Origin of the sequence: Micromonospora sp. NPDC050980, from assembly GCF_040653835.1 — a bacterium.
Classification (GTDB): domain Bacteria; phylum Actinomycetota; class Actinomycetes; order Mycobacteriales; family Micromonosporaceae; genus Micromonospora.
In genome coordinates, this window is sequence record NZ_JBFAGS010000016.1 from 1 (window position 1) to 54,415 (window position 54,415).

55 protein-coding genes and 3 pseudogenes (1 of these 58 cut by a window edge) are annotated in these 54,415 nt (G+C 74.1%); 34 read left to right on the forward strand and 24 right to left on the reverse strand.

The genetic code is table 11. From position 1 onward, the window contains the following. Together AB0H28_RS22020 and AB0H28_RS22025 are read right to left on the reverse strand one after the other, a co-directional pair. Positions 1-95 (reverse strand): annotated as a pseudogene (locus tag AB0H28_RS22020) (glycosyltransferase family 1 protein); the annotation flags it as partial. Then, positions 92-1,645: an HAD-IIIA family hydrolase gene (locus AB0H28_RS22025; RefSeq protein WP_358043122.1), complete on the reverse strand. Its 1,554-nt coding sequence runs from the start codon at positions 1,643-1,645 to the stop codon at positions 92-94. The pseudogene AB0H28_RS22020 and the gene AB0H28_RS22025, both read right to left, overlap by 4 nt. Before the next feature lie 200 nt (positions 1,646-1,845). Here AB0H28_RS22025 and AB0H28_RS22030 point away from each other — a divergent pair, with 200 nt between their 5' ends. Both AB0H28_RS22030 and AB0H28_RS22035 read left to right on the forward strand, forming a co-directional pair. Beyond that, a complete protein-coding gene (locus tag AB0H28_RS22030) occupies positions 1,846-2,292 on the forward strand; it encodes an SRPBCC family protein (RefSeq protein WP_358043125.1) in 447 nt (148 codons plus the stop codon). Between the two features lie 91 nt (positions 2,293-2,383). Then, a complete protein-coding gene (locus AB0H28_RS22035; protein ID WP_358043128.1) occupies positions 2,384-3,151 on the forward strand; it encodes a polyprenol monophosphomannose synthase in 768 nt (255 codons plus the stop codon). 33 nt (positions 3,152-3,184) lie between these two features. Here AB0H28_RS22035 and AB0H28_RS22040 read toward each other — a convergent pair whose 3' ends face one another. Then, positions 3,185-4,777 (reverse strand): NAD(P)/FAD-dependent oxidoreductase, encoded by a 1,593-nt coding sequence (locus AB0H28_RS22040; RefSeq protein ID WP_358043131.1) that lies wholly within the window; start codon positions 4,775-4,777, stop codon positions 3,185-3,187. Between the two features lie 72 nt (positions 4,778-4,849). Here AB0H28_RS22040 and AB0H28_RS22045 point away from each other — a divergent pair, with 72 nt between their 5' ends. The 6 genes from AB0H28_RS22045 (at position 4,850) to AB0H28_RS22070 (ending at position 9,269) form a co-directional block, all read left to right on the forward strand. After that, positions 4,850-6,286, forward strand: a complete 1,437-nt coding sequence (locus AB0H28_RS22045; RefSeq protein WP_358043134.1) for an aldehyde dehydrogenase family protein — start codon at positions 4,850-4,852, stop codon at positions 6,284-6,286. Between the two features lie 239 nt (positions 6,287-6,525). Beyond that, positions 6,526-7,503 (forward strand): YihY/virulence factor BrkB family protein, encoded by a 978-nt coding sequence (locus AB0H28_RS22050; RefSeq protein WP_358043137.1) that lies wholly within the window; start codon positions 6,526-6,528, stop codon positions 7,501-7,503. Between the two features lie 86 nt (positions 7,504-7,589). Continuing rightward, positions 7,590-8,006: a DUF2795 domain-containing protein gene (locus tag AB0H28_RS22055; protein WP_358043140.1), complete on the forward strand. Its 417-nt coding sequence runs from the start codon at positions 7,590-7,592 to the stop codon at positions 8,004-8,006. Positions 8,007-8,064: 58 nt separating this feature from the next. Further along, a complete protein-coding gene (locus AB0H28_RS22060) occupies positions 8,065-8,526 on the forward strand; it encodes an SRPBCC family protein (protein ID WP_358043143.1) in 462 nt (153 codons plus the stop codon). Between the two features lie 105 nt (positions 8,527-8,631). Next, on the forward strand, positions 8,632-8,895 hold the full coding sequence (locus tag AB0H28_RS22065) for a hypothetical protein (RefSeq protein ID WP_358043146.1): 264 nt from the start codon (positions 8,632-8,634) through the stop codon (positions 8,893-8,895). Positions 8,896-9,056: 161 nt separating this feature from the next. After that, the gene (locus tag AB0H28_RS22070) at positions 9,057-9,269 is read left to right on the forward strand and encodes a hypothetical protein (RefSeq protein WP_358043149.1); all 213 of its coding nucleotides are present in this window, start codon (positions 9,057-9,059) and stop codon (positions 9,267-9,269) included. On the opposite strand, the gene AB0H28_RS22075 is transcribed toward AB0H28_RS22070, so the two are convergent. Continuing rightward, positions 9,270-9,716 carry a hypothetical protein gene (locus tag AB0H28_RS22075; RefSeq protein WP_358043153.1) on the reverse strand — a complete coding sequence of 149 codons (447 nt, stop codon included), beginning with the start codon at positions 9,714-9,716 and terminating at the stop codon, positions 9,270-9,272. A gap of 164 nt (positions 9,717-9,880) precedes the next feature. Between AB0H28_RS22075 and AB0H28_RS22080 the strand changes: the two genes are divergently transcribed. Continuing rightward, the gene (locus AB0H28_RS22080; protein ID WP_358043156.1) at positions 9,881-10,243 is read left to right on the forward strand and encodes a DUF6401 family natural product biosynthesis protein; all 363 of its coding nucleotides are present in this window, start codon (positions 9,881-9,883) and stop codon (positions 10,241-10,243) included. Positions 10,244-10,298: 55 nt separating this feature from the next. Here AB0H28_RS22080 and AB0H28_RS22085 read toward each other — a convergent pair whose 3' ends face one another. After that, positions 10,299-11,159, reverse strand: a complete 861-nt coding sequence (locus AB0H28_RS22085; RefSeq protein ID WP_358043159.1) for a hypothetical protein — start codon at positions 11,157-11,159, stop codon at positions 10,299-10,301. A gap of 199 nt (positions 11,160-11,358) precedes the next feature. Here AB0H28_RS22085 and AB0H28_RS22090 point away from each other — a divergent pair, with 199 nt between their 5' ends. The 3 genes from AB0H28_RS22090 (at position 11,359) to AB0H28_RS22100 (ending at position 15,548) form a co-directional block, all read left to right on the forward strand. Further along, on the forward strand, positions 11,359-13,443 hold the full coding sequence (locus AB0H28_RS22090) for a SpoIIE family protein phosphatase (RefSeq protein ID WP_358043161.1): 2,085 nt from the start codon (positions 11,359-11,361) through the stop codon (positions 13,441-13,443). Positions 13,444-13,483: 40 nt separating this feature from the next. Beyond that, positions 13,484-14,161: an HAD family hydrolase gene (locus AB0H28_RS22095; RefSeq protein WP_358043164.1), complete on the forward strand. Its 678-nt coding sequence runs from the start codon at positions 13,484-13,486 to the stop codon at positions 14,159-14,161. A gap of 100 nt (positions 14,162-14,261) precedes the next feature. After that, entirely contained in the window at positions 14,262-15,548 is a 1,287-nt protein-coding gene (locus AB0H28_RS22100) for a cation:proton antiporter (RefSeq protein WP_358043167.1), read from the forward strand. A 23-nt stretch (positions 15,549-15,571) separates the two neighbouring features. Here the strand turns inward: AB0H28_RS22100 and AB0H28_RS22105 are convergent, their stop codons facing one another. Beyond that, complete coding sequence (locus tag AB0H28_RS22105; RefSeq protein ID WP_358043170.1) at positions 15,572-16,534, reverse strand: FAD-dependent oxidoreductase; 963 nt, start codon at positions 16,532-16,534, stop codon at positions 15,572-15,574. An 80-nt stretch (positions 16,535-16,614) separates the two neighbouring features. Between AB0H28_RS22105 and AB0H28_RS22110 the strand changes: the two genes are divergently transcribed. Further along, the gene (locus AB0H28_RS22110) at positions 16,615-16,836 is read left to right on the forward strand and encodes a DUF3072 domain-containing protein (protein ID WP_091067695.1); all 222 of its coding nucleotides are present in this window, start codon (positions 16,615-16,617) and stop codon (positions 16,834-16,836) included. 7 nt (positions 16,837-16,843) lie between these two features. Here AB0H28_RS22110 and AB0H28_RS22115 read toward each other — a convergent pair whose 3' ends face one another. From AB0H28_RS22115 to AB0H28_RS22125, 3 genes are read right to left on the reverse strand one after another with little or no spacing between them, the layout of a single operon-like run. Further along, positions 16,844-17,344 (reverse strand): YfcE family phosphodiesterase, encoded by a 501-nt coding sequence (locus tag AB0H28_RS22115; RefSeq protein ID WP_358043173.1) that lies wholly within the window; start codon positions 17,342-17,344, stop codon positions 16,844-16,846. Positions 17,345-17,380: 36 nt separating this feature from the next. Next, positions 17,381-18,160 (reverse strand): SDR family oxidoreductase, encoded by a 780-nt coding sequence (locus tag AB0H28_RS22120; protein ID WP_358043176.1) that lies wholly within the window; start codon positions 18,158-18,160, stop codon positions 17,381-17,383. After that, positions 18,157-19,992 carry a glycoside hydrolase family 15 protein gene (locus AB0H28_RS22125; protein WP_358043179.1) on the reverse strand — a complete coding sequence of 612 codons (1,836 nt, stop codon included), beginning with the start codon at positions 19,990-19,992 and terminating at the stop codon, positions 18,157-18,159. The genes AB0H28_RS22120 and AB0H28_RS22125 overlap by 4 nt, the downstream gene beginning before the upstream one ends. Before the next feature lie 111 nt (positions 19,993-20,103). Here AB0H28_RS22125 and AB0H28_RS22130 point away from each other — a divergent pair, with 111 nt between their 5' ends. Beyond that, positions 20,104-20,691, forward strand: a complete 588-nt coding sequence (locus AB0H28_RS22130) for a general stress protein (RefSeq protein WP_358043181.1) — start codon at positions 20,104-20,106, stop codon at positions 20,689-20,691. Between the two features lie 53 nt (positions 20,692-20,744). Here the strand turns inward: AB0H28_RS22130 and AB0H28_RS22135 are convergent, their stop codons facing one another. Then, positions 20,745-21,332, reverse strand: coding sequence for a DUF1684 domain-containing protein (locus AB0H28_RS22135; RefSeq protein WP_358043184.1), 588 nt, complete (start codon positions 21,330-21,332; stop codon positions 20,745-20,747). 122 nt (positions 21,333-21,454) lie between these two features. Here AB0H28_RS22135 and AB0H28_RS22140 point away from each other — a divergent pair. Continuing rightward, positions 21,455-21,934: pseudogene (locus tag AB0H28_RS22140) on the forward strand (MarR family transcriptional regulator); the annotation flags it as partial. A gap of 15 nt (positions 21,935-21,949) precedes the next feature. Further along, complete coding sequence (locus AB0H28_RS22145) at positions 21,950-22,936, forward strand: pirin family protein (protein WP_358043460.1); 987 nt, start codon at positions 21,950-21,952, stop codon at positions 22,934-22,936. Between the two features lie 51 nt (positions 22,937-22,987). Here the strand turns inward: AB0H28_RS22145 and AB0H28_RS22150 are convergent, their stop codons facing one another. After that, on the reverse strand, positions 22,988-23,116 hold the full coding sequence (locus tag AB0H28_RS22150) for a hypothetical protein (protein ID WP_255563042.1): 129 nt from the start codon (positions 23,114-23,116) through the stop codon (positions 22,988-22,990). A 146-nt stretch (positions 23,117-23,262) separates the two neighbouring features. Here AB0H28_RS22150 and AB0H28_RS22155 point away from each other — a divergent pair, with 146 nt between their 5' ends. Continuing rightward, positions 23,263-24,852, forward strand: coding sequence for a phospholipase D-like domain-containing protein (locus AB0H28_RS22155; RefSeq protein ID WP_358043187.1), 1,590 nt, complete (start codon positions 23,263-23,265; stop codon positions 24,850-24,852). Here the strand turns inward: AB0H28_RS22155 and AB0H28_RS22160 are convergent. Then, positions 24,801-25,532, reverse strand: a complete 732-nt coding sequence (locus tag AB0H28_RS22160) for a hypothetical protein (protein ID WP_358043190.1) — start codon at positions 25,530-25,532, stop codon at positions 24,801-24,803. The two genes, AB0H28_RS22155 and AB0H28_RS22160, sit on opposite strands and share 52 nt — an antisense overlap. A 298-nt stretch (positions 25,533-25,830) precedes the next feature. Here AB0H28_RS22160 and AB0H28_RS22165 point away from each other — a divergent pair, with 298 nt between their 5' ends. After that, on the forward strand, positions 25,831-26,655 hold the full coding sequence (locus tag AB0H28_RS22165; protein ID WP_358043193.1) for a SigB/SigF/SigG family RNA polymerase sigma factor: 825 nt from the start codon (positions 25,831-25,833) through the stop codon (positions 26,653-26,655). A gap of 34 nt (positions 26,656-26,689) precedes the next feature. Beyond that, positions 26,690-29,362: an ATP-dependent helicase C-terminal domain-containing protein gene (locus tag AB0H28_RS22170; RefSeq protein WP_358043196.1), complete on the forward strand. Its 2,673-nt coding sequence runs from the start codon at positions 26,690-26,692 to the stop codon at positions 29,360-29,362. A gap of 3 nt (positions 29,363-29,365) precedes the next feature. On the opposite strand, the gene AB0H28_RS22175 is transcribed toward AB0H28_RS22170, so the two are convergent. Further along, positions 29,366-30,091, reverse strand: coding sequence for a protein phosphatase 2C domain-containing protein (locus AB0H28_RS22175; protein WP_358043199.1), 726 nt, complete (start codon positions 30,089-30,091; stop codon positions 29,366-29,368). Positions 30,092-30,306: 215 nt separating this feature from the next. On the opposite strand from AB0H28_RS22175, the gene AB0H28_RS22180 reads away from it, so the two are divergent. The 5 genes from AB0H28_RS22180 to AB0H28_RS22200 all read left to right on the forward strand — a co-directional run bounded on the left by AB0H28_RS22180 (position 30,307) and on the right by AB0H28_RS22200 (position 35,472). Next, on the forward strand, positions 30,307-32,916 hold the full coding sequence (locus tag AB0H28_RS22180; RefSeq protein ID WP_358043202.1) for a glycoside hydrolase family 9 protein: 2,610 nt from the start codon (positions 30,307-30,309) through the stop codon (positions 32,914-32,916). Between the two features lie 117 nt (positions 32,917-33,033). Beyond that, complete coding sequence (locus AB0H28_RS22185) at positions 33,034-33,354, forward strand: multidrug efflux SMR transporter (RefSeq protein ID WP_358043204.1); 321 nt, start codon at positions 33,034-33,036, stop codon at positions 33,352-33,354. 52 nt (positions 33,355-33,406) lie between these two features. Next, complete coding sequence (locus tag AB0H28_RS22190) at positions 33,407-33,859, forward strand: hypothetical protein (RefSeq protein WP_358043207.1); 453 nt, start codon at positions 33,407-33,409, stop codon at positions 33,857-33,859. Positions 33,860-34,182: 323 nt separating this feature from the next. Next, positions 34,183-34,926, forward strand: coding sequence for a hypothetical protein (locus AB0H28_RS22195; protein WP_358043209.1), 744 nt, complete (start codon positions 34,183-34,185; stop codon positions 34,924-34,926). Between the two features lie 12 nt (positions 34,927-34,938). Next, complete coding sequence (locus AB0H28_RS22200; RefSeq protein WP_358043212.1) at positions 34,939-35,472, forward strand: GNAT family N-acetyltransferase; 534 nt, start codon at positions 34,939-34,941, stop codon at positions 35,470-35,472. A 13-nt stretch (positions 35,473-35,485) separates the two neighbouring features. Here AB0H28_RS22200 and AB0H28_RS22205 read toward each other — a convergent pair whose 3' ends face one another. From AB0H28_RS22205 to AB0H28_RS22225, 5 genes are read right to left on the reverse strand one after another with little or no spacing between them, the layout of a single operon-like run. Continuing rightward, positions 35,486-35,743, reverse strand: a complete 258-nt coding sequence (locus AB0H28_RS22205; RefSeq protein ID WP_358043215.1) for a UBP-type zinc finger domain-containing protein — start codon at positions 35,741-35,743, stop codon at positions 35,486-35,488. After that, entirely contained in the window at positions 35,740-37,320 is a 1,581-nt protein-coding gene (locus AB0H28_RS22210) for a Na+/H+ antiporter (RefSeq protein ID WP_358043218.1), read from the reverse strand. The genes AB0H28_RS22205 and AB0H28_RS22210 overlap by 4 nt, the downstream gene beginning before the upstream one ends. A gap of 37 nt (positions 37,321-37,357) precedes the next feature. Beyond that, positions 37,358-38,323 (reverse strand): TIGR03885 family FMN-dependent LLM class oxidoreductase, encoded by a 966-nt coding sequence (locus tag AB0H28_RS22215; RefSeq protein ID WP_358043221.1) that lies wholly within the window; start codon positions 38,321-38,323, stop codon positions 37,358-37,360. A 41-nt stretch (positions 38,324-38,364) separates the two neighbouring features. Continuing rightward, positions 38,365-39,777: an NADP-dependent succinic semialdehyde dehydrogenase gene (locus tag AB0H28_RS22220; RefSeq protein WP_358043224.1), complete on the reverse strand. Its 1,413-nt coding sequence runs from the start codon at positions 39,775-39,777 to the stop codon at positions 38,365-38,367. 12 nt (positions 39,778-39,789) lie between these two features. Further along, a complete protein-coding gene (locus AB0H28_RS22225) occupies positions 39,790-40,053 on the reverse strand; it encodes a DUF6343 family protein (protein ID WP_358043227.1) in 264 nt (87 codons plus the stop codon). Between the two features lie 171 nt (positions 40,054-40,224). On the opposite strand from AB0H28_RS22225, the gene AB0H28_RS22230 reads away from it, so the two are divergent. Next, positions 40,225-40,824, forward strand: coding sequence for an antibiotic biosynthesis monooxygenase (locus AB0H28_RS22230; protein ID WP_358043230.1), 600 nt, complete (start codon positions 40,225-40,227; stop codon positions 40,822-40,824). A gap of 126 nt (positions 40,825-40,950) precedes the next feature. Continuing rightward, positions 40,951-41,796 (forward strand): GDSL-type esterase/lipase family protein, encoded by an 846-nt coding sequence (locus AB0H28_RS22235; RefSeq protein WP_358043233.1) that lies wholly within the window; start codon positions 40,951-40,953, stop codon positions 41,794-41,796. Between the two features lie 49 nt (positions 41,797-41,845). On the opposite strand, the gene AB0H28_RS22240 is transcribed toward AB0H28_RS22235, so the two are convergent. The 3 genes from AB0H28_RS22240 to AB0H28_RS22250 all read right to left on the reverse strand — a co-directional run bounded on the left by AB0H28_RS22240 (position 41,846) and on the right by AB0H28_RS22250 (position 43,739). Then, complete coding sequence (locus tag AB0H28_RS22240) at positions 41,846-42,580, reverse strand: EcsC family protein (RefSeq protein WP_358043236.1); 735 nt, start codon at positions 42,578-42,580, stop codon at positions 41,846-41,848. Between the two features lie 37 nt (positions 42,581-42,617). Then, on the reverse strand, positions 42,618-42,797 hold the full coding sequence (locus AB0H28_RS22245) for a hypothetical protein (RefSeq protein ID WP_358043239.1): 180 nt from the start codon (positions 42,795-42,797) through the stop codon (positions 42,618-42,620). A 63-nt stretch (positions 42,798-42,860) separates the two neighbouring features. Then, a complete protein-coding gene (locus AB0H28_RS22250) occupies positions 42,861-43,739 on the reverse strand; it encodes a peptidase M23 (protein WP_358043242.1) in 879 nt (292 codons plus the stop codon). Positions 43,740-44,129: 390 nt separating this feature from the next. Between AB0H28_RS22250 and AB0H28_RS22255 the strand changes: the two genes are divergently transcribed. Genes AB0H28_RS22255 through AB0H28_RS22265 form a run of 3 tightly spaced genes read left to right on the forward strand, consistent with a single transcriptional unit; the run spans position 44,130 to position 46,217 of the window. Next, the gene (locus tag AB0H28_RS22255) at positions 44,130-45,050 is read left to right on the forward strand and encodes a PAC2 family protein (RefSeq protein ID WP_358043245.1); all 921 of its coding nucleotides are present in this window, start codon (positions 44,130-44,132) and stop codon (positions 45,048-45,050) included. Between the two features lie 37 nt (positions 45,051-45,087). After that, complete coding sequence (locus AB0H28_RS22260) at positions 45,088-45,885, forward strand: exodeoxyribonuclease III (RefSeq protein ID WP_358043249.1); 798 nt, start codon at positions 45,088-45,090, stop codon at positions 45,883-45,885. A gap of 20 nt (positions 45,886-45,905) precedes the next feature. Then, on the forward strand, positions 45,906-46,217 hold the full coding sequence (locus AB0H28_RS22265) for an antibiotic biosynthesis monooxygenase (RefSeq protein ID WP_358043252.1): 312 nt from the start codon (positions 45,906-45,908) through the stop codon (positions 46,215-46,217). A gap of 68 nt (positions 46,218-46,285) precedes the next feature. Here the strand turns inward: AB0H28_RS22265 and AB0H28_RS22270 are convergent. Together AB0H28_RS22270 and AB0H28_RS22275 are read right to left on the reverse strand one after the other, a co-directional pair. Then, a pseudogene (locus AB0H28_RS22270) lies at positions 46,286-46,921 on the reverse strand (class F sortase); the annotation flags it as partial. Positions 46,922-47,277: 356 nt separating this feature from the next. Beyond that, entirely contained in the window at positions 47,278-47,829 is a 552-nt protein-coding gene (locus AB0H28_RS22275; RefSeq protein ID WP_358043255.1) for a hypothetical protein, read from the reverse strand. Positions 47,830-47,978: 149 nt separating this feature from the next. Between AB0H28_RS22275 and trmB the strand changes: the two genes are divergently transcribed. From trmB to AB0H28_RS22300, 5 genes are all read left to right on the forward strand, one after another. Next, positions 47,979-48,605, forward strand: a complete 627-nt coding sequence (gene trmB / locus AB0H28_RS22280) for a tRNA (guanosine(46)-N7)-methyltransferase TrmB (RefSeq protein ID WP_358043463.1) — start codon at positions 47,979-47,981, stop codon at positions 48,603-48,605. Positions 48,606-48,652: 47 nt separating this feature from the next. Next, on the forward strand, positions 48,653-51,157 hold the full coding sequence (locus tag AB0H28_RS22285; protein ID WP_358043258.1) for a DUF3516 domain-containing protein: 2,505 nt from the start codon (positions 48,653-48,655) through the stop codon (positions 51,155-51,157). A 98-nt stretch (positions 51,158-51,255) separates the two neighbouring features. Further along, positions 51,256-52,095 carry an FkbM family methyltransferase gene (locus AB0H28_RS22290; protein WP_358043261.1) on the forward strand — a complete coding sequence of 280 codons (840 nt, stop codon included), beginning with the start codon at positions 51,256-51,258 and terminating at the stop codon, positions 52,093-52,095. Positions 52,096-52,238: 143 nt separating this feature from the next. Next, positions 52,239-52,886 (forward strand): hypothetical protein, encoded by a 648-nt coding sequence (locus AB0H28_RS22295; RefSeq protein ID WP_358043264.1) that lies wholly within the window; start codon positions 52,239-52,241, stop codon positions 52,884-52,886. 152 nt (positions 52,887-53,038) lie between these two features. Next, on the forward strand, positions 53,039-53,935 hold the full coding sequence (locus AB0H28_RS22300) for a hypothetical protein (protein WP_358043267.1): 897 nt from the start codon (positions 53,039-53,041) through the stop codon (positions 53,933-53,935). 105 nt (positions 53,936-54,040) lie between these two features. Here AB0H28_RS22300 and AB0H28_RS22305 read toward each other — a convergent pair whose 3' ends face one another. Further along, positions 54,041-54,415, reverse strand: partial view of an iron-siderophore ABC transporter substrate-binding protein gene (locus tag AB0H28_RS22305; protein WP_358043269.1) — the final stretch only. The gene runs 570 nt beyond the window's last position; the window shows 375 of its 945 coding nt (coding positions 571-945); its start codon lies off the right edge, out of view; it ends in the stop codon at positions 54,041-54,043.

The following is a 54,415-nucleotide window of genomic DNA, read 5'->3' on the forward strand; positions in this document are numbered from 1 at the left end:
TCGCGGTCGGGGTTGACCGGGATGAGGTAGCGGTGCTTGCCGTGCACGAACGACGTGGTCCACGAGCCGTGCACGTGCCACAGCAGAATGTTCATCCGAGCACTCCGAGCAGTCGCAACGCCTCCAGCACCCGGCCCGGCTCGACCGCCGAGAGGCAGGGGTGCCCGGGGATCGGGCAGGTGGTGGCGCGGGTGTCCCGGCAGGGCGCGGCGGCGTCGCCGAGGCGGACCGTCGGCACCCGGTAGGGCCCCCACTGGCCGAACGGCACGGTCGGCGCGAACAGGCTCACCACCGGCACGCCCAGCGCGGCGGCCAGGTGCGCCGGGCCGGTGTTGCCCACCACCAGCGCCCCGGCCCGCGCGACCACGGCCGCCAGCTCGTCCAGCCCGGTCCGGCCGCCCAGATCCACGCCGCCCGCCGCGGCCACCCGCGCGGTCAGCTCCCGCTCGTCCGGCCCGCCGGTGACCACCACGCGGTAGCCGGCGGCGCCGAGCACCCGGACGACCCGGGTGGCCAGCTCGACCGGGCAGGCCCGCGTCTGGACCGAGGAGCCCGGATGCAGCACCACGTAGCCCGGCGGCCCGGCGGCGGCCGGGACGGGGGGCAGGCGGTCGGTGCGCAGGCGCAGTCCGGGTTCGTCGTCGTCGGGCAGGGTGTATCCGGCGGCCACGGCCAACGACAGGGCGCGCTCGGGTTCGGGCACACCGACCGGTACCCGGTGACGGATGTCGAGCAGGGCGCCGGGGTAGTCGTCGCTGATCGCGCTGATGCGCGGTACGCCGGCCATGCGGAGCAGCAGCGCCAGGGGCAGCGGGGACTGGTGGAAGGACGTGAAGATGACCGCTTCGTCGGCGCGCACGGCGGCGAGGCGGTCGGTGAGCGCGCGCATCGCGAGCGGATCGACCGGCGGGGCGGGGGCGTCGATCCAGGGCAGGGGGCACTCGACGACCTCGTCGACGCCGGGCAGCAGCTCGGCGGCGGCCCGGCCGCGCGGCCCGCACAGCAGCACCACCCGGTCCGCGCCGGCCGCGACCGCCCGGATGCCCGGCCCGCTGACCAGCACGTCGCCCGCCGCGTCGCTGCGGACCACCAGCACCGTCCCGCCGCCCGGCCGGCGAACGGTGGCCGGTGCGGCCACCAGCCGCATCCGGGCCAGCACGGTGTCGACCGCGTCCGGCAGGTCGGCGGCCACGGTCGGCGCGGCGGCCACCTCGGCGTCGCGGGTGGCCGGCGTGGGCACCATGACGGCGGCGGCGCCGGCGGCCGCGGCGGCGGCCATGTCGGCGCCGATGTCTCCGATCAGCACGCACCGGCTCGCCGTGGTGCCGAGCGCGCGGGCGGCGGCGTGCACCAGTCCCGGCGCCGGCTTGCGGCAGGCACAGCGGTCCGACTCCGCGTGCGGGCAGATCTGCCAGGTGTCGAACGGCCCGAGCAGTTCCTCCACCCGGGCGTTGACCCGGCTCAGGTCGTGCGCGGTGAAGTGGCCGCGGGCCAGGCCGGACTGGTTGGTCACCACGGCCAGCCGCAGCCCGGCGGCACGCAACCGGTCCAACGCCTCCCGGGCGCCCGGCAGCGGCCGGACCTTCTCCGGGTCACCGTTGTAGGGCGCGTCCTCCACCAGCGTGCCGTCCCGGTCGAGCAGCACCGCCCGGTACAGGCTCCACGGCGGCCGGCCAGCCGGATCAACCCCGGCTGACCTGCACTGATCCCGCTCGTGGTCCCGTCGCACGGGCGGCGGGTTCCCGACGCCCCGAGGAGTAAACGTCGACGCCGGGATACCCGCCGTCCCGGAGAAGCTAACCCGGCCGTCGTTAGTGACGGCCCGGACGGGGGTAGGGATCTCGTGTGGCGGTTGTGGCAAGGGTGATCGACGCGTCCCCGGAGCGGGTCTTCGCGGTGCTGGCGGACGGTTGGACCTACAGCGACTGGGTGGTGGGCACCACGCATGTGCGCGACGTCGACGACACCTGGCCGAGAGTGGGCAGCCGGCTGCACCACCGGGCCGGCCCCTGGCCGCTGTCGTTGCAGGACGCGTCCACGGTGCTGGAGTGTCGGGCGCCCGAGCGGCTCGTGCTGCGTGCCGGGCTCTGGCCGGCCGGTGAGGCGATCGTGGCGTTCGTGCTGGAGCCGCTGCCCGACGGCCGCACCCGGGTGACCATCGGTGAGGACTTCGCGGCCGGGCCGCTGCGCTGGGTCCGGACCAAGCTGAACGACGTGGTGCTGCATCTGCGCAACAAGGAGACGCTGGCCCGGTTGTCGGACATCGCGACGCGGCACCAGGCGGCGCGGTGAGCATGGTGCCGCCGGGGCGTCAATGCGGTACCTGCGAAGCGGACTGGCTACGCTCTCAGGTGAACCCGTCGGCCGATCGAGGAAGTCCGTGATGATCCAACCCGTGCAGTTGCCCAGCCCGTGGGCGGACGCGCGCCTGACCGTCGTCGTTCCGACCTACAACGAGGCGGGCAACCTCCCGGCGCTGGTCGAGCGCCTCCTCGCGCTGCCACTGCCGGGGTTGAAGGTGCTCGTCGCGGACGACAACTCCCCCGACGGCACCGGCGAGGTCGCCGACAAGCTGGCCGTCGAGCACCCCGATCGGGTGCTGGTGGTGCACCGCCCCGGCAAGGAGGGCCTCGGTCGGGCGTACGTGGACGGCATCGGCCGCGCGATCGACGACGGCGCGGAGTTCGTCGCCCAGATGGACGCCGACCTGTCGCACCCGCCGGAGGCGTTGCCCGGCATGCTCGGCGCGCTGCTCTCGACGCAGGCGTCCGTGGTCATCGGCTCCCGCTACGTGCCGGGCGGGGAGCTGGACGAGAACTGGCCGCTCTATCGCCGCGCGCTCAGCGGTTGGGCCAACCTCTACGTGCACACGCTGCTGCGGGTGCGGATCCGCGACCTGACCGCCGGCTTCAAGATCTGGCGGGCGGACGCGCTGCGGGCCATCGGGCTGGACCGGGTGCAGTCCAACGGCTACAGCTTCCAGGTGGAGATGCACTATCTCGCCACCAAGCTCGGCCACACCATCCTGGAGGTGCCGATCCGCTTCGAGGAGCGCCGTGACGGCGACTCGAAGATGACCACCGCCACCAAGATCGAGAGTGCGCTGATGCCGTTCAAGCTCCGGACCCGGCACCGCAACCTCGACGACTGACAGTCGCACCGACGCGGGACGGCGGGACGGCGCTCAGCGGTAGACGGCGCGGTGGGCGGCGGCGATCGCCCGGGCGTACATCTCGCCGGTGACCGCGCGGTCGCGGGCCAGCGCGGCGCGGGCGGCGTTGGCACCCGGCGCACCGTGCACCCCGCCGCCCGGGTGGGCCGAGGCGCTGGCCAGATAGAGCCGGTCCACCGGGGTGTCGGCGCGGCCGAGGCCGGGGACCGGCCGCAGGAACAACTGCTGGTAGGCCGCCGCGGTGCCGCCGCCCAGCGCGCCACCCACCAGACTCGGCTCGGCGGTCTCCAGGTCGGCCGGACCGGCGACGTGCCGTCCGACGACGGACGCGCGGAAACCCGGGGCGGCGTCCTCCAGCACCGCCTCCATCCGCTGCACGTGGGCGGCGACCTCCTCAGCCCGCCAGTTCCGCCGGAACGGGAGGTGGGTGTAGGACCAGAGCGACTCGGTGCCGGGCGGCGAGTGGCTCGGTTCGGCCACCGTCATCTGCCCGACCAGCAGGAACGGGTCGCGCGGAACCTCGCCCCGGGCCAGCTCGGCGGAGTAGGTGGTGAGCCCGTCCAGGTCGGCGCCAAGGTGCACCGTGCCGGCGCCGGCCAGGTCCCGGTTCCGCCACGGCATCGGCGCCGACAGCGCCCAATCGACCTTGATCGTCGAGCCGTCCCACCTGAAGTGCGCCAGGTCCTCGACCAGCCGGGGCGGCAGCGCGTCCGCGCCGACCAGGTCGAGGTAGAGCGCCGGGGCGGGCACGTCGGCGAGCACCGCTCGGCGGGCCCGCCGGTCCACGCCGTCGGCGGTACGCACGCCCATGGCGCGCCCCCGGGCGGTGAGCACCCGCTCGACCCGCGCGTCGTACTCGATCCGGCCGCCGCGCTCGACCAGCCGGGCCACCAGCGCGTCGGTGATCCGCTGCGCGCCGCCCACCGGCACCGGCCAGCCGACCTGCTGGCCCAGCATGGCGAGCAGCCAGCCGTACACGCCGGAGCCGGCCTCCTCCGGGGACAGGTCGGTGTGCAGGGCGCACCCGGCCAGCAACGCCGGCCCGCCGTCGCCGTCGAAGAGTTCGGCGCCGAGCTTGCGCACCGGCAGCACCAGCCGGCGGGCCAGCCGCAGCGCGCCGGCCACCCGGAGCCGGCGCAGCAGGCCCAACCCGCCGCGGACCGGCGGGAACGGGCTGGTGATGGCGTCCAGCATCGGCTCGGCCACCTGCTGCCAGTCCGCGTACGCGTGCCGCCACCGCTCGCCGTCGCCCGGGGCGAACGCCTCCAGCGACGCGGCGGTGCGGTCGAGGTCGCGGTTGACCACCGCGGCCCGGCCGTCCGGCAGCAGGTGGGCCAGCACGTCGGGGGCGTCGGTCCAGGACAGGCCGTGCTGCTCCAGGCGCAGGCCGCCCAGCACCGGCGAGGCGAAGCCGAGCGGGTAGAAGGAGCTGTAGAGGTCGCTGAGGTAGCCGGGGGCGGTCACCTGCGCCGAGCGCACCGCGCCGCCCGCCGCCCCGGTGGCCTCCAGCACGAGGACGTCCCAGCCCGCGTCGGCCAGCAGGTTCGCCGCCACCAACCCGTTGTGCCCGGCCCCGACGACGACGGCGTCGGCGGTGGAAGTCATCCGATCCGCCTACCCGGCCGCTCACCGGGCGAAACGCGTTTGCCCCGCCCGAACCGGGGCAAGCATGGCCGCATGTACACGGTTGCGCAGCTCATAGGTGGGGTGTGGGGCGCCGGGGGCGAGGGCGGCGAGCTGGTCGTCCACGACCCGGCCGACGGGACGCCGGTGACCCGGGCGCCGGTGGCCACCGCGGACGAGGTGGCCAAGGCGGTGGAGGCGGCCCGGGACGCGGCGGCGGGGTGGGCGGCGACCGCCCCGGCCGAGCGGGCCGCGGCGCTGCACCGGGCGGCGGACGCGGTCGAGGCCGCCGCCGACGAACTGGCCCGGGCGACCACCGCGGAGATGGGCAAGCCGCTCGACGACGCCCGCGGCGGCGTGGCGGCGGGCGTCGGCACGCTGCGACAGTATGCCGAGCTGGCCCCGGTGCGCGGTGGCCGCACCCTGCACGGCGGCCACTCGGCACTGGACTTCATGGCACCCGAACCGCGCGGGGTGGTCGCCGCGATCACCCCGTGGAACGACCCGGTGGCCGTCTCCTGCGGCCTGCTCGGCGCCGCCCTGGTGACCGGCAACGTGGTGCTGCACAAGCCGAGCGAACGCAGTCCCGCCACCGGCTGGCTGCTGGCCCGGGCGTTGGACTCGGCGCTGCCGGCCGGCGTGCTGTCGCTGCTGACCGGCGGCGGCGAGGTGGGCGCGGCACTCGCCGGCCAGGACGGGCTGGACGTGGTGGCGCACGTCGGCTCCACCGCCACCGGTCGGTCGATCGCCGCCGCCGGCGCCCGTAGCGGCGCGAAGGTGCTGCGGGAAAATGGCGGCAGCGACCCGTTGCTGGTGGACGCCGACGTCGATCCGGTCTGGGCGGCCGAGCAGGCGGCGTTGGGCTGCTTCGCCAACGCCGGGCAGATCTGCGTCGCGGTGGAGCGGGTCTACGTGCACCGCGACGTCGCCGGGGACTTCGTCGACGCGCTGGTGGCCCGCGCCGAGGCGCTCACCGTCGGCGCCGGCGCCGACCCGGACACGCAGCTCGGTCCGCTTGTCGACCGGCGGCACCGGGACCACGTGCACGGCCAGGTCGCCGCCGCGGTGGCGCAGGGCGCCCGGGTACGCACCGGCGGCACGCTGCCGGACGGGCCGGGCGCGTTCTACCCGGCCACGGTGGTCGAGGGCTGCCGCCACGAGATGGCGCTGGTCCGCGAGGAGACGTTCGGCCCGGTCGCGCCGGTGGTGGTGGTCGACTCGTTCGACGAGGGCCTGCGCTGCGCCGCCGACTCCCCCTACGGGCTGGCGGCCACCGTGCTGACCGGCTCGATGAGCCATGCCCAGCGGGCGTGGCGGGAGCTGCCGGTCGGGACCGTGAAGGTCAACTCCGTGTTCGGCGGCGCGCCGGGCGGGGCCGCGCAGCCGCGCCGGGGCAGCGGCCAGGGCTTCGGGTACGGCCCGGAGCTGCTCGACGAGTTCAGCACCGTGAAGGTGGTGCACCTGGAGGCGCCGGGCGGCGGCCACTGGTGAGGTCGCACGCGCGAGCCCGGGACCGCGCGGCCCCGGGCTCGTCGTCGTGGTGGGGGGCGCTTCAACGTGCTCGGCATCACCTCACGCCCGGGCGTCTCGTCCACCTCCGTCTCGATCGGTGGTCGCTGTCGTTCCCGTCCGTTTCCGGGGGCAGACCGGCGGGCGGTTTGTCGATTTCCGCGGTGGGGTACCGGCGGGCCACGCTCCGGTGGCGCCACCGGGGCGTGGAGGAGGCGGTCATGACGGCGACGACACCACCGGCGGTCGACGGTCGGGCGCGGCCCCGGCTGCCCCGGCGAATGCGCCAGCTCAACTGGCGCACCTGGCGGGGTGTGCTGCTGCGCAGCGGTCAGGGCTTCGTCAAGGACAATTGCGCCGACTGGGCCGCCGCGCTCACCTACTACGGGGTGCTGGCGCTCTTCCCGTCGACGATCGTGGTGGTCGCCCTGGTCGGCCTGGTCTCCGACGGCCCGCGCACGGTGGACACGGTGATCGAACTGGCCCGCGAGATCGGCGCCGGCTCGGTGGTCGGCAACGACGCGTTCATCGGTGTGGTGCGAGGCGTGGTCGAGCAGCAGGGCCCGGCGAAGGCGCTGCTGAGCTTCGGCCTGCTCGGCGCGCTCTGGTCGGCCTCCGGGTTCATCGGCGCGTTCACCCGGGCCTCGAATGCGATCTACGGGGTCGAGGAGGGCAGACCGTTCTACCGTCTCCGCCCGTTGCAGATCGGTATGGCCGGGGTGAGCCTGCTGCTGCTCGCGGTGGTCGCCACCGCGCTGATCGTCAGCGGCCCGGTCACCGACGCGGTGGGCGACCGGTTGCACGCCGGCGGGCTGGCCCGGACCACCTGGTCGGTGGCGAAGTGGCCGGCGCTCGCGCTGGTCGCGATGACGCTGCTGTCGTTGCTGTTCTGGATCGCGCCGAACGTCCGGCAGCCGCGCTTCCGCTGGCTCACCCCCGGCGGCGCGCTGGCGCTGGTGGCCTGGGTGGCGGCGTCCTTCGGCTTCGGTCTCTACGTGGCCAACTTCGCCTCCTACGACGTCACCTACGGCAGCCTCGGCGCGGTCATCGCGTTCCTGGTCTGGCTCTACCTGTCCAATTGTGCGCTGATGCTCGGGGTGCAGGTGAACGCGGAGTTGCAGCGGGGCCGGGCGATGCAGGCCGGCGTCGAGGACCCGGAGGAGCCGGTGCTGCCGCCGCGCGCCGCGGCGGACACCTGACGGTGGCGGCATCCGGTTGCGGGCCCGATGACCGCCTCGCCGGGCGGCCCCGTTTACCGGCGATCCCCCGGGGCATCTCTGTGGGCATGGAACGTGGCAGCAGCAAGCACTCGCCGAGGGTCGACGATCAGATGAGCAGCGAGGTCAGCGGCCTGGTCCAGGGCCCGGGCGCCGGTGGTTCCCGGGTCGACGAGTTCCGCCAGCCGGAGCCGGCCGGCGAGGACCAGCCGGACGCCACCACCGCTCCGGGCGGCGAGCTGCGCACCGGTTCGCCGCAGGGAATGAGTTCGGAGGACGTGGAGGCACGCAGCCGCCTCGGCCGGTTCATCACGATGACCGCCCTGCCGGGTGACCGGGACGCGCTGGTGGCCAACGCGCGGGAGAACGAGGCGCCGGCGGACATCGTCGACGCCCTGCGGGGCCTGCCGGACGGCACCCGTTACCAGACGGTGTCCGAGGTGTGGGCCGCACTCGGGCATCGGAACGAGACGACGCGATGGTGAGCGGACCGGACGACCACGGTTCGCGACAGCACACCGGCGGAACAGGAGGAACCCCGACATGAGCGGCGTCATGGAACACGTGGACGTGGACGTCCCGATCCGTACCGCGTACGACCAGTGGACCCAGTTCGAGGAGTTCCCGCACTTCATGGAGGGCGTGCAGGAGGTGCGGCAGCTCTCCGACCGGATGACGCACTGGACCGTCGAGGTCGCGGGCGTGAAGCGCGAGTTCGACGCGGAGATCACCGAGCAGTTGCCGGACGAGCGGGTGGCCTGGCGTTCCACAGGTGGCACCCAGCAGGCCGGGGTGGTGACGTTCCACCGTCTCGACGAGGGGCACACCCGGGTCACCCTCCAGATGGAGTTCGAGCCGCACGGGGTGGTCGAGCAGGCCGGCGACAAGCTGGGCGTGGTCGACCGCCGGGCCAAGGGCGACCTGGAGCGGTTCAAGCACTTCATCGAGCGGCGCGGTCAGGAGACCGGCGCCTGGCGCGGGTCCGTGGACCGGCCGACCCCCTGAGGGTCTTCTCCTCGTACCACCTGTCGACGGCCGCCGGTGATCCGGCGGCCGTCGCCGTGTCCGGCGGGGCCGTTTGCGATCATCCGGCCCGGGTACCGCAGGGGAATGACCGACAACGACAGCCACGTGTGGCGCGACGAGGACCGCACTCCCCTGCACGAGCTGGACCGGGCGCTCGCCCGGTCGACCCTGGACGGCCAGGCCGACGACGTCACCGGCAACGACGCCGGTGAGGAGGCCGCGTTCGGGCACGGCCCGGAGGCGGTGGACCGCGGCGCCTCTCCGGAGGCCGAGCGCCGGGAGATGACCGACGCGGACCGGGCGTACCGGCCGTCGACCACCGGCCGGACCGGCCCGGACAGCATCTGAGACGCCCGGTTCCGGGCACCGGCCGGTGCCCGGAACCGTGATCCGGCGCATCGGCCGGAACGACAAGAAATGCGGTACGGGCGGCCGAGAAAGCGGACAGCCCATCCAGAATCGGCCGAACGGCTGACGGCACATCCCCGGTTGCGCGTAAGACTTTCGGGATGGATCAGGGTTCCTCTTTCCTCTCCACTCGTCAGCGCCGTCTCGCCTGGCTGGGTTTCCTGCTCGCCGCCGTCCAGGCCCCGGTGGCGGCGAAGTTCAGCGACGACAGCTCCTGGCTGTTCAGCGTGGTGGTGGCCCTGATGGTCGCCACCGTGATCATCGCCGACGACGGCGCCCGGCGGCGCCCGGCGGGAGCCCGCTCCTCCGACTGATCACCGCTCGGCGGGGCGTGCCTCGTGCCCCGGCCGGCCCCGGCTGCGACGTCGCTCCTTCATCTCCGCCTCGTAGAGGTGCCGGCGGCCCCCGACCAACTCGTCGCGGGCCCGCCGGTCGAGCTCCCGGAAGAGCGCGTAGTAGCCGTCGTCGAACTCCTCGACGAGCTGGAAGGTCCACCGCCCGGCGATGACGTTGCGACCCAGCAGGTCGCGGTCGATCCGCTCGGCGATCTCCGGGTGGCCGGCGGCGCGGAACAACTCCACCGCCTCGTCCAACGCCAGGTCGGCGTGACCGATCAGCTGGTGCAGCTCGTAGAGGTGGCCGCGGGCCCGCTCGACGCCCTCCAGGGCCTCACCGAGCTTGCCCACCGCCTCGACCGTGGCGTCACTCACCCCGTCCGGCCGGCGGTGCGCGCGGTCCGGCCGGTCGGCCTGTCGTGCCATGGTGTGCCTCCGCGGGCTCGGCTGCGTCGTCTGCGTGGTTCCCTTCTGCCCCGGCGCGGGCGGCTCAATCCCGGCGACCGACGCGGCCGGCCCGCCCGGTGGATCGGGGCATCCTCCGGTCGGCCGAGGCCACCCGGGGCTGCCCGGGGCTAGCCTCGGTCTCCATGCGCGTGCCCCGCAACCGGGTCGCGACCCCGTCCGCTACGGTGGTCACGCGGTCGACCCTCACCACCCTCACCACCGCCGTCGGCGCCGCCGGGCTCGCCGCCGCCGCGGCGAATCCGGGGCTGCTCGCCGCGGTCGACCAGCACGCCGCCGGGATCCGCGACAGCCTGCACGGCGATCGCCGGCCGCTGACCGTGGCGGCCCTCGCCGGGTACGCCGAGGGCCTGCGCGACGCCGCGTCGGAGCACGGCTGGACTGCGCCCATCGGCCCGATCGACTGGTCCGCGCCGGACTGGCTGCTCACCCGACTGCTGGCGGTCTGCCTGCTGGCCCGCGCGCTCGACCCGCGCCACCTGGCCTGAAACGCGGGCCGGGGCGCCCGCGATCGCCCCGCGGACACCCCTGACCCGTGCACCGTCAGCCGTTGGGCCGGCGGAACTGCTGCGTTTCGTCGCCCATCTCGCCCGAGCGGTAGGTGCCCGCCCCGGACATCGACGACTCCGGCGCCGCCGGTGCGGGCTGCCCGCCCCGGTCGGCCATCCGCCGCTCGTAGTCGCCGCGGCCGACCTGCTGCGCCTGCCGCTGCTGCCGGAACGCCCGGGACTCCTCGGCGGCCCGTTCCAGCCAGCCGTCCCACCGGTTCTGCATCGGCTTGATCAGACCACCGCCGACACCGACGATCAGGATCCCCGCCACGGTGCCGAGGAACGCGATCAGCACCGGGGTGGTCACCGTGGTGGCGATACCCACCTGGTTCAGCGCGGCGATCACGCCCAGCGCCAGGATGAAGACCGCCGTCACGTCGGCCAGCACCCGGCCGTACGAGAGGCCGCCGAGCGCACCCGAGACCAGGTCCCGCACGGCGTTGGCGATGGCCGCCGCGATCACCACGATGACGATCGCCACGAAGGCCCGCGGCAGCCAGGACACCACCCCGCGGATCAGGTCGCTGATCGCGTTGGGTCCCCACACCCCGAAGGCGAACTGCAGGGTGAACAGCAGGACCGCGTAGTAGGCCAGTCTGGCCAGGATGTCGCTGGCGTCGTACTTGGTGCGTTCCAGGGCGCGTTTGATCCCGCCGCGTTCCACGGCGCGGTCGAACCCCACCCGTTCCAGTGCCGCGTCCACGATTTTGAGGACGGCTCGGGCGATGAGCCAACCCACCACGAGGATCGCGATGAACGCGATCGCCCTCGGTACGAAGAGCAGCACCGACCTCCAGAAGTCGGTCCAGGCCGCACTGATGTCGACCTGGCCGACCGCGAGGGTTTTCGGCATGATGTCCCTCCTGTCGCGTGAACTGCGCCGCCCGCATACCCGGTGCTATCGGCAGCACGCGGGCCGGACCGGGGCAATTTCCCGACATGGCCGATCGAACCGGCCCTGACCTGCCCTGACGTTCCCGCCACCGGGGGGTGGTTCCGGTCGCGGAGGCATGATCGGAACCCGCCGGCCACACTCCGGTTAGGCTGCGGTCATGCCAGGTACCGTCGGTCGGATTCCCACGCCGTCCGCCCCCACGCCGGGGGCGGACGCTCACCCGTGGGCCGGCACGCCGCTGGGCTCCCCGCTGAGCTGGGACCCGGCGGTGCGGGCGGTGGCGGACGTGGTGCTGTCCTCCCCCGTACCGATGGCCCTGCTCCTCGGCGACGAGCTGACCCTGCTCTACAACGACGGCTACGGCGAGTTGATCGGTGACCGCTACCCGGACGCGCTGGGCCGCCCGGCGGCGGAGGTGTTCGCCGAGGTGTGGCGGGAGGCCGGTGCGGGCGAGGCGCTGGAGCGGGTGTACCGGCTGGGCGAGCCCTTCCTGGAGCGGGAGGCGGTGCTGCCGGCCGACCGGCAGGCCGAGCCCGCGGTGTTCACCCGCGGCCACTCGCCGGTCCGGGACTCCACCGGCCGGATCGTCGGCGTGCTCACCGTCTCGGCGCAGACCACCCAGCTGACCCGCCAGTTGCAGAGCCTGAGCGACTTCGCCGCAGCGCTCTCCGGCACCCTCACCCTGGACGACGTGGCCCGGGTGACGCTGCGCTACTGCCTGCACTCGTTCGACGCCGACCGGGTCTCCTTCGCCGTCGACGAGGGCACGGCGTGGCGGATGGTCCGCCGGATCCGGGGCGAGCTGCTCGACGAGGCCGACGAGCGGCTGCCCCCGCTGTGGCGCCGGATGACCGCCGATTCGGCGCTGCCGGCGGTGGTGACCGCGCGCAGCGGCGTGCCCTCGTTCGCCGCGGACGGGCAGCCGCTGCGCGAGATCGCGGTGGACCGGCACGACGAGAAGATCCGCGCGCTCGCCGCGCTGCCGCTGCGCTCGACGGTGATCCGGGGCGCGCTCACCGTGGGCTACCAGGAGCCGTGTTCCTGGTCCCCGGCGGAGCGGGCGTTGCTCGCCGCGTCCGCCGAGCTGATCGGCCAGGCCGCGGAGCGGGCCCGCCGGTTCGAGACCCAGCACGGCACCGCGCAGTTGCTGCAACGCAGCATGCTGCCGGAGCAGCTGCCGGATCTGCCCCGGCTGCGCATCGCCGCCCGCTACGACCCGGGTGTCGACGGCAACGCCGCCGGCGGTGATTTCTACGACGCGTTCCTGCTGCCCACCGGCGCGCTCGGCGTGGTGCTCGGCGACGTCGCCGGCCACGACGTGCAGGCCGCCGCGCGGATGGGCCAGGTGCGGGCCGCGCTGCGCGCGCTGGCCCTGTCCGATCCTCGGCCGGACGCGGTGCTCGGCGGCCTGGACCGGCTGGTCGCCAGCCTCGGCACCGAGGGCGGCACCCACGAGCTGTTCGTCACCGTGGTGTTCGGCGTCGTCGACGTCGACCGGGAGCTGATCACGCTGGCCAGCGCCGGCCACCCCGCGCCGCTGATCCGGCGCGGCCGGACCGGCGACGGCCCGGCCGCGGAGTTCGTCGACGTGCCACCCGGGCCGCCGCTGGGCCTGGGCGGCCGGCAGCGCACCGTCACCGTGCCGTTCCGGCCCGGCGACACGCTGCTGCTCTACAGCGACGGCGTGGTGGAGCGGCGCTGGCAGGACCTCACCTCGGGGCTGGCCGGGCTGGGCGCGGCGGTGAGCGCCGCGAGCGGTGGCGATCCCCGGGCGTTGTGCGCGGTGGCGACCGCCGCGGTGCCGGGCGCCACCGAGGACGACGTGGCCGTGCTGGCGGTGGAGCACGCGGTCCGGCCCAGCCGGTCGGCCGGCATGGAGGTGCCCGCCGAGCCGACCGCGCCGAGCCGGGTCCGGCACTGGCTGACCGGGCAGCTCACCGAGTGGCGGGTGCCGGAGGCGGTGGTCGGCGCCGCGGTGCTGTGCACCAGCGAGCTGACCACCAACGCCCTGCTGCACGCCGGCACCGCCGCCCGGGTCGAGATCGACCTGAGCGCCGAGCGGCTGCTCGTCTCGGTCGCCGACTCGGGCACCCGGGGGCAGGTCACCCGGGCCCAGACCGACACGCTGAGCAGCCGGGGGCGCGGGCTCGGCCTGATCGAGGAGCTGAGCGACGCCTGGGGCACCGATCCGACGGTACGCGGCTCGACGGTCTGGTTCGAGATCCTCATTCCCCCCGAGTGAGCCGAGAGTCGGCGGCGTCCCGCCCGGGTAGAAGGCAGCCATGACCCACGACACGCGACACGGCGTCCTCTTCGACGTGGACGGCACCCTGGTCGACTCCACCTACCTGCACGCGGTGAGCTGGTGGGAGGCGCTGCGCCAGGCCGACCACCGGGTGCCGATGGCACGGATCCACCGCGCCATCGGCATGGGCTCGGACAAGCTCCTCGACCATCTGTTGGGCGCCGAGCGGGACACCGACGCCGACGGGCGCCTGCGCGACGCGCACGACGCGCTCTACGCCGAGTACTGGGAGCGGCTCGCGCCGCTGCCCCGGGCGCGGGAGCTGCTGCGCGCCTGCGCGGATCGCGGCCTGCGGGTGGTGCTGGCCACCTCGGCCGCCGAGCACGAGGTGGCCGCGCTGCGCGCCGCGCTCGACGCCGACGACGTGATCGACACCGTCACCTCCTCCGCGGACGCGCAGGAGAGCAAGCCCGCGCCGGACATCCTGGCCGCCGCGCTGGAGCAGTCGGGGCTGGCCGCCGAGCGGGTGGTCTTCGTCGGCGACTCGGTGTGGGACGTGGCCGCCGCCGGCAAGCTGGACATCCCGTGCATCGGGCTGACCTGCGGCGGCACCGGCCGGGCGGAACTGGCGGGCGCGGGGGCGGTGGCGGTATACGAGGACCCGGCCGAGCTGCTGGACGCCCTGCCGGCGAGCGCGATCGGGTCGCTCGGCTGAGCCGCTGGTCACCGGGCTGCGTCGAAAGGCTTAGCCGGCACCGGTTCGGGGCACTGCTGAGCACCTCCGCCCGGCCGACGGGCGGCGGGAGGGTGGGGTCGTGGAACCGGTCGATGTCGCGTTCGCTCTGCTTGGCGTCGGTGCGCTGCTGGCGGGGATCCTGCCCCGGTTGTTGGAGAAGCGACCGCTGTCCATGCCGATCGCGTTCCTCGGTCTCGGCATGCTGGTCTTCGCGCTGCCGACCGGCCTGCCGACGCCGGACCCGCTGCACTGGTCGAAGCTGGCCACGCACCTGACCGAGATCGGGGTGATCGTCGCCCTGATGGGCGCCGGCCTCAAGATCGACCGGCCGTTGAGCTGGGCTCGCTGGTCGTCCACCTGGCGGCTGCTGGCCATCGCCATGCCGCTGTGCATCGCCGCGGTGGCGCTGCTCGGCTGGTGGTGGGCCGGTCTGGTACCGGCGGCGGCGCTGCTGCTCGGCGCCGCGCTCGCCCCGACCGACCCGGTGCTCGCCGCCGACGTGCAGGTGGGCGAGCCGAACGACGACGAGGACGCGGAGGACGAGGTGCGCTTCGCGCTCACCTCGGAGGCCGGCCTGAACGACGGGCTGGCCTTCCCGTTCGTCTACGCCGCCATCGCGATCGCCAGCACCAGCCTCGCGCCGTCGGCCTGGCTGGCCGAGTGGCTGGCCGTCGACGTGGTCTACAAGCTCGCCGCCGGGGTCGGCGGCGGCCTGCTGGTCGGCTGGCTGCTCGGCAAGCTGTTCTTCCGGGCCCCGAGCACGCTGCGGTTGGCCCGGCACTCCGAGGGCTTCCTCGCGCTGGCCGCGACGTTTCTCGCGTACGGGCTGGTCGAGGTGATCGGCGGGTACGGCTTCCTGGCCGTCTTCGTGGCCGCCCGGGCGATCCGGGCCGCTGAACGGACCCACGAGTTCCACGCCGTGCTGCACGACTTCGCCGAGCAGGTGGAGCGCCTGCTCACCGTGCTGTTGCTGCTGTTGTTCGGTGGCGCGGTGATCAGCGGCCTGCTCGTGCCGCTCACCTGGCGGGCAGCGCTGGTCGGCCTGGCGCTGGTGTTGGTGATCCGGCCGCTGGCCGGTTGGCTGGCGCTGCGCGGCGCGCCGGGCCGGCCGGCCGAACACTGGGTGATCTCACTGTTCGGCATCCGCGGTGTCGGCTCGTTCTACTACCTGGCGTACGCCACCAGCGAGACCGACTTCCCGCAGTCGGACCTGCTGTGGGCCACCGTCGGCCTGGTGGTGGTGGTCTCGGTGGTGGCGCACGGGGTCGCCGCGACCCCGATCATGCGGTTGCTGGACCGGGCGGGCGAACGCACCCGGGACAGCGCCGAGGTGGGCCGGGCCGAGGAGCCGGTGCCGGCCGGCTGACCGCGCCGGACCGGCCGGCGGGTTCAGCCGAGCCGGGCGGCGAGGGCGCGGCCCAGGTCACGGCCGGAACGCCAGGCGCTCTGCACCCTCGGCCGGCCGAACGCGTCGCCGGCCAGGCCGATCCCGTCGGCGTCCAGATGGTGGGTGGCGGCCCCGGCGACCGTCCCCGCCGGCCGGGCGTACGTCCAGCGGTGCACGTGGGTCGCCTCGGCCGGCTCGGGCAGGCCGAGCAGGTCCCGGACGGCCTGCTCGATCTCCGGCCGGGCGGCGGTGGGTTGGCGCAGGTGCCCGGCGGCGAACTCCGGTGTGGTGTGCGCGACCAGCACCGGTGCGCCGTCGCCGCGGCGGTCGCCGTCGTCGCAGACGAGGCTCAGCACCGGGTGGTCGTTGACGAACGCGCCCCGGAAGTCGGCCCAGCGGCGGGACGGGAAGCGCAGCACCCCGGTCAGCGCGGAGGACCAGCGTTGGGCCGCCACCGCGCGGGTGGCTTCGGCCAGCGCCGGGTCCAGCAGCAGGGCGGCCTGCGGGCCGGGCATGGCGAGCACCACCGCCTCGGCCCCCCGCCCGTCCACCCGGGGCCCCGGCTCGACGGTCATGACCAGCCGATCGTGCGTCACCGCGACCTCGGCGGCCAGGTGTTCGACGAGCGAGCGCAGCCCGCGCGGTGCGGCCCAGCGCACCGGCCCGATCACCCGTTCCCGCCCGCGCGGCCCGTACGCGACGAGCGTGTCGGTCCACTCCCGGGCCAGCCCGGCGGCCTGCCAACCGGCGACCACGGCGGCGAAGTCCGGGTCGTCCACGGTGAAGTAGGCGGCGCCCAGGTCGGCGGGGCGGCCGTCGAAGCGCTTGCTGGCCATCCGGCCGCCGGTCACCCGGGCGCGCTCGCGCACCTCGACCGGGATACCCGCGCGGGCCAGCTCGGACGCGCACGCCACCCCGGCGATTCCCGCGCCGACCACCACCACACCCGCCCGGTCCGCCGTCATCGCTCGATCGTAGGTGCCGGCCGGCATGAACCCGCCGGCACGGGGGTACTGGCACACCTGTTCGAGGAGAGGTGATCAGCATGGCCGACCGCGCCAACGACAACAGCAACGTGAACCCGGACGCCGCCGTCAAGGATCCGGACGACTGGGTGACCGGCGACGAGCCGCCGACCGCGGCGCAGGAGTCCTACCTGCACACGCTGGCCCAGGAGGCGGGCGAGACGGTGCCGGACGGGTTGACCAAGGCCGAGGCGTCCCGGCGGATCGACGAGTTGCAGGCGGAGACCGGCCGGGGGCGCTGAGCGGGCGTCAGCGCGGGGGCAGGCGGTGCAGCTCGACCCGGTCGAGCCGTCCCGCCGCCACCCGGGCGGTCAGGTAGGTGGCGTGCGGCTGGGCCCGGCGGTCGGTGGGCGAGCCGGGGTTGAGCAGCCGCAGCCCGCCCGGGGCGACGGTGTCCCACGGGATGTGCGAGTGCCCGAAGACGAGCAGGTCGCAGTCGCCGTAGGTGGCGGCGCAACGCTCCTCGCGGCGGGTCTTCGGCCCGGTCTCGTGCACCACCGCCACCCGCAGCCCGGCCAGTTCGACCCGGGCGACCTCGGGCAGCCGGGCGCGCAGCGCGGGTCCGTCGTTGTTGCCGTACACCCCGATCAGCCGGCGGGCGCGCGCCGCCAGCGCGTCCAGCAGCGCCACGTCCACCCAGTCGCCGGCGTGCACGACCACGTCGGCGTCGGCCACCGCCGCCCACAGCGGGGCGGGCAGGTCCCGCGCCCGCTTCGGCACGTGGGTGTCCGCCATGATGAGCAACTCCACCGCGCCATCCTCCCGCACCGGGCGCGGCGGCGTCGTTCACGCGCCCTGGCCCTGGTTCTGCATCAGGCCGCCGTCCATGAAGTAGGTCGACCCGGTCACGTAGTCGGCGTCCGCGCTGGCCAGGAAGACGGCCAGCTTGGCGATCTCGGCCGGCTCGGCGGCCCGCTTCCACGGAATGCTCTGCACCTGCTCGTGCAGGTAGTCCGGATTGTCGATCGCCTCCTGGTTGAACGGGGTGAGCACCATGCCGGGCCCGATGTTGTTCACGTTCATCCGCATCGGGGCGACCTCCAGCGCCAGGCTCTTGGCCAGCTCCAGCATGCCGCCCTTGCTGGAGTCGTAGTCCGCGCCGCCGGCCCGGGCCACCTCCTGGTGGATCGAGGTGATGTTGATGATCTTGCCGCCGCCGCCGGCGTCCCGGCGGTGCCGGACGAACCGCCGGCAGCAGAAGAACATGCCGTAGAGGTTGGTCCGGATGCACCGGTCCCAGGTCTCGGTGTCCAGGTCGGCCACCGGGATGCCGGAGGCGTCCACGCCGGCGTCGTTCATCAGCACGTCCAGCCGGTCGAACTCGGCCAGCGCCTCGTCGAACATCGCCTCCACCTGATGCTCGACGCTGATGTCGCCCTGCACCACCACGGCCCGCGAGCCGGCGGCCTCGATCTCGGCCCGGGTGTGGTTCGCCCCGGCGTGGTCGTGCAGGTAGTGCACCACCACGTCGGCACCCTCCCGGCCGAACTCGATGGCCGTGGCCTGGCCGATGCCCGAGTCCGAGCCGGTGATCAGGGCGGTCTTCCCCGCCAGCCGTCCGCTCATCCGGTTGCTCCCTCCGTGCGGACCGCGCCCATCGGCACGGCCGGTCGGTCGTGCTCGAACCGTGCCGCCGCGTCGGTGATGCGGCCCGCGGCGTTGATCAGGCCGATGTGCGAGAACGCCTGCGGGAAGTTGCCCAGTTGCTCGCCGGTGGCCTGGTCGATCTGCTCGGCATAGAGGCCGAGGTCGTTGGTGCGGGCGGCGAGCTGCGCGAACAGCCGCCGGGCCCGGTCCACCTCGCCGGCCTCGGCCAGGCAGCCGGCCAGCCAGAACGAACAGATCACGAAGCCCGCCGGGTCGCCGTCCCAGCGGCGCAGCAGCCCGTCGCGGGACAGCCGGCGCTCGACGACGCCCACGGTGGCGCGCATCCGCGGATCGTCGGCGGGCAGGAAGCCGACCAGCGGCATGATCAGCACCGAGGCGTCCAGGTCGTCGGAGTCGAAGGCCCCGGTGTACGCGCCGACCCGCTCGCTCCAGCCCCGGGTGAGCACCGCCGCGCGGACCTCGTCGCGGGCCGCCGCCCAGCGGGCCACGTCGGCCGGCGCACCGATCCGCGGCCCGAAGCGGACCGCCCGGTCCAGCGCGGTCCAGCACTGCACCTTCGACGACACGTAGTGCCGTTGCGCGTCGCGCGCCTCCCACATCCCGGAGTCCGGCCGGTGCCAGTCGCGCACCGCCTGGTCGGCGAGCGTGCGCAGCAGGTGGCGCACCTCGGGCGACATCGGGTCCAGGTAGTGCCGCATCAGCCACGCCGCGTCGAGCACCTCGCCCAGCACGTCGTTCTGCCGCTGCCGCCAGGCGTCGTTGCCGACCAGCACCGGCCGGCTGCCCGCGTAACCGGCCAGGTGGTCGAGGTCGTGCTCGGTCAGGTCCCGCTCCCCCTCCACGCCGTACATGATCGGGGCGGGGGCGTCGCCGAGTCGGCCCATCGCCCGGGCCACCCAGGTGAACTGCCGGTCCGCCTCGTCCGGGCAGGCGGCCCGCCAGAGCGCCTGGAGGGTGAGGCTGAAGTCGCGCAGCCAGACGAACCGGTAGTCGTAGTTCCGGTCCCCGCCGAGCAGCTCCGGCAACCCGGTGGTGGCCGCCGCGACGACCGCGCCGCTCGGCCCGTAGGTCATCCCCTGCACCACGAGCGCGCTGCGCCGGACCAGGTCCCGGTACTCACCCCGGTAGTCGTGCAGGTCCGCCCAGGAACGCCAGCCGGCGACCGCGCCGGCCACCACGTCGCCGGCGTCGGGCAGCACCGGCGCGCCACCGGCGTACGTCGGGGCGTACCCGAGGGTGAAGTGGTGGACGCTGCCGGCGCGGGCGGTGAACCGCCCCGCGGCGGCGTCACCGGCGAACGTCAGCGGGACGTCGGTGCGCAACTCCAGCCGGCAGGCGCCGGCGGTGGCCCCGATCACCCCGTCGTGGTCGGTGAGGTAGGCGCCGACCCGCCCGTACTCGAACCGCGGCGCGTAGTGCACCCGCATCGGCACCTCGCCGTCGAGGCCCTGGACCACCCGGGCCAGCACCCGCGGTGAGCGCAGGCCGATGTCGTGGCCGCGCGCGCCGGGCTCCAGCGCCAGGGCGTCGGTGACGGCCACCGCCCCGGTCGCGGTGCGGAAGACGGTACGCAGCACCAGCGCGTCGTCGAGGTAGGACCGGGTGCTGGTGAACTCGCCCGCCGGGTGGATCGCCCAGTGCCCGGCGTCGTCGTCGAGCAGCCGCCCGAACACCGACGGCCCGTCGAACCGGGCGGGACACCACCAGTTCACCGCGCCGGCGGTGTCCACCAGGGCGGCGCTGCGCCCGTCGGCGAGGAAGCCGTGCTCGCTGATCCGTCCGGTCCGCACGGTGGTGGCTACCCGGCCACGGCGTGGCCATGCCTGCCCGGATCGGCGCGGGCCGCCGCGTTACCGCTCGCCGGCGACGGGAACGCGGCGGGTCGACGAAGGAGGATGCTCATGACCAGACCCTCGACTCCGACCGCGGCCTGGCGACCCGGGATGCCGGGCGGCGACAACCTCCCGTCCGGCCCGGGCGGTCGCCCGATGCCGCCGAGCGGGGACGGGCACGGGGCGCAGGCCGCCCCGCCGACCGTCACGATCGGCTCGTATCCGGACTATCCGTCCGCGCAGCGCGTGGTGGACTACCTGGCCGACAACCGGTTCCCGGTGGAACGCACCTCGATCGTCGGCACCGACCTGACGTTGGTGGAGACCGTGATGGGGCGGCTGACCACCGGCCGGGCGGCCCTGTTGGGCGCCGGCACCGGCGCCTGGTTCGGCCTGTTCATCGGGTTGCTCTTCGGCATCTTCACCGCGGGCAACTGGCTGGCGGTGATCCTGGTCGGCCTGGTGATCGGCGCGATCTGGGGCGCCGTGTTCGGTGCGGTCGCGCACGCCATGACCGGCGGGCAGCGCGACTTCACCTCGGCCAGCTCGCTGCGGGCCGGCCAGTACGCGGTGACCGTGGACGCGGAGCTGGCCGAGCAGGCCCGACAGATGCTGGGCCGGATGCACCTGACGCCCACCGGGGCCACCGCCCGCTGAGGCGGTCGGCGCCGGCGCGAGGGAGGGTCCCACCCGGGGCCCTCCCTCGCGGGTCAGTCGTGCCAGGCCCGCTCACCGGCGCGCAGCGGCACGTCGAGGCGGTTCTCCGGCGGGGCGAGCGGGCAGGCCCACCTGTCGTCGTAGGCGCAGCTCGGGTTGTAGAGGTAGTTGGCGTCCAGCCGGACCCGGTCGCCGGGCAGCACGGTCAGCCCTCGCCCGAACGTGCCCTTGACCGTGTCGGTGAGGTAGCGCCCGCCGCCGTACGAGCCGTACCCGCAGCTCGCGTCGCACACCGGCACGAACAGCCCACCGCCGTACGCGTCGATCCACCAGAGCGTCAGTGGCCCCCAGGGCGTCTCCGCGACCGCCACCCGGCGGTAGCCGACCACTCCGTCCGGGCCGCCGGTGTCGATGCTCAGCTCGCCGGAGGCGGGCCGCAGCGGCGCCTCGACCACGGCCGCCGGGTCGGGTGGATACCAGCGCAGCCCGGTGAAGCCGGCCCGCTCGGCGGCCGGGACCGGGCTGCTCGGGTGGGTGCCGAACAGCGCGTCGCGCGCCGTGCGGAACCCGCCCAGGTCGAGGTCGGACAGGTAGAGCCCGGCCACCCGCGCCCGCCAGTCCAGCACGTCGAGGTCATCCATCCCCCGACCCTAGCCGCCCGCTCGCTTCAAATTTCAAGCCATCTTCCCTTGGCGCTCATCTGCGTGAGCGGGGCCACACAGCACGACGTCGTTTAAATTTTAACTAGTGCTACTCTGGTGGCATGACGGAGAGCCTGGACGCGGAGCGCACGGCGTGCTGGCGGGCCTACATCGAGTCGAGCCAGCGGCTGTTCACCCAACTGGAGGACGACCTGCGCGCCGACAGCGAGCTGAGCTTCGCCGACTACCACGTGCTGGTGCTGCTCTCCGAGGCGCCCGGGCAGCGGCTGCGCATGGGCGAGCTGGCCGACCGGCTGGTGTTCTCACCGAGCCGGCTGACCTACCAGATCACCACCATGCAGAAGCGCGGCCTGGTGGCCAAGGAGTCCTGCCCGGCGGACCGGCGCGGCAGCGAGGCCGTGCTCACCGCGGCCGGCCTGCTGGCCCTGCGCGAGGCCGCACCGCACCACAGGCGCTCCGTGCGCACCCACCTGATCGACGATCTCGACGACGCCGAGGTCGCCTGCCTCACCCGGGTCTTCGAGCGACTCGGCCGGCGCCTGCGCGCCGACCGCGCCGCCTCGTCCCCCCCCGACCGACGAGTAAAGGAGCCCGCGATGCCCGCGATCACCGTCGACGACGTCCTCGTCCTGCCCCGCCTGCCGAAGCTCGACGAGTCCACCAGCTACCGCCCGGTCCGCCGGGTCACCACCGCGCCGAGCGGCTACGAGGGCGAGGGCTTCCCGGTCCGTCGGGCCTTCGCCGGGGTCTCGATGACCGATCTCGACCCGTTCATCCACCTGGACCAGATGGGCGAGGTGGACTACGCGCCGGGCGAGCCGAGGGGCACCTCGTGGCACCCGCACCGCGGCTTCGAGACGGTGACCTACATGATCGACGGGATCATGGACCACCAGGACTCGACTGGTGGCGGCGGCACCATCACCGACGGCGACACGCAATGGATGACCGCCGGCAGCGGCCTGCTGCACATCGAGGCCCCGCCGGAGCACCTGGTGCGCAGCGGCGGCCTGTTCCACGGCCTGCAACTCTGGGTCAACCTGCCCCGGGTGGCCAAGATGAGCCCGCCGCGCTACCAGGACATCCGCGGCCGGGAGTCGGCGCTGCTGACCACGCCGGACGGCGGCGGCCTGATCCGGGTGATCGCCGGCGAGATCGCCGGGCACCGGGGTCCGGGCTCGACCCACACCCCGATCACCATCGCCCACGTGACGTTGCAGCCCGGCGCGGAGCTGAGCCTGCCCTGGCGGGCGGAATTCAACGCGCTGGTCTACGTGCTGGCCGGACGGGGCACGGTGGGCACCGACCGGCAGCCGATCCGCCTCGGCCAGCTCGCCGTGCACGGGCCCGGCGACGCGCTGCGGATCGCCGCCGACCGCGCGCAGGACGGCAACACCCCGGCGCTGGAGCTCTATCTGATGGGTGGGCAGCCGATCCGCGAGCCGGTGGCGCACTACGGCCCGTTCGTGATGAACACCCGGGCCGAGCTGATCCAGGCGGTCGAGGACTTCCAGGCCGGCCGGCTCGGGGTCGTCCCGACCGGGCGGCTGCCGCACAGCGACGGTCAGGGCGACCGCCCCTGACCGGGTGCGGGCGCGCTCGGACGCTCCGGTCCGCCGGGGCGCCCGGGCGGCTCAGGAGACGGCGAAGATCCCGGCCACCCCGAGGATCACCATCAACAGGACCGCCACCAGCGCACCCCGCTCCCCCTCCACCGCCTGGTCGCGGCCGTCGGTCACGGTGTTCGTCGTCTCGGCGGGCATGTCGGTGCCTCCTTGAGTTTCGCGATCCGGTGCTCCGGCGCCCGCTCCTGAGGCGTGGCACCGTCACCCACCTGCTGCGTCGACGTGCGACGCCCTGCCGGGGGCCCTACCGTGTGAGGACGTCGTCGACCTCGGGAGGATGGAACGTGACCCTGCGGGACTGGTTCCTCAGCGCACAGGAACGCGCCAACCCGCGGTCTGAGTTACCCGTCTGGACCGAGGGAAACCTCGCCGAGCCGCTCATTCACGGTGCGGCCTACTTCGACCGGCTGGTCGACGAGGTGGAGGCGCTGCGCGCCGGCGACCACCTGTTCTTCACCGACTGGCGGGGCGACCCCGACGAGCGGATGCGCCCGGACGGCCCGACCGTGGCGCAGTTGTTCGCCCGGGCGGCCCAGCGCGGGGTGATCGTCAAGGGCCTGCTCTGGCGCTCCCACCTCGACACGCTCTCCTACAGCGAGGCGGAGAACCGCAACCTCAGCGAGACCGTCCGCGCGGCCGGCGGTGAGGTGCTGCTCGACCAGCGGGTCCGACGCGGCGGCTCGCACCACCAGAAGCTGGTGGTGCTGCGCCACCCCGCCGACCCGAGCCGCGACGTCGCCTTCGCCGGCGGCATCGACCTGTGCCACAGCCGGCGCGACGACCACACCCACGCCGGCGACCCGCAGCCGGTGGACATGTCCCCCCGCTACGGCCCGAATCCGCCCTGGCACGACGTGCAGCTCGCGCTGCGCGGCCCGGTGGTCGGCGCGCTCGACACCACGTTCCGCGAGCGGTGGACCGACCCGATGCCGCTGAACTCGGAGAACCCGCTGGCCTACCTACGGGACCGGCTGCGCGGTTCGGACCTCACCCCGGACCCGCTGCCGGAGCAGCCGGCCGACCCGCCGCCGCTCGGCCCGCACCACGTGCAGGTGCTGCGCACCTATCCGGCGGTCCGCCCGCGCTACTCCTTCGCCCCGGACGGCGAGCGCACCGTGGCCCGGGGCTACACCAAGGCGGTACGCCGGGCCCGGCGGCTGATCTACCTGGAGGACCAGTACCTCTGGTCGACCGAGGTGGCCGAGCTGTTCGCCCAGTCGCTGCGCGAGCATCCGGAGCTGCACCTGGTGGCGGTGGTGCCCCGCCATCCCGACGTGGACGGCAAGTTGGCGCTGCCGCCGAACATGGTCGGCCGCGAGCAGGCGCTCTCGCTCTGCCACCGGGCCGCGCCGGAACGGGTGCACGTGTTCGACGTGGAGAACCACGGGGGCACCCCGGTCTACGTGCACGCCAAGGTCTGCGTGGTGGACGACGTCTGGGCCAGCGTGGGCAGCGACAACTTCAACCGCCGCTCCTGGACCCACGACAGCGAGCTGTCCTGCGCGGTGCTCGACGACACCCGCGACGAACGCCAGCCCGCCGATCCGGCCGGGCTGGGCGACGGCGCCCGGGCCTTCGCCCGCGACCTGCGGCTGCGGCTGTGGCGCGAGCACCTGGACCGCGATCCGGACGGCACGCAGGACGACGACCTGCTCGACCCGGCGGACGCGGTGGCGGCGATCGACGCGGCGGCGGAGGAACTGGACCGCTGGCACACCGGCGGCCGGGTCGGTCCCCGTCCGCCGGGCCGGTTGCGACCGCACCGGCCGCAGCGCCTGCCCTGGCGTACGCGGGTCTGGGCGCTGCCGGCGTACCGGCTGGTCTACGACCCGGACGGCAGGCCGCTGCGGGCCCGACGCGCCGGCACCTGGTGAGGCGGCGTCGGCTCGTCCGACGGGTTCGGTCGGGCCGGGTAGGCGAAGGACACCCGCGGCGAGTAGAACCCCCAGCAGACGCGCAGCGGGTTGGCCGGACGCAGCGCATAGGCCGGGTGCTCGGGCGCGAGGAACTCCACCGACTCCACCTCGAACGGCGAGACCGGCTCGGCCACGTACGGATAGTCGGTGACGATCAGCTCCCCGTCGCGGCGGGTGAGGTAGCGGTGGTGGCCGCTGTGCGCCTCGGTGCCGGTGTGACCGGCGTGGGCGGTCACCCGGATCAGCGGCCGGTCGGTCCACGTCTCGGCGGTGAGACGCCCGCCGCGCAGCTCGATCCGGGTCACGCCGGCCTCGGCCGGCGCGCCGCGCGCGGCGGCGTACTGCCGGACCCGGGCGCTGGAGGCCAGGTAGTGCGTCCACCATCCGCCCGGGGTCTGGCGGTCCGGCGGCTCCATGTCGGCCAGTGAGACGCCGAGATAGGTGAGCGAGTAGGCGCCGAAGCCGGAGGTCTGCGTCTCGTCGTCGACGACGTACTGGCTGAGGAAGACCTGTCCCTCCGGGTGCGGTCGGAGGGTGGCGGGAACAAGCGCCCCGGCCGCGCCGGGATCCGCCGGGAGCCAGCTGAACAGCAGCGTGCGGGCGTTGATGACGAGTTGCGGCGCGGCGGGATCCAGCACGGTGCCTCCGTAGACGTGTCCCTACGGACGCTACGGGCGGTCTCGCTGGCGGGACAACGACAGAAAGTCGACAGTGTCCCTCGACTGTCGGGTTCTTCCTTGACCGATCGGTGGACGACCCTCGTCGGCTATGCCCTCATCCGGGCTGCTTTTACCCTGACACCCCTTAACTGCATCATACTTTCGGCTAGATTTTTGCCGGCTGATCAGGTTACGGTTGCTCCCGAACGGACTAGTTAAACCTAAACCGAAGCGTCTCTTCTTTTTCTCCGCGGACGAGGTGCAGGGAGGACCCACCATGACCGCCCACCCGATGAGCGCCCCGGCCACGACCAGGCCGGCCGGCTCCGCGAAGCTCGACAGCCGCTCGCTCACCGACAGCGCCGCCGACCTGCTCGACGCGATGGCCGCGCTGCCGGCGAACCACCCCTCGCGGGCCGCCCTGCGCGACCGCGCCATCGAGGCCTGGCTGCCGCTGGCCAACCACCTCGCCCACCGCTACAGCGGTCGCGGCGAGCCCAACGACGACCTGGTGCAGACCGCCGCGATCGGCCTGATCAAGGCGATCGACAAGTTCGACCCGTCCCGTGGCGTCGACTTCGCCGGCTACGCCATCCCGACCATCATCGGCGAGCTGAAGCGGCACTTCCGCGACCGCACCTGGGACATCCGGGTGCCGCGCCGGCTCCAGGAGCTGCGCCTGGCCATCTCCGACGCCAACAGCACCCTGCTGCAGACGCTCGGCCGCTCGCCGACGGTCGCCGACATCGCCGCCCACCTCAAGGTCACCGAGGAAGAGGTGCTGGAGGGCCTGGAGGGCGCCCGCGCCTACAACGCGGTGTCGCTGTCCACCCCGACCGGGGACGGCGAGCGCGCCACCGAGCTGGGCGACCTGCTCGGTGGCGAGGACGGCGAGTTCGAGCTGGCCGAGATGCGGGTCGCCCTCGGCCCGGCGCTGGCCACGCTCGACCAGCGCGAGCAGAAGATCCTCACCCTGCGCTTCTACGGCAACCTGACCCAGTCGCAGATCGCCGAGCAGATCGGCGTCTCGCAGATGCACGTGTCCCGCCTGCTGGCCCGCGCGCTGACCAAGCTGCGCGGCCAGCTCCACGGCACCTACTAGGGATGTCAGGAGGGGCGGGTGCGAGAGTGGGTGCGTGCTCGCCGACGTGTCCCTCGACCTGCCGGTCCGGCCGGTGCTGCCCACGTTGGTCGCCGCGCTGCGCTGGCGGGGAACCGGCGTCCTGGTGGCGCCGCCGGGCACCGGCAAGACCACGACCGCGCCGCTCGCGGTCGCCGACGCGGTCGCCGGGCGGGTGGTGATCGCCCAGCCCCGCCGGGTGGCCGCCCGGGCCGCGGCGCACCGGATGGCCGCCCTGCTCGGCGAGCGGGTCGGCGAACGGATCGGCTACGCGGTGCGCGGCGAACGGCGAGCCGGGTCGCGCACCCGGGTCGAGGTGGTCACCACCGGCCTGCTGGTACGCCGGCTGCACCACGACCCCGAACTGCCCGGGGTGGCCGCGGTGCTGCTCGACGAGTGCCACGAGCGCCAGCTCGACGCCGACCTGGCGCTGGCCTTCGGCGTGGAGGCCAGGGCCACGCTGCGCCCTGATCTCTGGTTGCTCGCGATGTCGGCGACCCCGCAGGCGGACCGGTTCGCCGCGCTGCTCGGCGGCGACGACCCCGCGCCGGTCGTGCGGGCCGAGGCCGCCCGGCACCCGGTCGAGCGGGTGTGGGCGCCGCCGCCGCGCCGGTTCGCCCCGCCCGGCCCGGGCCGGGTCGACCCGGCGCTGCTGGACCACGTGGCCGCCACGGTCCGCCGGGCGCTGTGCGAACGCGACGGGGACGTGCTGGTCTTCCTGCCCGGCGCCGGTGAGATCGCGGCCGTCGCCGGGCGGCTGGCGGACCTGCGCGACACGGTCGCCGTGCTGCCGTTGCACGGCCGGCTCTCCGCCGCCGCCCAGGACGCGGCGCTGGCCCCGCCGCCCGCGCACGCACACGCCGCACCCGGCGGCGCGGCACCCGACGGCACGCAGACCGGCGACGCGCGGATTGGCGGCCCGGGCGTCGACCGGCGGGTCGTGCTGGCCACCGCGGTAGCGGAGAGCAGCCTGACCGTGCCCGGGGTGCGGGTGGTGGTGGATGCCGGGCTGAGCCGGGTGCCGCGCACCGACCTGGCCCGCGGGCTGGGCGCGCTGGTCACCGTGCCGGTTTCCCGGGCTGCGGCGACCCAACGGGCCGGCCGGGCCGGGCGGGAGGCGCCGGGGGCGGTATACCGCTGCTGGTCGGAGGCGACGCACGCCCGGCTCGCTCCGCAGCCCGAGCCGGAGATCGCCACCGCCGACCTGACCGGGTTCGCGTTGGAGCTGGCCGCCTGGGGTGCGCCCGACGGCGCCGGCCTGGCCCTGCCCGACCCGCCGCCGCCGGCCGCGTTGACCGTCGCCCGGGAGACGCTGGCCACGCTCGGCGCGGTCGACGCCGACGGCCGGATCACCGCGCGGGGACGGGCGATCGCGGCCGTCGGCGCGCACCCCCGGCTGGCCAGGGCGCTGCTCGACGGCGCGCCGCGGGTGGGCGCCGACCGGGCCGCCGAGGTGGTGGCGATGCTCGCCGAGGAGACGCTGGGCGGCGCCGGGGACGACCTGCCGGCCCGGTGGCGCCGGCTGCGGGCCGGCGCCGAACCGGCCGCCACCGCCCGCTGGCGAAGCGAGGTACGCCGACTGCGCGCCGCCCTGCCCGCGGACGACCGGCAGCGGACCGCCGCCAGCACCGGCAACCGGCCCGACGGTACGACAGGCGGCCGGCGGGGGCAGCGGGTGGCGGAGGACGGCGGGCATCCGGAGCGGCTGCCCGACGATCTGGCCGCCGGGTTGCTGGCCGGGTTGGCGTACCCGGAACGGCTGGCCCGGGTGCGGCGGGCCGGCGGGTCCGCGTACCTGATGGCGGGCGGGACCGAGGCGGAGCTGGCGGCCGGGTCGGGCCTGGCCGGGTCGACGTGGCTGGCGGTCGCGGTGGCCGACCGCTCCCCCGGCGCGCCGGCCGCCCGGGTGCGGCTGGCCGCGCCGGTCGACGAGGCCACCGCGCGCGAGGCCGGGGCGGCGCTGCTGCGCGCCGGCCGGGAGGTCGCCTGGTCCGGCGGGGACGTGGTGGCCCGGGAGGTGGTCCGCCTCGGCGCCGTCGCGCTGCTCGACCGGCCGCTCGCCGCGCCCGACCCGGAGCTGGTCGCCGCGGCGGTGCTGCACGGGCTGCGGCAGGAGGGCCCGGGGCTGCTGCGGTGGACGCCGGAGGCGACCGCGCTGCGCCGCCGGCTGGCGTTCTGCCGGCAGGCGCTCGGCGACGACTGGCCCGACGTGTCCGACGCGGCGCTGCTCGACGCCGCACCGACCTGGCTCGGCCCGGAGCTGGCCCGGGCCCGCCGCCGGGCCGACCTGGCCCGGCTGGACGTGGGCCCGGCGTTGCGCCGGCTGCTCAACTGGCGGCAGGCGGCACGCCTCGACGAGCTGGCGCCGGAGCGGCTGGCCGTGCCCAGCGGCTCCCGGGTCCGGGTGGACTACACCGACCCGGCCGCCCCGGTGCTCGCGGTGAAGCTCCAGGAGACGTTCGGCTGGCGGGACGTGCCGCGGATCGCCGACGGGCGGGTGCCGGTGCTGCTGCACCTGCTCTCCCCGGCCGGACGACCGGTGGCGGTCACCGCGGACCTGGCCTCGTTCTGGCGCGGCGGCTACCCGCAGGTGCGCGCGGAGCTGCGCGGGCGTTACCCGCGCCACCCGTGGCCGGAGGACCCGACCACTGCCGAGCCGACCCGCCGGGCCAGCCCGCGCCGGCGCTGACCCTCACTCCTCGACGACGTCGGCGATCACCACGGTGATGTTGTCCGGGCCGCCGGCCCGCAGCGCGAGGTCGATCAGCCGGGCCGCGCAGGCGTCGCGCGCCAGGCCCTCGCCCAGCACCTCGGTGAGGGTGTCGGCGCGGACCACGTTGGAGAGGCCGTCGCTGCACAGCAGCCAGCGGTCGCCGGCCCGGGGCACCATCGTCGCGTACGCCGGTGAGACCTCGTCGCCCTGCAACGCCTGGGTCACCACGGCGCGGCGGGGGTGGCTGCTCGCCTGGTCGGGGGTGATCAGCCCCTGGTCGACGAGCATCTGCACGAAGGTGTCGTCGCGGGTGACCTGCTTGAGCACGCCCTCCCGGAACAGGTAGGCCCGGGAGTCGCCGACGTGCGCCAGCGCCAGGCAGCTTCCGGTGCGGGCGAACAGCAGCGCGGTGAGCGTGGTGCCCATGCCCTGACGTTCCGGGTCCTCCTCGACCGCCTGGCGGATCCCCACGGTGGCCCGCTCGATGGCCCCTTGCAGTGCGGCGACCAGCGCGTCCTCCGGCGTCTCCACGTCCAGCGGGGCGATCGCGTCGATCGCGATGCGGCTGGCCAGGTCGCCGGCCGCCATGCCACCCATGCCGTCGGCGACCGCGACCAACCAGGGGCCCGCGTGCTGCGCATCCTGGTTGCCGCTGCGGATCAGCCCACGGTCGCTCGCTCCGACGGCACGAAGCTTCAGGGTCATGGGACGCAGCCTGCCAGGTCGGGGACTCGGTTGTCTCTAGGAGATCAGCATCATCGTACGTGGCGCGGCGAATCTCGCTGCGCACGGGCACGGGAGCGCCATCGGGTCGGATCGATTGACAGCGGCGGAACGTGGTGGAAACATCGCCCTGATATTGGGAGCGCTCCCAGCTCCCGTGCTCTCCCCCACCACCCCCGAGCACGGAAGGAACCTCCGTGACCCGATCCCGTCGTCGGCTGGTCGCGCTCACCGCGACCGCCGCGCTGGCCCTCACCGGCGCCACCGCCGGTCCGGCCCTTGCCGAAGTACCCCCGGACGCACCCGAGCAACTGCGCAACGGCGACTTCAGCGCCGGCGTCTCCCCCTGGTTCTCCTACGGCACCGGCGAACTGGCGGTCACCGACGGCCGGCTCTGCACCACTGTCGCCGCCGGCACGGCCAACCCGTGGGACGCCGGCATCGGCCAGGACGCGGTGCCGTTGATCTCCGGCGCCGAGTACGAGCTGTCCTTCGACGTCACCGCCACCCCCGGCGCGGCCCTGAAGGCGGTGCTCCAGCTCGGCAGCGCCCCCTACACGACGTACGCGAGCGTCGACGCCACCGCCACCGCCGCCACCAAGCACGTCACCACCACGTTCACCTCGCCGGCCGACAACGCCGGCGCCCAACTGATCTTCCAGATCGGCGGCAGCGCCGAGGCGCAGACGTTCTGCCTCGACAACGTGTCGCTGCGCGGCGGCGAGGCGGCCCCGCCATACGAGCCGGACACCGGGCCCCGGGTCCGGGTCAACCAGGTCGGCTACCTGCCCGGCGGGCCGAAGCACGCCACGGTGGTCACCGACGCCACCGACCCGCTGCCCTGGCAGCTGAAGTCGGCCGCCGGGACGGTGGTCGCCAGCGGTGAGACGAGCCCGCGCGGCGTGGACGAGGCGTCCGCGCAGAACGTGCAGACCGTCGACTTCTCCGCCTACCGCAAGCCGGGCACCGGCTACACGCTGACCGTGGACGGCGAGACCAGCCACCCGTTCGACATCTCCGGCGCGCTCTACGACCGGCTGCGCGCCGACTCGATGCAGTTCTTCTACGCCCAGCGCAGCGGCATCGCGATCGACGGCGACCTGATCGGCGACGAGTACGCGCGCCCCGCCGGGCACCTCGACGTCGCCCCCAACCAGGGCGACACCGACGTGCCCTGCCAGCCCGGCGTCTGCGACTACACGCTCGACGTGCGCGGCGGCTGGTACGACGCCGGCGACCACGGCAAGTACGTGGTCAACGGCGGCATCGCCACCTACCAGCTGCTGAACGCGTTCGAGCGGACCAAGACCGCGGAGACCGCCGACGGCGGCGCGGCGCTCGGCGACGCCACGCTGCGGGTGCCCGAGCGCGGCAACGACGTGCCGGACGTCCTCGACGAGGCCCGCTGGGAGCTGGACTTCCTGATGCGGATGCAGGTGCCGGCCGGCAAGCCGCTGGCCGGGATGGTCCACCACAAGATCCACGACAAGAACTGGACCGGCCTGCCGCTGGCCCCGCAGGACGACCCGGAGGTGCGCGAGCTGCACCCGCCGTCCACCGCCGCCACGCTCAACCTGGCCGCCGTCGCCGCCCAGTGCGCCCGGCTCTTCGCCCCGTACGACGCCGCCTTCGCGGCCCGCTGCGGCGAGGCCGCGAAGACCGCGTACGCGGCGGCGAAGGCGCACCCGGCGATCTACGCCTCGGCCACCGACGGCACCGGCGGCGGCGCGTACGACGACACGAACGTCACCGACGAGTTCTACTGGGCGGCGGTCGAGTTGTGGCTGACCACCGGCGACAAGGCGTACCTGGCCGACGTCACCGGCTCGCCGCTGCACACCGCCGACGTGTTCGCCGCCAACGGGGCGTTCGGCTGGCAGAGCGTGGCCGCGCTGGGCCGGCTCGACCTGGCCACCGTGCCGAACACGCTGCCGGCGGCGGAGAAGACCCGGATCCGCGCCTCGGTCACCGCCGCCGCGGACGACTACCTGGCCACGGTCCGCGATCAGGCGTACGGGCTGCCCATGCCGGGCACCGCCGACGCGTACGTCTGGGGCAGCAACAGCAACCTGGTGAACAACGCGATCGTGCTGGCCACCGCGTTCGACCTGAGCCGGGACGCGAAGTACCGCGACGGTGCGGTGCAGAGCGCCGACTACCTGTTCGGCCGCAACGCGCTGAACATGTCCTACGTGACCGGTTGGGGCGAGCAGAACGCGCACAACCAGCACAGCCGCATCTTCGGCAACCAGTTGAACCCGGACCTGCCGAACCCGCCGGACGGCTCGCTCGCCGGTGGCCCGAACGCCGCGCTCCAGGACCCGTACGCGGCGAACCTGCTCGCCGGTTGCGCGCCGATGTTCTGCTACGTCGACAACATCAACTCGTACGCGACGAACGAGGTGGCGATCAACTGGAACTCGGCGCTGGCCTGGCTGGCGTCGTTCCTGGCCGACCAGGGTGACGCGGCGGCCGTGCCGGCGCCCACCTGCGCGGTCACGTACGCCACGCACGGGAGCTGGCCGGCCGGCTTCACCACCCAGGTGACGGTGCGCAACACCGGCGCGACGGCGGTGAACGGCTGGAGCCTGCGCTGGGCGTTCCTCGCCGACCAGAAGGTGAGCCACGCCTGGTCGGCGCAGGTCAGTCAGACCGGCGCCACGGTCACCGCGAAGAACCTGCCCTGGAACGCCAAGCTCGCTCCCGGCGCGTCCACCACGTTCGGCCTGAACGGGACCGGCTCCACCGCCCCCAACCCCGACCCCAACCTGATCACCCTGAACGGCAGGGCCTGCACCGTCTCCTGAGCGTTCCGTCCCTCCGATCGTGGAGTCGTGGCACCCCGCATCCGGTGCCACGGCTCCACGATCGTCGTATCGGGCCGACTGCGGCGCGCCCTCGTCGGAGCCGGGTACGGTCCGCAGATGGCGTATCTGCTCCTGGCGCTCGCGATCACCGCCGAGGTGATCGGCACCAGCCTGCTCAAGGCGAGCGACGGCTTCACCCGGCTCTGGCCGACGGTCGGCCTGGTGGCGTGTTACCTGGCCGCGTTCGGGCTGCTCGCCCTCGTGGTTCGGGACGTCCCGGTCGGCGTCGCGTACGCGATCTGGTCCGGGCTGGGCACCGCCGCCATCATGGCGGTCGGGGCGGTGTTCCTGGGCGAGCCGCTGAGCGTGACCAAGGTGGTCGGCGCCGCCCTGGTCATCGCCGGGGTGGTGGTACTCAACCTGGGCGGCGCCCACTGAACCTGGCGTGGCGGGATCGCCGTAACCCGATGGACATGCGTCGAGGCACCGGGTGCTCCGCGCACAGGACTTCGGCCCCGGCCGGCCCGCGCACTTCCGGCTCTGCGCGCTGGTCTCCACCGCGCGGGACACCGGATCGGGTCGCACCGAGGCCCGGTTGCTGACCCGACATCTCCCCTCCTGGCGTACGGTCCTGGCCGACCTGGCTCCGACCGCCGCGCCCCGGATGCACATCACGGCACTCGACCCCGTGGTCGGCGAACGGCTCGCCGACACGGTCCGCCCGGCGCTCGGCCACGGCCCGGTTCCGCTGCGTGACGAGCCGCAGCGGCAACGCGGACCCGGCTACTACCGGGCCGCCGCGCTGCGTCTCACCCTGTCCGACGGCGTTGACGAGGTCGGCGACGGCGGCTTCACCGACTGGACCGCCCGGCTGACCGGGACACGGCGGGCATGGCGTCGGTTCGGCTGGCCGCACCCCCGGGAGCGCGCGGCCAGCCGCTGACCGTCCCCGGCGTCCGCGCGGCAGTCCGCGGGCGGGGGACGAACACGCAGCGTGTTGCTCCCGCCAGAAGAGTGCGCTTTCGAGCGTCATGACTGACAGTCATAATTATGACTCTGAGTCATGGTGCTCTCCACGGCACTGTCTTGCCGTCGGCGACACGCCCGAGCGGACGCGACGCCGGAGGACGCCGATGCCGACCGGTGTGACAGGCGTCGCGCCGTCCCGGGCCACGACAAGGGACCGCCCACGCCTAGCGTCGGTGCCATGACCGCCGATGGGGACGTCGTGACCGAGGGCTCCGCGACCGGGCCGGTCCGTCGCCGATGAGGGGTGTGCCGCCGCCCGGCCCGCTGCGCACCCTGGCGCTCGCCACCCTGGCCAACACCGTCGGCACCGGGCTCTGGCTGGCCGGCGGCGCGCTCTACCTGACCCGGGACGTCGGCCTCTCCGCCACCTCGGTGGGCGCCGGACTGACCGTCGCCGGCCTGGTCGGGCTCACCGCCAGCGTGCCGCTGGGCGGGCTGGCGGACCGGTGGGACCCGCGGACGCTGCGCGCCGCCCTCCAGGTGGGCCAGGCGCTCGCGGCGGCGGTGCGGCTGAGCCGGGGCGCGGACACCGCCGCGCCGGCCGCGGCGAAGCTGCGCCGCGCCGGGCTGGTGCTGGCTGCCGCGTGCCCGCTGTACGCGGTGACCGCCGGTCTGCCGGTGCTTCCGGCGGTGGCGCTGCTGCTGGTGGCGACGGCGGTGTGGACGGTGGGCGACCTGTGGCACGGCGCGGCCGGCGCGGGCCTCGCCTACGACCTGGCCCCGCCGGGGGCGATCGGGGCCTACCAGGGCGCGGACGGACTGCTCGCCGGGCTGGCGCAGGCGCTCGGCCGAGGGCTGCTCACGCTGCTGGTGCTGGGCGGGGGCGGGACGGGCTGGCTGGTGCTCGGCGGGTTGTTCGCCGTCGTCGGGCTGGCCGCCCCGGCGCTGGCTCGTCGGGCGGTGGCGAGCCAGCCGGCGCCGGTCCCCGTCGCGCGTCCGGCCGGCGTCGCGGCCGGCACCCCGCCGGTCGGGGACGTGTAGCAGCATGGCGTGATGACCGAGCAGGAGAGCATCACCATCCGGCCCGGCGGGCCGGCGGACGCGCCGATCGTGCTGCGGCTGTTCGACAGTGCCATCGCGTGGCTGACCGAGCGCGGCCGACCCGACCAGTGGGGCACCGGCGCGGCCTCGACCGACCCGCGCCGGATCGCCCAGGCCGACGGCTACGCCCACGGTGACGGCCTGTGGTTCGCCGAGGTCGACGGCGCCGCGGTGGGCGCACTGGTGGTCGGCGCGGCGACGGAGTACGTGCCGCCGGCCACCGAGCCGGAGCTGTACGTCAATCTGCTGGTCACGGACCGGGCGTACGCGGGTCGCGGGATCGGGGCGCGGCTGCTGGCGCACGCGGCGGGCCTGGCCCGGGAGCGTGGCCTGGGTCTGCTGCGGGTGGACTGCTACCGCAGCCCGGACCGGGCGCTGGTGCGCTTCTACGAGGGCTGCGGCTACACCGCCACCGAGCCGTTCACGGTGACCCGACCGGGTCGGCCGCCGTGGCCGGGGCAGGTGCTGGCCCGCCGGCTCGACTGAACGACGGCGGGCGTCAGCCGATCTCCTCGTCGACGAAGCACCAGCGCCACGACTCCCCCGCCTCGATCGAGCGCATCACCGGGTGCCCGGTGGACTCGAAGTGCTTCGTGGCGTGCTGGTAGGGCGAGGAGTCGCAGCAGCCCACGTGCCCGCAGTCCAGGCAGGCACGCAGGTGGACCCAGTCCCGGTTGCCGACGGCGACGCAGTCGGGGCACTCGGTGGTCGTGGCCGGCTCGGCGTCGCCCGCCCCGGTGAGGTGCTGGCAGCTCATTCGAGAACCTCCTGTCGTAGCAGCGACTCCTCCAGGTCCAGATCACGGTAGGCGCGGGTGAGCACCTCCTCCGGGATCTGGCCGGAGTCGCGGGCGGCCCGGAACACCTCCCGCTCGGCGTCGATCATCTCCTGTCGCAGCCGCGCGTACGCCTGGGAGGGGGTTTCCCGGTCGGTGCCGCCGAGCCGCTCCCAGGCCACGTTGGCGCGGGACGTGGTGATTCCGCGCAGCCGTTCCACCACCGCGACCGGCGCGCCCTCGGCCAGCGCGTCGAGCCGTTCCCGGGCGGCGCGGCTGGCCCGCTGCTGCACCCCGGCGGCCGACAGCGCGTCCTGCACCGGGTCGTCCGGGGGCAGCCGCAGCCGCCGGGCCACCCACGGCAGCGTGGCGCCCTGCCCGACCAGGGTCGCCACGATCACCGCGAACGCCAGCCAGATCAGCAGCCCGCGTGGGTAGGGCCGGTCGTCGGCGAGGGTGAGCGGCAGGCCCAGCGCGGCGGCCAGCGTCACCACGCCGCGCATGCCGGCCCAGCCGATGACGATCGGGAACCGCACCGGCGGCGCGGGGTCGCGCTGTCGCACCCGGGGCACCAGTCGGGCCAGGTAGGTGGCCGGGAACAGCCAGACGAACCGGGCCAGGAAGACGGCGGCCAGCACCGCGGCGGTGATCCCGACCAGCGAGCCGAACGGCTCGTCGAGGTCGCGCAGCACCTCGGGCAGTTGCAGGCCGACCAGCAGGAACACCAGCCCCTCCAGCAGGAACTGGATCAGCCGCCAGAACGCGGTCACCTGGAGACGGGACGCGGCCGACATGAGCATCGGCAGCTGGTGCCCGATGCCGAGGCCGGTCACCACCACCGCGACCACCCCGGAGGCGTGGATCTCCTCGGCGGCGTAGACCACCGCGAACGGCACGATCAGCGACAGCGCGTTGTCGAGCACCGGGTCGCTGACCCGCTTGTGCAGGTAGCCGAAGACCACCACGCCGAGCAGCCCGACCAGGATGCCGCCGCCGGTGGCGACCAGCACCTCCCGGGCCACGTAGCCGACGCCGACGCCGCCGGTGGAGGCGGTGGCGGCGACGATCGCCACCCGCAGCAGCACCAGCGCGGTGGCGTCGTTGACCAGGCTTTCGCCCTCCAGGATGGTGACGACCCGCCGGGGCAGGCCGACCCGGCGGGCCACCGCGGTGGCGGCGACCGCGTCGGGCGGCGCCACCACCGCGCCCAGCGCCACGCAGATCGCGTACGGCAGGTCGGGCAGGAACAGGTGCACGACGGTGCCCACCACGAACGCGGTGAAGATGACCAACCCGACGGCGAGCAGCAGGATCGGCCGCAGGTTGAGCCGGAACGCCGGCACCGAGGTGTTCACCGCCGCCACGTAGAGCAGCGGCGGCAGGATGCCGACGAGCACCAGGTCCGGTTCCAGCCGCACGTGCGGGAAGAACGGCAGGAAGGACAGCGCGAGGCCGAGCACGACCAGCAGGATCGGGGCGAGCAGGCCGAGCCGGCGGGCCAGCGCCGCGCCGAAGGTGGCGATGGCGAGGAACACCACCACCTCGAACAGAGCTTCCATGAGACCGAAGCCTAGGCGGCACCGGGCCCGCGTGTGATCACGCGGTCGGCCGCACCTTCGGCAGCACCTCGGCGCCGAACGCGTCGAGGAACGCCCGCTGCTCCTGCCCGACGTGGTGCAGGGCGATCTGGTCGAAGCCCAGCTCGACGTACTCCGCCAGCCAGCCGACGTGCCGGCCCAGGTCGGCGGAGACGTTCACCGTGTCGGTGACCCTCGACATCGGCAGGTCGGCGCTGGCCACGTCGAAGTGCTCGGCGGTCTCCAGGTCCCAGCAGATCGGCGGGGCGAAGACGTTGCTGCGCCACTGCTCGTACGCGATCGCCTCGGCCTCGGCCTGCTCGGGCGCCCAGCTCACGTGCACCTGTAGGTGCAGCGGCCCGCGACCGCCCGCGTCCCGGTAGGCGTCGATCATCTGCCGGAGGTGCTCGACCGGCGCGTTGACCGTGATCAGCCCGTCGGCCCACTCGGCGCACCAACGGGCGGTGGCGACGCTGACCGCGGCGCCGACCAGCGCGGGCGGCTCCTCGGGGCGGGTCCACAGCTTCGCCCGGTCCACGGTGACCAGCCCGTCGTGGGTGACCTCTTCACCGGCCAGCAGCGCGCGGATCACGTCGACGCACTCGCGCAGCCGGGCGTTGCGGACGTCCTTGCGGGGCCAGCGGTCGCCGGTGATGTGCTCGTTGCTCGCCTCGCCGGTGCCCAGCGCCGCCCAGAACCGCCCCGGATACATGGCGCCGAGCGTGCCGATGGCCTGCGCGATGATCGCCGGGTGGTAGCGCTGGCCGGGAGCGTTGACCACGCCGAAGGACAGGTTGGTGGCCTGGAGCGCGGCGCCGAGCCAGGACCAGGCGAATGCGGACTGGCCCTGCCGCTCGCTCCAGGGCGAGAAGTGGTCGGAGCACATGGCCGCGTCGAAGCCGGCCCGTTCGGCGTGGATCACCGCCTCCAGCAACGTGGCCGGGTGGATCTGCTCATGGGATGCGTGGAAGCCGAACGCCGTCATGGGCAGCACTTCTACCCATGACGGCGTCCGGCCAACCGTGGCTACTCGGCGTGCGCGCCGGCGCCCGCGCCGGCCTCGCCCGCGCCGATCCACACCGTCTTGGTGTTGCAGAACTCGCGCATGCCGAGGGCGGACAGCTCGCGGCCGTACCCGGAGTTCTTCACCCCGCCGAAGGGAAGCTCCGGGTAGGACGTGGTCATGCCGTTGATGAACACGTTGCCGGCGTCCAGGTCGGCGGCGAAGCGCTCCTGCTCGGCCGGGTCGGTGGTCCAGGCGTTGGAGCCGAGGCCGAAGCTGGTGCCGTTGGCCACCTCGATCGCCTCGTCGTACGAGCCGACCCGGTAGAGCCCGGCGACCGGGCCGAACACCTCCTCGTGCCACATCCGCATCTCCGGGCGCAGGTCGGTGACCACCGTCGGCGGATAGAACCAGCCGTCGCCGGCCGGCTTCTCGCCCCCGCAGAGCACGGTGGCGCCCTGGTCGACGGCGTCGGTCACCTGGTCGTGCACCTCGTCCCGGCCGCGCTCGCTGGCCAGCGGTCCGACGTCGGTGTTCTCGTCCATCGGGTCGCCGACGCGCAGCGCCGACATCCGGGCGGCGAACTTCTCGGCGAACGCGTCGAAGACGTCGGTGTGCACGATGAACCGCTTCGCGGCGATGCAGGACTGGCCGTTGTTCTGGCAGCGGGCGGTGGTGGCGACCTCGGCGGCCCGGTCCAGGTCGGCCGAGGGCATCACCACGAACGGGTCGCTGCCGCCCAGTTCCAGCACTGTCTTCTTGATCTCCCGGCCGGCGATCTCGGCGATGGACCGGCCGGCCGGCTCGCTGCCGGTGAGCGTGGCCGCGCGTACCCGCGGGTCGCTGAGGATCCGCTCGACCGCGTCGGAGCCGACCAGCAGCGTGGTGAACGCGCCCTCCGGAAATCCGGCGCGGCGGAACACGTCCTCCAGGTAGAGGGCGGTCTGCGGGACGTTGGAGGCGTGCTTGAGCAGGCCGGTGTTGCCGGCCATCAGGGCCGGCGCGGCGAAGCGCATCACCTGCCAGAGCGGGAAGTTCCACGGCATCACCGCGAGCACCGGGCCGATCGGCTGGTAGCGGACGTACGCCCGCTTCGCCTTCACCGCGGCGGCGTCGGCGGGCTCGTCGGCGAGCATCTCCGGCGCCTTGTCGGCGTAGAAGCGGCAGGCGGTGGCGCACTTGGTGACCTCGGCCTTGGCTGCCGCGTAGGTCTTGCCCATCTCGGTGGTCATCAGCCGGGCCGTCTCGTCCCGCTCGGCGTCCAACAGGTCGGCCGCGGTGGTGAGCCACCCGGCGCGCTGCGCGATCGTGGTGTCGTGCAACTGCCGGAAGGCGAGGTGGGCGCGCTCGATCGCGGCGTCGATCTGCTCGTCCGACATCGCGTCGTACGTCTTGAGCACCTGTCCGGTGGCGGGATTGGTGGTGGCGATGGGCATCTCGTACTCCTGTCACTCGAACAGCGAGTGCCGCACGCCCGGCTCCTCCCGGCGGCGGGCGGCACGACGGCGCTGGATGACGACCAGGTCGACCACGGCCACCGCGGCCAGGATCGCGCAGACGACGCCCAGCCAGGCCAGGTCGGCAGCGAACGCTAACACCGCGAGGACGGTCATCACGACCAAGCCGAACAGGGCCAGCACGAGGCGCAGGTTGAGCGCGCTGTTCGCGTGGCCGACCGTGCCTCGGGCACGGCGGGGCTGTGATCGGGTCATTCCTCCCGGCTACCCCGGCTCGGCCGGGGCTAACCGGGAGCACCCGGGTGACCCGGCGAGGCCGGTGATCCCGGACACGGAACGGGTACGTGGCGGATGCGACCACCGGCCGGGCGCGTTGGATCGTGCTGCCGGACCCGGCGGAGATCCCGCGGCGGTGGAGAGGAAGGCATGACCACGATGCAGGCCGGACCCGTGACCGTCGCCGTGTCCCGGCGCGCAGACCCGGCGCGTACCGGGGAGGTGGTGGCGTGGATGCGGGCCGGCACGGCGCTCGCGGAGAGCTTCCCCGGATTCCTGGGCGCCGGCTTCGTGCGCAGCGCGCCCGGTTCCGGCGAATGGCACGTGATGTACCGCTTCGCCGACGCGGACACGTTGCACGGCTGGGAGGACTCCCCGCAGCGGCACTGGTGGCTAGGTTCCGCGCAGGGCATCGTGGAGCACACCCGCGTCGAGCGCCGCACCGGCATCGAGGGCTGGTTCGACGCGCCGGTGGACCACGTGGTGGAGACGTTCGGCGAGTCCGATCCGGTGCCGCCGGCGACGCCGCCGCGCTGGAAGCAGGCGGTCACCATCTGGCTGGCGTTCTTCCCGCTCAGTCTCACCGCCACGCTGCTGACCGCCCGGTTCGCCGCCGGGGTGCCGCTCGCCGGCCGGACGCTGCTGATGACGCTCGTCCTCACCCCGCTGATGACCTATCTGGTGCTGCCCCGGATCACCCGGGCGCTGCACTGGTGGCTGCACGGTCGGCCGGCGCCCTGGCGCCGCTGAGGCCGTTCATCACCCACCCATGTGAACGACAGGTTTCGATGCAAGAAGACCGACACACCTTCCGTGCCGGCGGTCGAGGCGCATAGGGTCGATCCGCCCCTGCGTGCCGCCGGAGGTGAGGACCGCATGCCGCGACGGTGGATCGCCGCGCTCGCCTGCCTCGCCGCGCTGGTCGCGCTCGCGTGCGACGGCTCCGGCTCGGCCTCGCCCCGCCCCACCGAGTCGTCCCGTCCGGGCGCGCCGCGGGTGCTGACCGCGCTCGGCGACTCGGTCAGCACCGGCTTCGGCTCCTGCCTGGTGCTGGTGAGCTGCGAGCGCAACTCCTGGTCGACCGGGGACGGCCTGCGGGTGGAGAGCCTCTACCGGCGGCTGCGCGCGGACGCGCCGACGCTGCGGGCGGACAACCGGGCGGTGCCCGGCGCCCGCGCGGCCGGGCTCGCCGACCAGGCCCGGGCCGCCGTGCGCGACCGGGCCGACCTGGTCACCGTGCTGATCGGGGCGAACGACGTGTGCCGTGACGACGTCGACGCGATGACGCCGGTGGCCACGTTCCGGGACCAGGTCGACGCCGCGCTCGCCGTGCTGCGCAAGGGCCGGCCCAAGGCGCGGGTGCTGGTGGTCAGCATCCCGGACCTGCACCGGCTCTGGGAGATCGGGCACACCGAGCCGCGCGCCGTGCGGGCCTGGAAGCGGGGCGTCTGCCCGGCGCTGCTGGCCGACGCCACGTCGACCGCGCCCGCCGCGACGGCCCGCCGGGCCCGCGTGCAGGACCGCATCGAGGCGTACGACGACCAGCTGCGCGCCGCCTGCCGGGCGTACGGGTCGCGCTGCCGCTGGGACGGCGGCGCGGTGCACCGCCACCGGTTCACGCTGGACCAGGTGAACGCGCTGGACTGGTTCCACCCGAACGCGGCCGGTCAGAGCCGGCTCGCCGAGGTGGCCTGGCGTGCCTCCGGCTGGGCCCGCGACTGAGCCCGGCAGTCAGGGTTGCCGCGGGCCGGTCGGCGCCGGCGGCGACCGGTCAGGGCCGGCGCGGGCCGGGGAGCTGGCGGGGGCTGCGGTAGAGCGCCCGGGCCCGGTCGGCCAGCTCCTTCGTGGCCGAGGAGTTGGCCCAGGTGCCGAGGATGATCGCGGCGCCGGGGACGACCTTGGCGAACATCCGCTTCGCCGCGCGCACCCCGGCCATCCGGGCCAGCCGGACGCCGAGCTGGAGCATCACCCGACCGAGCGCGCGGTCGCCGGCGGAGCCGAACAGCGCGCCGGCCCGCTCCCGGCCGGCGGCCACACCCAGCGCCAGCCGGGCGGTCTCGGCCGCCTTGTGCACCCGCTGCAACACCAGCAGGTCGGTGGCCCGGTCGGGGTGGGTCGGGTCGGCGCCGTAGGCGGCCGCCACGTGCAGCACCAACCGGGCCTGGGTCCAGGCCAGCACGCCCACGTCGATCACCGCACCGGGCAGCCCGGCCGCCCCGGAGACCGCGCCGGAGAGCCGGGCGTGGTTGACGAACTTGCGAACCGCGGTGTCGGCAAGCTGCTCGGGCGCCGCGTCCGGTCGCTGGGCCCGTTCCCGGGCCGCCCACTGCGCGGCCTCCGGGCCGAGCCGGCGCACCGCCTCCAGGGCCAGGTGCTCCGGCGCGTACTGCGGGTCGTCGCGCATCCGGTCCCACAGCGTGGCCGGGGGGCCTTCCGGCGTCTCGACCGGCGGGACCGGGGCGGCGGGGACGGTGGACTCCCCGTCGGCGGGGGCGGGGTCGGTCACGGGACGCTCCGGGTTCGTGCGGGGGTGGACGGGCCGGTCAGCGGCGGCGCGTCGAGGACAGGCGGGTGGCGAGCTGCCGCAGCCGCTCCTGGTTCTGCGGCTTGGCCATCTCGCGCCGGCCCCGGTCGACCAGCTGCTGGCCGCGCGGCGACCGCAGGAAGGTGGTGATCCGTTGCATCAGCGACATGGCGTCCTCCAGTCCGCGGTTCCCCGTCATGTGTACCTGGAACCGGCAACCTCCTGGTACCCGAACCGGCGTCCCGGCAACCGTCCACTGCGGTCAGCCGAGGATCTCGGCCACCACCTGCCCCGCGTTCCACTCGTGCTGCGCGTAGGCGTCCGGGAACGCCGAGATCTGCACCGCCTGGGCGGCGACGGACAGCGGCAGGTCCTGCCAGCCGGGGATCTGCTCCAGCGCGGACAGGAACGCCCTGGTCGCATACTCCGGGTCCATCAGCTCCTCGACGGTGCCCCAGCCGCTGCTGGGCCGCTGCTGGAACAGGCCGACCGAGTCGTGGTCCCAGCCGACGGCCTGGTGCGGGTAGTTCTGCGACTCGGGCAGCACGCCGCTGGCGTAGTTGAGCAGGGTGCTCTCCTGCATCGCGGTGGCCACCGCGATGACCAGCGCGCGGCGCGGCACGCCCATCTCCTTGCCGGCCCGCACGATCCTGGTGGCGTTGTCCATCTGGGTGCGGTTCAGGCCGGCGACCGGGACGATCCGGCGCGGCTTCGGCTTCGGCTTGACCGTGGCCTTCGGCTTCGGCTCCGGCGTGGCGGTCGGGGACGGGCTGGCGCTCGGGGTGGCCGGCGCGGTGGTGGATCGGGCCAGGCTGCGCGAGGCGGCGTCGAGCGCCGCGCGCTCGGCGACCTCCGCCGCGGGGGCCGGCCGGGCGGCACGGTCGGTGGCACCGGAGCCGACCTGGCTGACGCCGACCAGGCCGAGGCAGCAGGCCGTGCCGGCGGCGACCACCAGCCTGGTGCGGCGGTTCACCGAACCCCACGGGCGGGTACGTCGGGGGCCGGCGGCCCCCGGCGCGGAAGCGGTCGTCCGGTCGGTGGAGCGGGTACCGTTTGTCTGGTCGATGGAGGGGGCATCGTCCGAACGGTCAGCTGGGCGGCCGGGGGCGTTCGGGTCGTCGAGGGTGCCGTCGTCACGCATTCGACGAGGCTAGGCAGGGCAAACCGGGATCACCCAGGCCCAAAGGGTGGCCCTCGCCACACTTCGCCCCGGATCAGGCGGACATCGCGGGAGGCGGCCCCCCAACCGGGCGTCGACCTCGCGGAACGGTCGAACCTCCGGTCCGCCGCGCGGCCGGTCCACCCGGGCAGGAACGTCGCAGCCGCGCCAGGCGCGACCGTTGATCCACTAACTCGCCCTTTCGGTCGACGTGCGTTGGACCGAACGACCCGGGGCGTGGCCGAATCGTGATCACCATCCGGGCACCGGACGGGTCCGTAACGGAATGGACCACGTCCCCCGGTACGTTTGCCGAATCGGGGACGCCGCCGCGCGACGCTCCCCGTACGCGTCGACAGGGAGGACCCACCGGTGCTCGACCCACACGAGCTCTACGAACTCACCGACGAGCTGCCCGACCTCGGTCAGCCGGTGCTGATCCAGGCGCTCACCGGCTTCGTCGACGCGGGCAGCGCCACCCGGCTAGCCCGGGAGCAGCTGCTCACCTCGTTGGACGCCCGGACGATCGCCCGGTTCGACGTCGACCAGATGTTCGACTACCGCTCCCGCCGGCCGGTGATGACCTTCGTCGAGGACCACTGGGCCGAGTACGACGCGCCGGAACTCGCGCTGCACCTGCTGCACGACGACGACGAGACGCCGTTCCTCCTGCTCACCGGCCCCGAGCCGGACCTGCAGTGGGAACGCTTCGTGGCCGCGGTCGCCGGGCTGTCGGCCCGCCTCGACGTCCGGCTCACGGTCGGGCTCAACTCGATCCCGATGGCCGTGCCGCACACCCGGCCCAGCGGCGTCACCGCGCACGCCACCCGGCCGGAGCTGATCGCCGGGCACGAGCCGTGGCTGCAGAAGGTCCAGGTGCCGGCCAGCGTCGGGCACCTGCTGGAATACCGGCTCGGCGAGCAGGGGCACGACGCCCTGGGCTTCGCCGCGCACGTGCCGCACTACGTCGCCCAGACCGAATACCCGGCCGCCGCGGAGGCGCTGCTCGCCGCCGTGTCCAAGGGCACCGGGTTGCTGCTGCCGCGCGACGGCCTGCGCACCGCGGCCGAGGCGATCCGGGTGGAGATCGACCGTCAGGTGGCCCAGACCGAGGAGGCCGCCACGCTGGTCCAGGCGCTGGAGGAGCAGTACGACGCGTTCGCCCGCGGGCGTGGCGAGAAGAATCTGCTCGCCGCCGAGACCGGCCCGCTGCCCACCGCCGACGAGCTGGGCGCCGAACTGGAGCGCTTCCTCGCCGAGCAGAGCCACCCGGGCGACACCCCGGAACGCTGAGCGGGCGGGGCCGACCGGGATGCGGCAGGCTGGAGGCATGCGCCTGGCGACCTGGAACGTCAACTCGGTGAAGGCCCGCCTGCCCCGACTGCTCGACTGGCTGGCCAGCACGCGGCCCGACGTCGTCTGCCTGCAGGAGACGAAGTGCCCGGACGGGGCGTTCCCCGTCGCCGAGGTGGGCGAGCTGGGCTACGCGGTGGCCAGCCACAGCGACGGCCGGTGGAACGGCGTGGCGGTGCTGTCCCGGGTCGGGCTGGCCGACGTGGTGGTCGGCTTCCCCGGCGAACCCGGGTTCCCCGCGCCGGAGGCCCGGGCCATCTCCGCCACCTGCGACGGCCTGCGGGTCTGGTCGGTGTACGTGCCGAACGGCCGCGCCCCGGACGACCCGCACTACGCCTACAAGCTGGCCTGGTTGGCGGCGCTGCGCGACGCGCTGGAGCCCGAGGCGACCGCCGCCCTCCCGCTCGCGGTCTGCGGCGACTTCAACGTGGCGCCGACCGACGCCGACGTCTGGGATCCGGCGTTGTTCGCCACCTCCACCCACGTCACGCCGGCCGAACGGGTCGCCCTGGCCGCGCTGCGCGACCTGGGGCTCACCGACGTGGTGCCGACCCCGATGAAGGGGCCGCACCCGTACACCTACTGGGACTACCGGGCCGGGATGTTCCACCAGAACAAGGGCATGCGGATCGACCTGGTGTACGCCACCGCGCCGTTCGCGGACGCGGTCCGCGCCGCGTACGTGGATCGGGAGGCCCGCAAGGGCAAGGGGCCCTCCGACCACGCCCCGATCGTGGTCGACGCCGATCTGGTGCCGACCGTCGAGGCGCTCTGAGTCCCCGTAGGGTGGACGGCATGGCAGTCGTGAAGATCAACGCGATCGACGTCCCACCCGGCGCCGGCGAGGAGTTGGAGAAGCGGTTCGCCGCCCGGGCCGGCGCGGTGGAGAACTCGCCCGGCTTCCTCGGCTTCGAGCTGCTGCGCCCGGTCGCCGGAGAGACCCGCTACTTCGTCTACACCAGGTGGGAGACCGAAGAGGACTACCAGGCGTGGGCGCAGGGCCCGTCCCGCGCCGCGCACGCCGGCGGCGAGCAGCGCCAGCCGGTGGCCACCGGCGCGACGCTCCTGGAGTTCGAGGTGGCCCTCCAGGTCCCCACCGCTCCATGATCGACACCACGGTGCCGACGTGGCGGCAGCACCCCCACCCGGACCACACCACCTCCCCGTGATGGCGGTCAGCGCGTGGGCGTCTCGGCGAGAGAGGCGAAGACGATCACATTGTCCTCGTAGCCGGTGCGACCGCCGAGCCACGTGCCGCCGCAGGTGATCAGCCGCAGCTCCGCCGGGCCTGAGTCGCCGTAGACCCGGGCGGCGGGCAGGTTCGCCTTGTCGAAGTACTCGACGCTGTCGACCTTGAAGCTCACCACGCTGCGGTCCGCGCGGGTCACCTGGATCCGCGCCCCCGGCTTGAGTTCGCGCAGCCGGTAGAACACCGCCGGCCCGCTCTTGGTGTCGACGTGCCCCACGATGATCGCCCGGCCGGGCTCCCCCGGCACCGCACCCCGGTCGTACCAGCCGGTCTGGTCGGTCTCGGTCAGCGGCGGCACGTCCACCGAACCGTCCCGCGCCCGACCGACCGGGGTGACCGGCGCGGCCACCTTGATGGCCGGCACCGACAGGCGGACCGGCAGGCTGGCCGGCTTCCGGGCCGGGGCGGCGGACGAGGCCGGCGGGGGCGCCACCGCGCTCGACCCGGCCGACGCGTCGGCGACGTCGAACGGCCCGGCGGTGCGGCCGAGTCCGGCCCCGACGGCGAACACGCCGAGCAGCACCAGCACCACGGCCATCGGTTTCGACCAGGGGCCCCGCCGCCGGTCCCGTCCCGGCGGCCCAGCCGGAGGCGGCGCCGGGACGGGACCGGCGGGCGGCGGGCCGGCGGGCCGGGCCCGGACGGCCGGCGCACCCGCCGGCGGCAGTTGCCAGGGACGCGACGCGGCCGGCGGCGGCAACCAGGGCCGCGAGCCGGACGGCGGGGCGTGCGCCGACCGCGAGTCGGCGGGCGGACTCCACGGAGCCGAGCCGGCGGGCGGCGGCGCGTCGGCAGGCGGGGAGACGGCCGGTCGAGAGCGGGAGGGTGGGGAGGCGGCCGGGGGCAGCGCGAGGAAGGGCCAGCCGGAGCGCCGGGAGCCGGCCGGCGGCGGGGCGGAGTAGTCGGCCATGGCGTGTCTCAGGGCCGGGCGGCGCCGGAGTTGCGGCGGGACGCGGCCACGCCGAGCCCGGCGCCGACCACGGTCAACGCCAGCCCGACCGGCACCAGCAGGCCGCCGAGGCCGGGCCCGGCGGTGCCGCCGAAGCCGGTGGCCGGACCCCGGCTGGGAAAGTGGCTCGGCGGCCGGGTGTGCTGCCCCTGTTTGACCACCTGGAGCATGGTGGACGCCGTCTCACCGCCCGGGCATTCGAGCTTGACCCGGTAGTTGCCGGGCCGGGTGCGTTCGTTGACCATCGGCGAGGCGGTGAGCAGGCCGCGTTGCGGCTGCACCTGGATCTTGCCGAAGGCGTCCGAGCCCACGATCGCCGGCACCGAGTTGTCGCGGCAACTGGCCCGGATGCCGACCAGGTAGCCGGGCTCCACGGTGCTCGGGGTGACCTCCACGAAGATCACGTCGGCGGGGGGCTGCGCCGGTGCCGGCTCGGCCCCGGCCGGCACGGCGCCGAGCAGCGGGGCGGCACCCGCGGCAACCGCCGCCAGCAGCGCCGCACGTCCCCTGACTGACCCCATGACCCCTCCCGGCGTACGGGATGAATCCTCTCACCCCCGGCCGCACCGCACATCCGATCGGCGCGTCGGTCGCGTAGGCTCGGGTCGCTGTGACCACCACCGACGTCCCCACCGCCCGCATCCGCACCTTCCATCCGCGTCGCGGGCGGATGAGCGAGCGGCAGCGCGACGCGCTGACCCGGCTCTGGCCCGCGTACGGCCTGGAGATCGCCGCCCTCGACGGGCCGTGCGATCCGACGGCGCTGTTCGGACGGCGGGCGCCGCTGGTGCTGGAGATCGGCTCCGGCATGGGCGACGCCACCGCCGCCATGGCGGCGGCCGACCCGAGCCGACACTATCTGGCGGTCGAGGTGCACACGCCGGGAATCGCCAACCTGCTGGAGCTGGTGCAGCGGCACCGGCTGGACAACGTGCGGGTGGCCGAGGGCGACGCGCTGGACCTGGTCCGGGCCATGCCGGAGGGCTGCCTGGACGCGGTGCACGTCTACTTCCCGGACCCGTGGCCGAAGACCCGCCACCACAAGCGGCGGATCATCCAACCGGCGCACGTGGCGCTGCTGCGCTCCCGGCTGGCGCCCGGCGGCACGCTGCACTGCGCCACCGACTGGGCCGAGTACGCGGAGTCGATGCGCCGGACGCTCACCGCCGACCCGGAACTGGTCGACGTGCACGAGGGCTACGCGCCGCGGCCGGCGCACCGGCCGGTGACCAAGTTCGAACGCCGGGCGCGGACCGCCGGCCGGGAGGTGTTCGACCTGATCCACCGGCGGCGCTGAACCCGGTTGGCGCGGCGGGGAGTGATCCAGGCACGATGGGAGCCGCCATGACTCTCACCGCCGCGCTGCCCAAGACCGCCGACCCCGACACCCTCTACGACGCGTTCGCCTCCTGGGCGTCCGACCGCGGTCTCGACCTCTATCCCCACCAGGAGGAGGCGGTCATCGAGATCGTCTCCGGCGCGAACGTGATCATGAATACGCCGACCGGTTCGGGCAAGAGCCTGGTGGCGATCGCGGCGCACTTCGCGGCGCTGGCCGATGACCGGACGAGCTTCTACACCGCGCCGATCAAGGCGCTGGTGTCGGAGAAGTTCTTCGCGCTCTGCGAGGTCTTCGGCGCGGAGAACGTCGGCATGCTGACCGGTGACGCCAGCGTCAACGCCGACGCCCCGATCATCTGCTGCACCGCCGAGATCCTGGCCAACCTGGCGCTGCGGGAGGGTCGCCGGGCCGACGTCGGCCAGGTGATCATGGACGAGTTCCACTTCTATGCCGAGCCGGACCGCGGCTGGGCCTGGCAGGTGCCGCTGATCGAGCTGCCGCAGGCCCAGTTCGTGCTGATGTCCGCGACGCTCGGCGACACCACCCGCTTCGTCGGCGACCTGACCCGGCGCACCGGGCGGGCGACCGCCGTCGTCCGCTCGGCCGAGCGGCCGGTCCCGCTCCTCTTCTCGTACGTGACCACGCCGCTGCACGAGACGCTCGAAGAGCTGCTGGAGACGAAGCAGGCCCCGGTGTACGTGGTGCACTTCACCCAGGCGGCGGCGCTGGAGCGGGCGCAGGCGCTGATGAGCGTGAACGTCTGCACCCGGGCCGAGAAGGACATGATTGCCACCGCGATCGGCAACTTCCGGTTCACCTCGGGCTTCGGCAAGACGCTGTCCCGGCTCGTGCGGCACGGCATCGGCGTGCACCACGCCGGCATGCTCCCGAAATACCGCCGACTGGTGGAGACACTCGCCCAGGCCGGCCTGCTCAAGGTCATCTGCGGCACCGACACGCTCGGCGTCGGCATCAACGTGCCCATCCGCACCGTGCTGTTCACCGGCCTCTCGAAGTACGACGGGGTGCGGACGCGCCTGCTGAAGGCCCGCGAGTTCCACCAGATCGCCGGCCGGGCCGGGCGGGCCGGGTTCGACACCATCGGCCGGGTCGTGGTGCAGGCCCCCGAGCACGTGATCGAGAACGAGAAGGCGCTGGCCAAGGCCGGCGACGACCCGAAGAAGCGCCGCAAGGTGGTGAAGAAGAAGCCGCCGGAGGGCTCCATCGGCTGGGGCGAGCCGACGTTCCAGCGTCTCGTCGAGGCGGAGCCGGAGCCGCTCACCTCCAGCTTCCAGGTCAGCCACTCGATGCTGCTCAACGTGATCGGCCGGCCCGGCGACGCGTTCGCCTCGATGCGGCACCTGCTCACCGACAACCACGAGGACCCGGCCGCCCAGCGCCGGCACATCCGCCGGGCCATCGCCATCTACCGGGCGCTGCGCGCCGGCGGCGTGGTCGAGGAGCTGCCCGAGCCGGACGAGGCCGGCCGGCGGGTCCGCCTCACCGTCGACCTCCAGCTCGACTTCGCGCTCAACCAGCCGCTGTCGCCGCTCGCGCTGGCCGCGATCGAGCTGCTCGACCGGGAGTCCCCGTCGTACGCGCTGGACGTGCTCAGCGTGATCGAGGCGATCCTGGACAACCCGCGGCAGATCCTGTCCGCGCAGCAGTTCAAGGCGCGCGGCGAGGCGGTCGCCGCGATGAAGGCCGAGGGCATCGAGTACGAGGCGCGGCTGGAGCTGCTCGACGAGGTGACCTGGCCGCAGCCGCTCGCCGAGCTGCTGGCCGGGGCGTACGAGATGTACCGGCAGGGCCACCCGTGGGTCGCCGACCACGAGTTGGCCCCGAAGTCCGTGGTCCGGGACATGTACGAGCGGGCCATGACCTTCCCGGAGTACGTCCAGTTCTACGGGCTGTCCCGGTCCGAGGGCCTGGTGCTGCGTTATCTCGCCGACGCGTACAAGACGCTGCGGCAGACCGTGCCGGAGGACGCCAAGACCGAGGAGTTGGTGGACCTCATCGAGTGGCTGGGTGAGCTGGTCCGCCAGGTCGACTCCAGCCTGATCGACGAGTGGGAGCGGCTACGCAACCCGTCCGACGTGGCCGAGGTCGCCGCCTCGCTGGACGACCGGCCGCCGGCGGTCACCCGCAACGCGCGGGCGTTCCGGGTGCTGGTGCGCAACGCGCTGTTCCGCCGGGTCGAGCTGGCCGCCCTGCGCCGCTGGGACCTGCTCGGCGAGCTGGACGCCGCCGACGGCTGGCACGCCGACGCGTGGGCGGACGCGCTGGAGCCGTACTTCGACGCGTACGACTCGATCGGGGTGGGGCCGGACGCGCGCGGGCCGGCGCTGCTGATGATCGAGCAGGGCCGACAGCGGTGGACCGTACGCCAGATCTTCGACGACCCGGACGGCGACCACGACTGGGGCATCAGCGCCGAGGTGGACCTCGCCGCGTCGGACGAGGTGGGCGCGGCGGTCGTCCGGGTCACCGACGTCGGCCAGCTCTGACCCGGACAGTCGTGACGTTCGCCCGGCTGTCTCGTTGTCCCAGGAGCGAAGGCGCCGCCGACGGGGGCGTGCCCGTCGGTCGGTGAGGAGCGAGCCAGGTGCGAGTCAGACGGCAGTTGACGGATCTGCTGATCCGGCGTGGCCCGCGTCTCGTCGCCCTGGCCGGGTCGGTGCGCCTGAGCATGCGGCACCGGACCCGCTGCCGGGTCCGGTACGACCACGGCGACTGGATCTTCCGCTACCCGGAGGGGACGGTGGTCAACACGTCGCTCATGCACACCCCGCCCGCCGCCGAGGACCGGATCGTGGCGGACCTCTTCCTGCACGGCTACCGCCCCCGCCCGGGGGACACGGTGCTGGACCTCGGTGCCGGCGTCGGCGGTGAGGTGCGCCTGTTCTCCCGCCTGGTGGGTCCGCACGGGCGGGTGGTGGCGGTGGAGGGCCATCCCCGCACGTTCCGCTGCCTGCGCCGCGCGGTCGCGCTGAACGGGCTGGCGAACGTCACGCTCGTGCCGTGCGCGGTCGTCGACGAGCCGGGGACGGTGCGCCTGGACGAGCACGACCAGACGCACCTGCGCAACGCGCTGACCCGTGACGGGAGGGGCGGGGTCGAGGTGCCGGGGCGCACCCTGGCCGAGATCATGTCGACGCTCGACCTGGATCGTGTCGACCTGCTCAAGATGAACATCGAGGGTGCGGAACTGCCGGCGCTGCGCGGTTCGTCGGACGCCCTGCGGCACGTCCGTAACCTTGCCGTCTCCTGTCACGACTTCCTGGCCGACGGGCCGGGCCGGGAGTGGCAGCGCACCTTCGAGGGCGTCACCGAGGTGCTGCGCGAGGCCGGTTTCACGATCCGCACCCGTCCCGACGATCCCCGGCCGTGGGTGCCCTACTACGTGTACGCGTCCCGCCCGGCGCTGGTGGGTCACCAGCAGTAGGGCCGGCCGGTTCCCACGTTCCGGGCGGTGTCGCCGGGAACGTGCGCCATCCGCACGCGCAAGTCCGCCGACACCCTGGGCGATGTCAGACCCGTCGATTAGAATGTATGTACTAATCGAGCTGTTGACCTGGGAGGATGCTCGTGACTGCGCCCACCTCCGCCGCCCCTGTCACCCCCTACGCCACCCTTCTCGGGTTCACCCGCTACGTGGACCGCACCGGCCCCACGAAGGCCACGTTCGTCGGCGGCCTGCGCCGCCAGCGGGCCAGTCGGCACGGCTTCAACCCGCACGGCCAGTTCGTCAAGGCACTCAAGGCCGACGTCGCGTTCCACACCGGAGGCACCCACCTGGCCCAGGTGGCCGACGTGGTCAAGCCGCGCTGGCGACCGCTCTACGAGGCGCTGGTGCCGGGCGCGACCCGCTGGCTGCGTTCGCTCGGCGAGCCGGCCGGCGTCGACCTGGCCCAGACCCGCGACGCCCTCGCGATGCTGGGCGACCTGCCCGTCAAGGTCAACCCCCAGTTCGGGGTGCGCTACGCCGACGGGCGGGCCGAGGCGATCCGGCTGCACTTCGACGAGACGCCGCCCAGTGTGGAGGCCACCCTGGCCACCCTGCACCTGATGGCCCGGCACATGGACGCGGTGCTGCCGCATGCCGAGCCGGTGCTGGTCGACGTGCGCCGGGGCGAGGCGCACCGGATGCCGGCCGACGCCAAACCCGAGCAGATCGAGCAATGGCTGGCCGGCGAGGCCGCCGCCTTCCGCGCCATCTGGTCCACCGCCGCCTAACCCCCACCCGAGCTCATCCCGAGCGCGCTGATGCACGGAAAGAGTGGCTATCCGGGCCCGGATAGCCACTCTTTCCGTGAATGCGTAGGCCGGTGAGGGAGGGTTTTCCACAGGGGGTGCGGGGGTGGGAGGGAGCGGGAGAGGGTACGGGGGTGTCTCGTGATCCTCGTCGGCCGGCCGAACTCATCGGCAAGGTGTTCTTCGCGCGTGACGCGGTCAATCGAGGGCTGCTGACCAGGAACGACCTGCGTAGCAGCGCCTGGCAACACGTCTTCCACAACGTCTACGCCGATGCGGGCCTGGAGATTTCGCACGTCACCCGCTGCTGGGCCGCCGCTTCGTGGCTGTTGCCGCCAGGCTGTGCCCTCGCTGGCCGGTCAGCGGTCGCGCTGCTCGGCGGGCCACAGCCGCGCCCCGACGAACCCGTCGAAGTTCTGGTGGAGCCGTCGGCCCGCTTCGGACCGGTCGCTGGCCTCCGCATCCACGTGGCTCGGTGGGAAGAAGGTGAGGTGCTTCGGGTCGATCGGATGCCGGTGACGACCCCGACGCGCACCTGCTGGGATCTCGCCCGATGGTTGGACGTGGTGGAGGCGGTGGCACACGTCGACGCACTGGTCCACCGCGGGGCCGCCGATCAGGCAGCGTTGCAGGCATTTCTGGCACGACGTGGCAGAGCACGTGGTGCCCGGCGTTTCGAGGAGGCGCTGCACCTCGTCGACGGCGGTGCGGAGTCCCTGCCGGAGTCCCGCCTCCGAGTGCGGCTGGTCCGCGCGGGTCTTCCCCGGCCGGTGACCCAACACGTCATCTCGCGAAACGGGCGTTTCGTGGCGCGGGTGGACCTCGCGTGGCCGGCGCTGAAGGTGGCCGTCGAATATGACGGGCTCTGGCATCACGACATCGATCAGTTCCACCGGGACCGCCGTCGCCTCAATCAAATCCTGGGCGACGACTGGATCGTCCTGCACGTGACCAGCCGCCGCCTGGCCGAGGACTTCGACGGCATCCTGTCCGAGATACGAACCGCCCTGATCACTCGTCGTCCCCGCTGACACACACCATGCGCGCGTTCACGGAAAGAGTGGCTATCCAGGGCAGAACAGCCACTCTTTCCGTGAATCAGCACGCCAGGGGGTGGGGGGGGTGGGGGGTGGGGGTCAGGGGGTTACGTGCTTTTTCAGGTCGTCGAGGATCTTGTTGGCGGCGGTGACGCCGATGCCGGTCATCCACGTCTCGTCGGAGACCACGTGCGCCTTGCCCGCCTTGACCGCGGACAGGCCCTGCCAGAGGCGCCCGGCGGTGACCTTCGCCTGCTCGCCGGCGGCCTTCTCGCCGTACGCGGTCACGAACACCACGTCGCCGTCGACCTCGTTCACCCGCTCGGCGCTGACCAGGTCGAACCGCTTGTCCTCCTGCTCGGCGAGGCGCTGCCGCTCGGGGCGCCCCAGGCCGGTGTCGCCCACGACGATGCCGGAGAACGACTCCGGGCCGTACACCCGGATGTTGCCCGGGATGAAGCGCACGATGGAGAT

What these genes read in the sequence shown, in the direction of transcription:
- AB0H28_RS22230 (WP_358043230.1), top strand. Translation starts at nt 40,225, where the DNA reads ATGACCACGATGCAGGCCGGACCCGTGACCGTCGCCGTGTCCCGGCGC.
- AB0H28_RS22150 (WP_255563042.1), bottom strand. Translation starts at nt 23,116, where the DNA reads ATGCCCGCCGAGACGACGAACACCGTGACCGACGGCCGCGACCAGGCG.
- AB0H28_RS22090 (WP_358043161.1), top strand. Translation starts at nt 11,359, where the DNA reads ATGCCAGGTACCGTCGGTCGGATTCCCACGCCGTCCGCCCCCACGCCG.
- AB0H28_RS22055 (WP_358043140.1), top strand. Translation starts at nt 7,590, where the DNA reads ATGGAACGTGGCAGCAGCAAGCACTCGCCGAGGGTCGACGATCAGATG.
- AB0H28_RS22080 (WP_358043156.1), top strand. Translation starts at nt 9,881, where the DNA reads ATGCGCGTGCCCCGCAACCGGGTCGCGACCCCGTCCGCTACGGTGGTC.
- AB0H28_RS22215 (WP_358043221.1), bottom strand. Translation starts at nt 38,323, where the DNA reads ATGACGGCGTTCGGCTTCCACGCATCCCATGAGCAGATCCACCCGGCC.
- AB0H28_RS22185 (WP_358043204.1), top strand. Translation starts at nt 33,034, where the DNA reads ATGGCGTATCTGCTCCTGGCGCTCGCGATCACCGCCGAGGTGATCGGC.
- AB0H28_RS22250 (WP_358043242.1), bottom strand. Translation starts at nt 43,739, where the DNA reads ATGCGTGACGACGGCACCCTCGACGACCCGAACGCCCCCGGCCGCCCA.
- AB0H28_RS22105 (WP_358043170.1), bottom strand. Translation starts at nt 16,534, where the DNA reads ATGACGGCGGACCGGGCGGGTGTGGTGGTGGTCGGCGCGGGAATCGCC.
- AB0H28_RS22225 (WP_358043227.1), bottom strand. Translation starts at nt 40,053, where the DNA reads ATGACCCGATCACAGCCCCGCCGTGCCCGAGGCACGGTCGGCCACGCG.
- AB0H28_RS22175 (WP_358043199.1), bottom strand. Translation starts at nt 30,091, where the DNA reads ATGACCCTGAAGCTTCGTGCCGTCGGAGCGAGCGACCGTGGGCTGATC.
- AB0H28_RS22045 (WP_358043134.1), top strand. Translation starts at nt 4,850, where the DNA reads ATGTACACGGTTGCGCAGCTCATAGGTGGGGTGTGGGGCGCCGGGGGC.
- AB0H28_RS22265 (WP_358043252.1), top strand. Translation starts at nt 45,906, where the DNA reads ATGGCAGTCGTGAAGATCAACGCGATCGACGTCCCACCCGGCGCCGGC.
- AB0H28_RS22165 (WP_358043193.1), top strand. Translation starts at nt 25,831, where the DNA reads ATGACCGCCCACCCGATGAGCGCCCCGGCCACGACCAGGCCGGCCGGC.
- AB0H28_RS22285 (WP_358043258.1), top strand. Translation starts at nt 48,653, where the DNA reads ATGACTCTCACCGCCGCGCTGCCCAAGACCGCCGACCCCGACACCCTC.
- AB0H28_RS22220 (WP_358043224.1), bottom strand. Translation starts at nt 39,777, where the DNA reads ATGCCCATCGCCACCACCAATCCCGCCACCGGACAGGTGCTCAAGACG.
- AB0H28_RS22065 (WP_358043146.1), top strand. Translation starts at nt 8,632, where the DNA reads ATGACCGACAACGACAGCCACGTGTGGCGCGACGAGGACCGCACTCCC.
- AB0H28_RS22040 (WP_358043131.1), bottom strand. Translation starts at nt 4,777, where the DNA reads ATGACTTCCACCGCCGACGCCGTCGTCGTCGGGGCCGGGCACAACGGG.
- AB0H28_RS22060 (WP_358043143.1), top strand. Translation starts at nt 8,065, where the DNA reads ATGAGCGGCGTCATGGAACACGTGGACGTGGACGTCCCGATCCGTACC.
- AB0H28_RS22235 (WP_358043233.1), top strand. Translation starts at nt 40,951, where the DNA reads ATGCCGCGACGGTGGATCGCCGCGCTCGCCTGCCTCGCCGCGCTGGTC.
- AB0H28_RS22245 (WP_358043239.1), bottom strand. Translation starts at nt 42,797, where the DNA reads ATGACGGGGAACCGCGGACTGGAGGACGCCATGTCGCTGATGCAACGG.
- trmB (WP_358043463.1), top strand. Translation starts at nt 47,979, where the DNA reads ATGAGCGAGCGGCAGCGCGACGCGCTGACCCGGCTCTGGCCCGCGTAC.
- AB0H28_RS22275 (WP_358043255.1), bottom strand. Translation starts at nt 47,829, where the DNA reads ATGGGGTCAGTCAGGGGACGTGCGGCGCTGCTGGCGGCGGTTGCCGCG.
- AB0H28_RS22135 (WP_358043184.1), bottom strand. Translation starts at nt 21,332, where the DNA reads ATGGATGACCTCGACGTGCTGGACTGGCGGGCGCGGGTGGCCGGGCTC.
- AB0H28_RS22120 (WP_358043176.1), bottom strand. Translation starts at nt 18,160, where the DNA reads ATGAGCGGACGGCTGGCGGGGAAGACCGCCCTGATCACCGGCTCGGAC.
- AB0H28_RS22205 (WP_358043215.1), bottom strand. Translation starts at nt 35,743, where the DNA reads ATGAGCTGCCAGCACCTCACCGGGGCGGGCGACGCCGAGCCGGCCACG.
- AB0H28_RS22070 (WP_358043149.1), top strand. Translation starts at nt 9,057, where the DNA reads ATGGATCAGGGTTCCTCTTTCCTCTCCACTCGTCAGCGCCGTCTCGCC.
- AB0H28_RS22260 (WP_358043249.1), top strand. Translation starts at nt 45,088, where the DNA reads ATGCGCCTGGCGACCTGGAACGTCAACTCGGTGAAGGCCCGCCTGCCC.
- AB0H28_RS22145 (WP_358043460.1), top strand. Translation starts at nt 21,950, where the DNA reads ATGCCCGCGATCACCGTCGACGACGTCCTCGTCCTGCCCCGCCTGCCG.
- AB0H28_RS22095 (WP_358043164.1), top strand. Translation starts at nt 13,484, where the DNA reads ATGACCCACGACACGCGACACGGCGTCCTCTTCGACGTGGACGGCACC.
- AB0H28_RS22130 (WP_358043181.1), top strand. Translation starts at nt 20,104, where the DNA reads ATGACCAGACCCTCGACTCCGACCGCGGCCTGGCGACCCGGGATGCCG.
- AB0H28_RS22035 (WP_358043128.1), top strand. Translation starts at nt 2,384, where the DNA reads ATGATCCAACCCGTGCAGTTGCCCAGCCCGTGGGCGGACGCGCGCCTG.
- AB0H28_RS22195 (WP_358043209.1), top strand. Translation starts at nt 34,183, where the DNA reads ATGAGGGGTGTGCCGCCGCCCGGCCCGCTGCGCACCCTGGCGCTCGCC.
- AB0H28_RS22085 (WP_358043159.1), bottom strand. Translation starts at nt 11,159, where the DNA reads ATGCCGAAAACCCTCGCGGTCGGCCAGGTCGACATCAGTGCGGCCTGG.
- AB0H28_RS22110 (WP_091067695.1), top strand. Translation starts at nt 16,615, where the DNA reads ATGGCCGACCGCGCCAACGACAACAGCAACGTGAACCCGGACGCCGCC.
- AB0H28_RS22075 (WP_358043153.1), bottom strand. Translation starts at nt 9,716, where the DNA reads ATGGCACGACAGGCCGACCGGCCGGACCGCGCGCACCGCCGGCCGGAC.
- AB0H28_RS22210 (WP_358043218.1), bottom strand. Translation starts at nt 37,320, where the DNA reads ATGGAAGCTCTGTTCGAGGTGGTGGTGTTCCTCGCCATCGCCACCTTC.
- AB0H28_RS22200 (WP_358043212.1), top strand. Translation starts at nt 34,939, where the DNA reads ATGACCGAGCAGGAGAGCATCACCATCCGGCCCGGCGGGCCGGCGGAC.
- AB0H28_RS22050 (WP_358043137.1), top strand. Translation starts at nt 6,526, where the DNA reads ATGACGGCGACGACACCACCGGCGGTCGACGGTCGGGCGCGGCCCCGG.